At 73.0% G+C, this 56,584-nt stretch carries 49 protein-coding genes (1 of these 49 running past the window's edge); 31 read left to right on the top strand and 18 right to left on the bottom strand.

The genetic code is table 11. From position 1 onward, the window contains the following. Positions 1-295: 295 nt before the first annotated feature. The 7 genes from J5Y05_RS12075 to J5Y05_RS12040 all read right to left on the bottom strand — a co-directional run bounded on the left by J5Y05_RS12075 (position 296) and on the right by J5Y05_RS12040 (position 6,643). On the bottom strand, positions 296-868 hold the full coding sequence (locus tag J5Y05_RS12075) for a transcriptional regulator (protein WP_210871368.1): 573 nt from the start codon (positions 866-868) through the stop codon (positions 296-298). Further along, positions 868-2,439 (bottom strand): helix-turn-helix domain-containing protein, encoded by a 1,572-nt coding sequence (locus J5Y05_RS12070; protein ID WP_210871366.1) that lies wholly within the window; start codon positions 2,437-2,439, stop codon positions 868-870. Before J5Y05_RS12070 ends, J5Y05_RS12075 begins: the two co-directional genes overlap by 1 nt. After that, positions 2,436-2,723, bottom strand: coding sequence for a helix-turn-helix domain-containing protein (locus J5Y05_RS12065; protein WP_210871364.1), 288 nt, complete (start codon positions 2,721-2,723; stop codon positions 2,436-2,438). The genes J5Y05_RS12070 and J5Y05_RS12065 overlap by 4 nt, the downstream gene beginning before the upstream one ends. 303 nt (positions 2,724-3,026) lie before the next feature. Beyond that, on the bottom strand, positions 3,027-3,719 hold the full coding sequence (locus J5Y05_RS12060) for a response regulator (RefSeq protein WP_210871362.1): 693 nt from the start codon (positions 3,717-3,719) through the stop codon (positions 3,027-3,029). A gap of 4 nt (positions 3,720-3,723) precedes the next feature. Next, positions 3,724-4,944 carry a sensor histidine kinase gene (locus J5Y05_RS12055; protein WP_247614443.1) on the bottom strand — a complete coding sequence of 407 codons (1,221 nt, stop codon included), beginning with the start codon at positions 4,942-4,944 and terminating at the stop codon, positions 3,724-3,726. 29 nt (positions 4,945-4,973) lie between these two features. Next, complete coding sequence (locus J5Y05_RS12050; RefSeq protein WP_210871358.1) at positions 4,974-5,852, bottom strand: CPBP family intramembrane glutamic endopeptidase; 879 nt, start codon at positions 5,850-5,852, stop codon at positions 4,974-4,976. 560 nt (positions 5,853-6,412) lie between these two features. Next, entirely contained in the window at positions 6,413-6,643 is a 231-nt protein-coding gene (locus J5Y05_RS12040) for a hypothetical protein (protein WP_210871356.1), read from the bottom strand. A gap of 169 nt (positions 6,644-6,812) precedes the next feature. Here J5Y05_RS12040 and J5Y05_RS12035 point away from each other — a divergent pair, with 169 nt between their 5' ends. From J5Y05_RS12035 to J5Y05_RS12025, 3 genes are all read left to right on the top strand, one after another. After that, on the top strand, positions 6,813-8,096 hold the full coding sequence (locus J5Y05_RS12035; RefSeq protein WP_307853861.1) for a sensor histidine kinase: 1,284 nt from the start codon (positions 6,813-6,815) through the stop codon (positions 8,094-8,096). After that, positions 8,084-8,740, top strand: a complete 657-nt coding sequence (locus J5Y05_RS12030) for a response regulator transcription factor (RefSeq protein WP_210871354.1) — start codon at positions 8,084-8,086, stop codon at positions 8,738-8,740. Before J5Y05_RS12035 ends, J5Y05_RS12030 begins: the two co-directional genes overlap by 13 nt. A 256-nt stretch (positions 8,741-8,996) precedes the next feature. Beyond that, entirely contained in the window at positions 8,997-9,917 is a 921-nt protein-coding gene (locus J5Y05_RS12025) for a CPBP family intramembrane glutamic endopeptidase (RefSeq protein WP_210871352.1), read from the top strand. Between the two features lie 476 nt (positions 9,918-10,393). On the opposite strand, the gene J5Y05_RS12020 is transcribed toward J5Y05_RS12025, so the two are convergent. Next, positions 10,394-11,044 (bottom strand): DUF4232 domain-containing protein, encoded by a 651-nt coding sequence (locus J5Y05_RS12020; protein WP_210871350.1) that lies wholly within the window; start codon positions 11,042-11,044, stop codon positions 10,394-10,396. 282 nt (positions 11,045-11,326) lie between these two features. On the opposite strand from J5Y05_RS12020, the gene J5Y05_RS12015 reads away from it, so the two are divergent. Then, complete coding sequence (locus J5Y05_RS12015) at positions 11,327-11,644, top strand: hypothetical protein (RefSeq protein ID WP_247614606.1); 318 nt, start codon at positions 11,327-11,329, stop codon at positions 11,642-11,644. 112 nt (positions 11,645-11,756) lie between these two features. Here the strand turns inward: J5Y05_RS12015 and J5Y05_RS12010 are convergent, their stop codons facing one another. Further along, positions 11,757-12,539 carry a hypothetical protein gene (locus J5Y05_RS12010; protein WP_210871348.1) on the bottom strand — a complete coding sequence of 261 codons (783 nt, stop codon included), beginning with the start codon at positions 12,537-12,539 and terminating at the stop codon, positions 11,757-11,759. Positions 12,540-12,765: 226 nt separating this feature from the next. Beyond that, entirely contained in the window at positions 12,766-13,452 is a 687-nt protein-coding gene (locus J5Y05_RS12005; RefSeq protein ID WP_210871346.1) for a M24 family metallopeptidase, read from the bottom strand. 138 nt (positions 13,453-13,590) lie between these two features. Here J5Y05_RS12005 and J5Y05_RS12000 point away from each other — a divergent pair, with 138 nt between their 5' ends. After that, positions 13,591-14,277, top strand: a complete 687-nt coding sequence (locus J5Y05_RS12000; protein ID WP_210871344.1) for a pyridoxine/pyridoxamine 5'-phosphate oxidase — start codon at positions 13,591-13,593, stop codon at positions 14,275-14,277. A gap of 47 nt (positions 14,278-14,324) precedes the next feature. Here the strand turns inward: J5Y05_RS12000 and J5Y05_RS11995 are convergent, their stop codons facing one another. From J5Y05_RS11995 to J5Y05_RS11980, 4 genes are all read right to left on the bottom strand, one after another. Further along, positions 14,325-14,786 carry a nuclear transport factor 2 family protein gene (locus J5Y05_RS11995; RefSeq protein ID WP_210871343.1) on the bottom strand — a complete coding sequence of 154 codons (462 nt, stop codon included), beginning with the start codon at positions 14,784-14,786 and terminating at the stop codon, positions 14,325-14,327. Positions 14,787-15,035: 249 nt separating this feature from the next. Beyond that, positions 15,036-15,416: a peptidase inhibitor family I36 protein gene (locus tag J5Y05_RS11990; RefSeq protein ID WP_210871341.1), complete on the bottom strand. Its 381-nt coding sequence runs from the start codon at positions 15,414-15,416 to the stop codon at positions 15,036-15,038. Positions 15,417-15,608: 192 nt separating this feature from the next. After that, entirely contained in the window at positions 15,609-16,598 is a 990-nt protein-coding gene (locus tag J5Y05_RS11985) for an NAD(P)-dependent alcohol dehydrogenase (protein ID WP_210871339.1), read from the bottom strand. A gap of 213 nt (positions 16,599-16,811) precedes the next feature. Continuing rightward, positions 16,812-17,756: an NADP-dependent oxidoreductase gene (locus J5Y05_RS11980; protein WP_210871337.1), complete on the bottom strand. Its 945-nt coding sequence runs from the start codon at positions 17,754-17,756 to the stop codon at positions 16,812-16,814. 246 nt (positions 17,757-18,002) lie between these two features. Here J5Y05_RS11980 and J5Y05_RS11975 point away from each other — a divergent pair, with 246 nt between their 5' ends. Together J5Y05_RS11975 and J5Y05_RS11970 are read left to right on the top strand one after the other, a co-directional pair. Then, positions 18,003-19,175 carry a tetratricopeptide repeat protein gene (locus J5Y05_RS11975; RefSeq protein ID WP_210871335.1) on the top strand — a complete coding sequence of 391 codons (1,173 nt, stop codon included), beginning with the start codon at positions 18,003-18,005 and terminating at the stop codon, positions 19,173-19,175. 95 nt (positions 19,176-19,270) lie between these two features. Continuing rightward, positions 19,271-20,311, top strand: a complete 1,041-nt coding sequence (locus tag J5Y05_RS11970) for a polyprenyl synthetase family protein (protein ID WP_307853860.1) — start codon at positions 19,271-19,273, stop codon at positions 20,309-20,311. A 211-nt stretch (positions 20,312-20,522) separates the two neighbouring features. Here the strand turns inward: J5Y05_RS11970 and J5Y05_RS11965 are convergent, their stop codons facing one another. The 3 genes from J5Y05_RS11965 to J5Y05_RS11955 form a co-directional block, all read right to left on the bottom strand. Then, on the bottom strand, positions 20,523-21,074 hold the full coding sequence (locus tag J5Y05_RS11965) for a LeuD/DmdB family oxidoreductase small subunit (protein ID WP_210871333.1): 552 nt from the start codon (positions 21,072-21,074) through the stop codon (positions 20,523-20,525). After that, a complete protein-coding gene (locus J5Y05_RS11960; protein WP_210871331.1) occupies positions 21,067-22,368 on the bottom strand; it encodes a 3-isopropylmalate dehydratase large subunit in 1,302 nt (433 codons plus the stop codon). Before J5Y05_RS11960 ends, J5Y05_RS11965 begins: the two co-directional genes overlap by 8 nt. Before the next feature lie 92 nt (positions 22,369-22,460). After that, a complete protein-coding gene (locus tag J5Y05_RS11955; RefSeq protein WP_210871329.1) occupies positions 22,461-23,255 on the bottom strand; it encodes an HpcH/HpaI aldolase family protein in 795 nt (264 codons plus the stop codon). 254 nt (positions 23,256-23,509) lie between these two features. Between J5Y05_RS11955 and J5Y05_RS11950 the strand changes: the two genes are divergently transcribed. The 10 genes from J5Y05_RS11950 (at position 23,510) to J5Y05_RS32230 (ending at position 37,534) form a co-directional block, all read left to right on the top strand. Further along, positions 23,510-25,759 (top strand): dipeptide ABC transporter ATP-binding protein, encoded by a 2,250-nt coding sequence (locus J5Y05_RS11950; protein WP_210871327.1) that lies wholly within the window; start codon positions 23,510-23,512, stop codon positions 25,757-25,759. A 191-nt stretch (positions 25,760-25,950) separates the two neighbouring features. Continuing rightward, positions 25,951-26,895: an ABC transporter permease gene (locus J5Y05_RS11945; protein ID WP_247614441.1), complete on the top strand. Its 945-nt coding sequence runs from the start codon at positions 25,951-25,953 to the stop codon at positions 26,893-26,895. Continuing rightward, a complete protein-coding gene (locus J5Y05_RS32235; protein WP_210871325.1) occupies positions 26,892-27,839 on the top strand; it encodes an ABC transporter permease in 948 nt (315 codons plus the stop codon). The genes J5Y05_RS11945 and J5Y05_RS32235 overlap by 4 nt, the downstream gene beginning before the upstream one ends. Positions 27,840-28,299: 460 nt before the next feature. Next, positions 28,300-29,697, top strand: a complete 1,398-nt coding sequence (locus tag J5Y05_RS11935; protein WP_210871323.1) for an ABC transporter substrate-binding protein — start codon at positions 28,300-28,302, stop codon at positions 29,695-29,697. 125 nt (positions 29,698-29,822) lie between these two features. Next, on the top strand, positions 29,823-31,298 hold the full coding sequence (locus J5Y05_RS11930) for an aldehyde dehydrogenase family protein (protein ID WP_210871321.1): 1,476 nt from the start codon (positions 29,823-29,825) through the stop codon (positions 31,296-31,298). 161 nt (positions 31,299-31,459) lie between these two features. After that, positions 31,460-32,419 carry a LysR family transcriptional regulator gene (locus J5Y05_RS11925; RefSeq protein ID WP_210871319.1) on the top strand — a complete coding sequence of 320 codons (960 nt, stop codon included), beginning with the start codon at positions 31,460-31,462 and terminating at the stop codon, positions 32,417-32,419. 207 nt (positions 32,420-32,626) lie between these two features. Then, on the top strand, positions 32,627-34,330 hold the full coding sequence (locus tag J5Y05_RS11920) for a dihydroxy-acid dehydratase domain-containing protein (RefSeq protein WP_210871317.1): 1,704 nt from the start codon (positions 32,627-32,629) through the stop codon (positions 34,328-34,330). A 30-nt stretch (positions 34,331-34,360) separates the two neighbouring features. Next, positions 34,361-35,653, top strand: coding sequence for an FAD-dependent oxidoreductase (locus J5Y05_RS11915; protein ID WP_210871315.1), 1,293 nt, complete (start codon positions 34,361-34,363; stop codon positions 35,651-35,653). A gap of 139 nt (positions 35,654-35,792) precedes the next feature. Then, on the top strand, positions 35,793-37,094 hold the full coding sequence (locus tag J5Y05_RS11910) for an aconitase X (protein ID WP_210871313.1): 1,302 nt from the start codon (positions 35,793-35,795) through the stop codon (positions 37,092-37,094). After that, the gene (locus J5Y05_RS32230) at positions 37,091-37,534 is read left to right on the top strand and encodes an aconitase X swivel domain-containing protein (RefSeq protein WP_210871311.1); all 444 of its coding nucleotides are present in this window, start codon (positions 37,091-37,093) and stop codon (positions 37,532-37,534) included. Before J5Y05_RS11910 ends, J5Y05_RS32230 begins: the two co-directional genes overlap by 4 nt. A gap of 146 nt (positions 37,535-37,680) precedes the next feature. Here the strand turns inward: J5Y05_RS32230 and J5Y05_RS11900 are convergent, their stop codons facing one another. After that, on the bottom strand, positions 37,681-38,397 hold the full coding sequence (locus J5Y05_RS11900; protein ID WP_210871309.1) for a S1 family peptidase: 717 nt from the start codon (positions 38,395-38,397) through the stop codon (positions 37,681-37,683). Between the two features lie 359 nt (positions 38,398-38,756). Here J5Y05_RS11900 and J5Y05_RS11895 point away from each other — a divergent pair, with 359 nt between their 5' ends. The 14 genes from J5Y05_RS11895 to J5Y05_RS11830 all read left to right on the top strand — a co-directional run. Beyond that, complete coding sequence (locus J5Y05_RS11895) at positions 38,757-39,701, top strand: helix-turn-helix domain-containing protein (protein ID WP_210871306.1); 945 nt, start codon at positions 38,757-38,759, stop codon at positions 39,699-39,701. 179 nt (positions 39,702-39,880) lie between these two features. Then, entirely contained in the window at positions 39,881-42,007 is a 2,127-nt protein-coding gene (locus tag J5Y05_RS11890; RefSeq protein WP_210871305.1) for an AfsR/SARP family transcriptional regulator, read from the top strand. Between the two features lie 240 nt (positions 42,008-42,247). Next, complete coding sequence (locus J5Y05_RS11885; RefSeq protein ID WP_210871302.1) at positions 42,248-42,466, top strand: hypothetical protein; 219 nt, start codon at positions 42,248-42,250, stop codon at positions 42,464-42,466. A gap of 322 nt (positions 42,467-42,788) precedes the next feature. Then, positions 42,789-44,030: an IS701 family transposase gene (locus tag J5Y05_RS11880; RefSeq protein ID WP_247614440.1), complete on the top strand. Its 1,242-nt coding sequence runs from the start codon at positions 42,789-42,791 to the stop codon at positions 44,028-44,030. 480 nt (positions 44,031-44,510) lie between these two features. Beyond that, a complete protein-coding gene (locus J5Y05_RS11875) occupies positions 44,511-46,055 on the top strand; it encodes a carboxylesterase/lipase family protein (protein ID WP_307853856.1) in 1,545 nt (514 codons plus the stop codon). 413 nt (positions 46,056-46,468) lie between these two features. After that, positions 46,469-47,638, top strand: coding sequence for a 3-deoxy-7-phosphoheptulonate synthase (locus tag J5Y05_RS11870; protein ID WP_281730728.1), 1,170 nt, complete (start codon positions 46,469-46,471; stop codon positions 47,636-47,638). A gap of 61 nt (positions 47,639-47,699) precedes the next feature. Continuing rightward, on the top strand, positions 47,700-48,470 hold the full coding sequence (locus tag J5Y05_RS11865; protein ID WP_210871296.1) for a 2,3-dihydro-2,3-dihydroxybenzoate dehydrogenase: 771 nt from the start codon (positions 47,700-47,702) through the stop codon (positions 48,468-48,470). A gap of 98 nt (positions 48,471-48,568) precedes the next feature. Beyond that, complete coding sequence (locus J5Y05_RS11860; RefSeq protein ID WP_210871294.1) at positions 48,569-49,192, top strand: isochorismatase family protein; 624 nt, start codon at positions 48,569-48,571, stop codon at positions 49,190-49,192. Beyond that, positions 49,189-51,111 (top strand): anthranilate synthase family protein, encoded by a 1,923-nt coding sequence (locus J5Y05_RS11855; protein ID WP_210871292.1) that lies wholly within the window; start codon positions 49,189-49,191, stop codon positions 51,109-51,111. Before J5Y05_RS11860 ends, J5Y05_RS11855 begins: the two co-directional genes overlap by 4 nt. A 156-nt stretch (positions 51,112-51,267) precedes the next feature. Continuing rightward, complete coding sequence (locus J5Y05_RS11850) at positions 51,268-52,323, top strand: 3-oxoacyl-ACP synthase III family protein (protein ID WP_210871291.1); 1,056 nt, start codon at positions 51,268-51,270, stop codon at positions 52,321-52,323. An 11-nt stretch (positions 52,324-52,334) separates the two neighbouring features. Then, positions 52,335-53,135, top strand: a complete 801-nt coding sequence (locus J5Y05_RS11845; RefSeq protein WP_210871289.1) for an arylamine N-acetyltransferase family protein — start codon at positions 52,335-52,337, stop codon at positions 53,133-53,135. A 3-nt stretch (positions 53,136-53,138) separates the two neighbouring features. After that, positions 53,139-54,899: an FAD-dependent oxidoreductase gene (locus tag J5Y05_RS11840; protein WP_247614439.1), complete on the top strand. Its 1,761-nt coding sequence runs from the start codon at positions 53,139-53,141 to the stop codon at positions 54,897-54,899. A 55-nt stretch (positions 54,900-54,954) separates the two neighbouring features. After that, positions 54,955-55,449 carry an RrF2 family transcriptional regulator gene (locus J5Y05_RS11835; RefSeq protein WP_247614438.1) on the top strand — a complete coding sequence of 165 codons (495 nt, stop codon included), beginning with the start codon at positions 54,955-54,957 and terminating at the stop codon, positions 55,447-55,449. A gap of 183 nt (positions 55,450-55,632) precedes the next feature. Then, positions 55,633-56,584 carry the 5' portion of an MFS transporter gene (locus J5Y05_RS11830; protein ID WP_210871287.1) on the top strand. The gene runs 533 nt beyond the window's last position, so 952 of the gene's 1,485 nt are visible here — the first part of the coding sequence; it begins with the start codon at positions 55,633-55,635; its stop codon lies beyond the right edge, outside the window.

Genomic DNA, 56,584 nt, shown 5'->3' with positions numbered 1-56,584 from the left:
CCTGAAGCAGCCACCGCCGATCACACCTGACCATCTTCTTCGCTGTGTGCAGGGCTGAGCGGCCGCTGAGGGGGTGTCACGGCCCCGACGTGCCCGCGTATCCGTGGTGGGCTGTGCCGACACGGTGGCGGCGCCAGGGGGAGGAAGCAGATGGCGTGGAGAGGAGCGTCGGCCAGGGGACGCGGAAGAGCCTGGATCGTGGGGATCTGGGTCTCTTCGGCAGTGGCGGGGACAGGATTTCCCTCACCGTACGCCGTCCCGGCAGGTGCCGAAGACTGCCTTCCGGGGCAGGGCTCTATGCGGCGAAGCCGACGTTGGTGACGTACTCGTACTGGCCCCACTGCGAGCCGAGGTCGACGATCGTGTCCTGCCACGCGGCGTCGAGGCTCTGGTGGTCGCCGGCCGCCCAGGAGCCGACGATGCGGTCCCAGCGGCGCACGTTCATCGTCCGGTACTCCACCACGCGTTGCAGCGGCTGTGGCACCTGGGACTGGTTGAGTGGGTGGATCTCCACCCGGGTGCCGCGTCCGTCGCGGTTGAGGCGCTTGAGGAGATGGCGGGCGACGTTGTGGCGGCGCACTGTCCGGTACGCCTGGTCGATGCGTTCCAGGTTGGTCTTGGAGGGGCGGCGTTTGCCCTCCAGCCATGCCTTCAGTGTCCGGTGGGTCACGGTGAGTCCGGCGTCCTGCGCGGCTTTCAGGGTCTGGGGCGACTTCGTCAGGTAGTGCAGGCGTGCCATCCAGCCGCGCTTGGCGGTCACGGGGGTGGCGATGCCGCCCGCGAGTTCGTTGAGTTTGCGCGCGACGGCGTCGCTGCCCTTGATGCCCTGGGCGCCGAACCTTCCGAAGTCGATGTTCTTCTGTGGCACTACTCCCCCTCGCCTGTGTGCTGAGCGGTGTCGCTTCCGGTGGTGTAGGTGTTCTTGACTTTGACCTCGGTGACACCGCGGCCTTCGGCGAAGACACGGCGCCAGTCGCCGATGACGTGGAGTTCGTCGGTGCCCATGGCCCGGACGACGGCCAGGCCCTCGTCGTGGGCCTTGAGTGCCTTGAGCCAGAGGTTGGCGAAGGCCTGGCTGCGGATGAGGTGCATCCAGTCCGGGCGGTAGAGCTCCCGGTTGTAGTTCGACTCGCCCATCGTGGAGACGAACTTCGAGTACATGGCCTTCACGTACTCCAGCGTCACCGTATCGCCCTGCTCGATCGCCGTGTCGCGGGCGTCTTTCAGCGCGATGCGGAACTTCTCGAGCAGGTTCTCCGTGGCGCCGGAGGTGTATGACTCGTGGATCTGAGGGGGTGCGCACAGTTGGTGCTTGGGGCCGGACAGGCGTAGCAGGAGGCGGAGTGTCGGCTCGGTGATCCACAGCGGGCCGGGCTCGTCCCGTTGGCCGATCGGGTTGGGCAGCACCGCTTCGTGTTCCCACTCGGGTGGGGTGATCAGGTGGACTCCGGAGCGGCGGCGGTCGTGGGGCTGGCTGGTGGAGTGCTCGAGCCGGCCCAGGGGGAGGTGTGTCTTGAGGGCGGAGAGGTAGGCGCCGTTGATGTCGAGCGCGGTCACCTGGTGCCTGCCGGGCGGGAGTTCGTGACGGGTCCACTTGGGGCGGGCTTCCCAGATCTGGTCGGAGCCGCGCGCGGTCTGCTTTTTGAGGATGTCGGGGATCCAGGGGTGGGCGATCACGTCGTAGCGGGCGCCCTTGCGGGTCTCGTCCAGCAGTCGCATCGCGTCCGGGATGGCCCGCTTCACCAGCGCCGTCGTGGCTGCGTCGACGTCGCCCCCGTGCTCGGCGAGCGCGCCCTGCACGGCCTCGCGGATCTGGTCGACCGGGCCGGACGGTTCTTGGAACGCGTGGCGGGCCGGGCCCTTGGAGCGCTCTGTGGCACGTGTCGTGCGTGGCGTGCGTGGCGGGGTTTTCGGGGTTTGCGCGGTGGGCTGTCCGGCCGGCGGGGCAAGTACGGCGGTGGGGGCTTTGGTGGCGGTGGGCCGGCAGTCGGCCGGGGTCAGGTGCTGGGCGAACCCTGCCACGCGTTGTCCGGCCGGGAGGCCGCACAGTACACAGGGTTCGGGGACGACGAGCCGTTCCACGTCGTCCGCGTCGTCGTCCTGGCAGAGGTCCGGCGAAGACAAGGGGGTGGCGGTCGGGGCCGTGCTTGATGTGACGGGCTGCTCCGCAGCCGGCGCCGTCTCGGTGGTGGTGGCGGTGGCGAGCTTGGTGTTCAGGCCGTCCAGCAGGTAGGCGTATTTGGTGCGGATCTCGCCGGACGGGTCCCGGCCGTTTTCCCATCCGCTGAGGGTTGACGGGCTCACGCCGAGCGCGCGTGCCACCTGCGCCTTGGACAGCCGAGCCCGCTCCCGTAGTTCGCGGCGCACGTGGCCGGGCGGGAGTTCGGCCTGCGGGCCGACGGCGTCGAGCAGTGAGTCGATGGCGTCGAAGTCGCTCACCGGCCCGTCCCTCTCGTTTCGGTCCGCCTGGTACGGTGCCGGTCGGCGGGCAGCGCCTCGCATGCTCTGGTCGGACCCGCCAGGAGGTCCAGCGCGTCGATGCCGTAGTGCTCGGCCAGGACGTCGACGTCGCTCAGGCTCCAGGAGATGGCGCCCGACTGACGGCGTGACACCTGTGTCTGCGTCAGTCCCAGCACCCCCGCGACCGACCGCTGGGATTCACCCGTTGCCTGCATCAACGCGGCCACCGTCAGCCGCAGCGACTCCTCCAGACGCAATCCCATGCCACCATCCTACCTGAATCATGCCATTTTCGCAGCTAAGTAAGCTTTTCGCTATCTATGATGCGGGGAAGCTTTCAGTGTTCTGAGGGGGCTGAAGGTTCTCCGGGCACGTGGGTGTCAGCGGCCCATGCCGCCCCCGATCACGCGGAAGCCGTCGGGCCGCGCGCCGGGCTGGGAGGAGGTCGTGCTCGGGCGCGGGAAGGTGCTGGGCCGTGGGCGGACCCGTGTGTTCCCGCCGGCCGGTGGGGCGTCATGCGGGCTCACCTGGGCGGGGGCAGGCGGTGCTGTGCGGGGGCGGGTCGGTCATGGTGTGCCGGGTGCCAGGCCGACCCGGTAGGCGAGGACGACGGCCTGGACGCGGTCGCGCAGGGCGAGTTTCGCCAGGATGCGCGAGACGTAGGTCTTGACGGTCTCGGGCGTGATGAACATCGCTGCGGCGATCTCCGCGTTCGACAGTCCCTCGGCGATCAGTTGGAGCACTTCCAGCTCACGGGGGGTCAGTGCCCGCACGACGTTCTGTCCGGCCGGGCGGGAGGTGTCGGCCGGCCGCAGATGCCGGGCGAAGTGGCCGATGAGGTGGCGGGTGACGGCGGGTGCCAGCAGGGCCTCGCCCCGGGCGACGGTCCGGATGCCGTTGACCAGTTCCGCCGGATGCGCGTCCTTGAGGAGGAAGCCGCTCGCTCCGGCGCGCAGCGCGTCGTAGACGTGGGCGTCGACGTTGAACGTGGTGACGACCAGTACCTTCGGGGTTCCTTCGGTGCCGGGGCCGACAAGCTGCCGCGTCGCCTGGATGCCGTCGAGCAGGGGCATCCGGATGTCCATCACGACGACGTCGGGGCGCAGCCGTCGCGTGGCCTGGATCGCCTCGTGGCCGTTCTCGGCCTCCCCGACGACCTCCATGTCGGGCTGGGCGGAGAAGATGGTGACGTAGCCGGTCCGTACCAGCGCCTGGTCGTCGCAGACGAGTACGCGGATCGGTTGCGGCGCGTCGTTCAAGGGGTCACTCCTGGAGGGGCTTGGACGGAATCGTGGCGCGGACCTCGAACCCGCCTCCGGGCCGGGGACCGGCCTCCAGTTCACCATCGAGCATCCGTACCCGTGTACGGAGTCCGGCCAGGCCGCGTCCGCCCGCGGGGCCCGGTTTCGGTGTGAGTGGTGCGGCGGCGGGGCCTTCGGTGGTCACCTCGATCTCGATGTGCTCGTCGTCGCCGTGCCGGAGCAGGACCCGTGTCGGCTTCCCGGGCGCGTACTTCATGGCGTTGGTGAGTGCCTCCTGAACCACCCGGTACGCGGCGAGTTCCACGTCCGCGCTCTGCGGCCGCCGTTCGCCCTGTTCGCTGTACTCGACCGGCTGGCCCGACCTGCCGGCCTGCTCGACGAGGTCTGTCACCCGGCCCAGGGCGGGTTCCCGGCCCGCGCCCGCCGGGTCCGCGGAGGCCGACTCGCCGGTCGCCTCCAGGACGCCGAGCAGGTGCCGCAGTTCCGTCAGTGCCCGGCGGCCGGTGTCGCTGACGGCCGTCAGTCCCTCGCCGGCGCGTTCCGGTGCGGACGTGAGCAGGAACTGTGCCGCGTCGGCTTGGACCACCATGGCCGTCACGTGGTGGGTGACCACGTCGTGCAGTTCGCGGGCGATGCGTGCCCGTTCGGCGGTCGTGGCGGCCTCGGCAGTCAGCCGCCGTAGCTTCGCCTCCTCCGTCCGCCGTGTGCGTACCATGCTTCCGGCCAGCCAGGACGCGGCCAGGGCCAGGGAGAACGCGAGATAGTCCGGTATCGCGTTCGGTGAGCCGAGGTGGTCCAGGGTGACGGCCAGCCCGGCGTATCCGGCGCTGGTCACGGCGGCCAGGCCGCGGCGGAAGCGGATCTGGTGGGCCCCGGCGGAGTACAGGGCGAGATACAGTCCCACGCTCGCGAACGTCGTCGCGAAGCCCAGCGCCTGGTGTACGGCGAACGCGGCGGCGATGACGGCCAGGCAGGCCGCGGGCCATCTGCGGCGGACCGCCAGCGGCACGGTCTGGGCCAGGATCAGTGCGACGCTCGGCACGTTCGCCGGGCGCTCGGGCAGATCGCCGATCTGCGCACCGATCTGGGACAGGGTCGGCACGAAGGCCGGCAGGGTGAGCGTCAGGGCGAGGACGCCGTCCTTGAGGAGAGCGTTGCGCTCCTGCCACCGGTCGAGGGGCGCCCGCAGCAGCGGGTTGCTCCAGCGTGCCTGACGGGGCATCACTTCGGTTTCCTCCCAGTCGGGCTGTGTCAACGGCCCGTGTGCCGACGGGCCTTGATGCCGCCGCCGCGGTGGGCGCGGACGAGCATCGAGGCGGCGAGCGCCACGCCGATGAGGATGGGCACGATCGATGCTTCCAGACCGAAGCCGCCGCCGGTCAGGAGGGCGGAGCCGTGGACGTCGGCGGTGAACAGGGCCTCGGGGGTGTGTCCGGAGACCGGGATGCCGAGCAGTTGTTCCGTGGTGTTCCAGGTGAAGTGCAGGCCCGCGACGAACCAGATGTTACGCCGCCACAGGAACGCGGCTCCGAGCAGGACGCCCGCCTCCAGGGCGATCGCCAGTCCGCTCCACGCGTTCGCGCCCGGGGCGCCCAGGTGGGCGAGACCGAAGAACAGTGAGGTGATCGCGATGGCGGCCCGGCTGCCCCACAGTTGCTCAAGAGCTTGCAGGGCAAGACCGCGGAACAGCAACTCCTCGGTGACCGCGGCGCCGATCTGCACCATGACCGCGGTCCACACGACCGGCAGGAAGCCGTCGCCCGCCCAGGAGAACGAGTAGCCTCCGGCCGCCGTGATCAGGAGGGCGGAGACGAGGATGAAGCCGAGGCCGATCCCGCTGCCCAGCAGTACCTCCCGGGCGGCGCCGGAGCGGGCGGTCTCCGGCGTGGGGCGTCGTGCCACATGGCGCATGACACAGCGGTACGCGAGCACCGCGGCGATCGCGCCCAGCACCGGTACTGGGCCGGGTCCGGTCGCCGTCAGGCCCGAGACCAGGCCGACGCCGGCCATTCCCGCCGCCATCCAGCCGAGCGGAGAACGCGCGATCCGGCCGAAGCGGGCGCCGCCCCCGTCGCGGTCCCTGCCCGGACCGGAGCCCGCGCTGTGTTCTGTGGCGGACGTCGTGCCCATGGTGGCCTCCCCCGGTGGTGGGTCGCCCCTTGCGGCGACCTGACGACCACGCTAGGAATCCGCAGACGTCCACGAATCACCCGTGCATGGACAGTTCCTGTAGCTCTCACGGGGGATGCGCCACCGCCCGGTGCCTGTTCCGCCGCGGGACGCGGCGGAAGCACGTACGGGGCCGAGTCCGGCCGGCCTCCAGGTCCGGGGCGGGAACGGGCACGAGCGAGGCCCGCGCGGAGCGAGGTGTGTTCGGGGGTCCTGAGCCGGCTGGTCTTGATCCGCGTGGAGGTGGCGGGGCTTTGAGGTGGCGGCCACGGTGGGGGGCGTGTCTCGTTCGGTGACCGGCGACCACCGGTTTCAGTCCTTCGCCGAGGAGGCCGGCCACCATGAAGCGCTTCGGTATCCGTGCCCTGGTCGTCGTCGCCGGTGTCGTAGCGGTGGTGGCCGCCGTCGTGGTGCTCCGTCAGGTCGTGTCCGGGTCCGGGACGCCGTCGCCGTCGCCGTCCTGGACGACGGCGGCCGGCCGGCCGGTCCGTCAAGGGGGTGCCTCCCGGCGGTGCCTCGTGTCACCGCCGGCCGCGCCGGAAGCGCAGTGCGAGCAGCGTCGCCGCCACGGCGGTCGTCAGTCCGCACAGGAGGTTGATCCTCAGGTCGTCACCGAAGGATGCGGCGAGGTTGGCGAGGGCGCTGAGCACCACGACGCTCCAGAGGATCTTCTGGCTCAGGGAGGTGCCGCTCCGGGGCCCGCCGGTGTCGGGAGCGTGGGCCGTCGCGGAGGCGGAGGTGTCGTTCGTCATCGGGAGCGCCTTTCTGCCGGGTTGCCGCGTGGTCGGGGTGGCCGCACCCGACGCTAGGTTCCGGACGGGGCGGGGACGATCCCGCAGACGGGCCGCCTCGCGGTACAGCAGGCTGTACTCTTCGGGGCCTCCCTGGTGACCGGCACGAACCACCTCGTACGGTCGGGGAATGGGGATGAAGAGGCGTGCGCTGTCGGGGGGTGCGGCCGCCAGGGCGGCAGACCGTGAGGTGCTGGTGGCGCGGCCGGTGCGTCGGGCGCGCAAGGCCGTCGCGGAGCTGGTCGGCGGCCTCCGGACGGCGTTCGGCTCGGTGCTGGTGCTGTGTCTGCTCATGCTCGCCGTGGTGACGGTGCCCCTCGGTCTGGGGCCGGCGGCCGGGCGGGGGGTGCTTCACCTTCTGCACGGGCTGGCGAGGGCGGAGCGACGGCGGCTGAGCCGCCTCGGAACGTTCCTGCGGGAGCCGGACCCGCCCCCGACCCGTCTGCGCTCCGCGCCGGCCGACGCCACGACCCGGCGGGAGGTGGCGTGGCTGCTGTGGAACGCCTCCGGGGGGCTCCTGCTGGGGCTGCTCGGGCTGTGGCTTCCTGTGGCCGCGGTGCGCGACCTGCTGTTCCCGCTGCTGTGGCTGGTGCTCCCGGACGGGGCGACGAGCACCTCTCTGGGCCTGGGAACCGCGCACACCTGGGTGGACGCCGTCGCCGTGGTGCCCCTGGGGGTGGGGTGGGCGGTCATCGTTCTCGGTCTGACGCCGGGCATGGCCCGTCTGCAGGCGCGTCCCGCGCGCCGGCTGCTGACCGCGGACCCCCATGCCGATCTGTCCCTGCGGGTCGCAGAGCTGACCGCCACCCGTGCCGCCGCCCTCGACGCGCATGCCGCCGAACTACGGCGCATCGAGCGTTCGTTGCACGACGGGACGCAGAACCGCATGGTGGGCGTGGCGGTGCTGATCGGCGCGGCTCGCCGGATGTTGGCGCGGGACGCGGAGGGGGCCGACGAGGTTCTGGAGCGGGCGCAGGCCGCCGCGGAACAGGCTTTGGCGGAACTGCGCGCGGTCTCCCGCAGCATCCTTCCGCCCGTTCTGGCGGACCGGGGGCTGACCGGCGCGTTGTCCGGGCTGGGGGCGAACTGTCCTGTGCCGTGCCGGATCGAGGCCGATGTCCCGCAGCGGTGCGCCGCCTCCGTCGAGGCCACCGCCTACTTCGTCGTCGCCGAGGCGTTGACCAACGTCGCCAAGCACAGTGGCGCGCACCGCGTGAGCGTCGTCGTGCGGGCGCGGCACGGGTGGCTCCGGCTGCGTGTCGAGGACGACGGCCGGGGCGGTGCGGACGCGGCGGCCGGGTCGGGGCTGGCCGGGGTCCGTGACCGGGTGGCCGCGCACGACGGTACGCTCACCCTGTCCAGCCCGCCGGGCGGCCCGACTGTTCTCGAGGTGGTCCTGCCGTGCGGATCGTGATCGCCGAGGACGACCCGCTGTTGCGTGAGGGGCTGGCGCTCCTGCTGGGCGCGGAGGGCCTGGACGTCGTGGCCACGGCCGGCACGGCCGAAGAGGCTCTTTCCGCCATCGAGACGCACCTCCCGGATGTCGCTGTCCTGGACGTGCGGATGCCGCCCACCCATACCGACGACGGTGTCCGGGCGGCGGTGGAGGCCCGGCGCCGTCACCCCGGCTTGCGGGTGCTGATGCTGTCCGCCTATGTCGAGCAGTCGTTCGTGGGAGAGCTTCTCGCCTCCGGCGCCACCGGCCTGGGGTATCTGCTGAAGGAGCGTGTGGGGCGGGTCGCGGAGTTCCTGGACGCCCTGCACCGGGTGGCGGCCGGCGGCACGGCCATCGACCCGGAGGTCGTTGTTCAGCTCTTCGCCCGCACCTCCCGGGCCAAGCGGCTGGAGAGGCTCACGCCGAGGGAGCGGGATGTTCTCGCGCTCATGGCGGAAGGGCTAGGCAACCGTGCCGTGGCCGACCGCCTCTTCGTCACCGACGGTGCCGTGCACAAGCACATCCGCAGTATCTTCGCGAAGCTCGACCTGTCGCCCGCGGACAAGGTGGACCGCAGAGTCGCCGCCGTCCTGCACTATCTGGCGCAGACCCGGCGTTCCTGACTCGGCGCGTGGGGCCGCCGGTGGCCGGGGGGCGCCGAGCCAGGCCGTCGGGCGTGCTGTCCGGTTCGCGGTCTGTGTCTCTGCGGGTGTGGAGGGACGGCTCGGGGCGGTCTTCTTCTTCCTTGCCGGCACCTCTTCGAAGCCATCGCGGTACAGCCTGCTGCACCGTGGACCGGGTGGTAGGCGGGAGCGAAATGCGCAGGCCGAGCTGGTTTTCTGGAGGCCGACCGCAGGCTTTGAGAAGGGCGGGAACCTGATGACCCTCCACACGTACGGCACCGGCGTCCAGCCTCCGCCGGACCCGGCCCGGCCTCCCCGCGCAGGCGCGCGAGCCGTGCTGCGCCGCCGTCCGCTGGCCTCGTTCTTCATCATGGCCTTCGCCCTGAGCTGGGCCGCCTGGACGCCCTACATCCTGTCCGGCAACGGCCTCGGGGTGTGGGCCTTCACTTTTCCCGGCGGACAGATCGGCAGCCAGCTCCTGGGCGTGCTGCCGGGCGCCTACCTCGGTCCGATCGTCTCGGCCCTGCTCGTGACGGCCGTGTGCGAGGGCCGGGAGGGGCTGCGGGCCTGGCGACGGCGCATGGCCAACTTCCGTATCGGCTGGTGGTGGTATGTCGTGGTCGCGCTGGCCGTCCCCGCCGCGCTCATCGCCGCGACCACGGTCCTGACCGGGCACGGGCCCGTGGTGCCGCCCGTGGCCGTTCTTGTCGCTGTGCTGCCGGGCCTGGCGGTGCAGATGATCACGACGGGCCTGGCGGAGGAGCCGGGCTGGCGTGAGTTTGCCATGCCGAGGATGCAGGAACGCCTCGGGCCGGTCGCAGCGACTCTGGTCGTCGGCGTCCTGTGGGGCGCCTGGCACCTTCCCCTGTTCCTCACCGAGTGGGGCGGCGGACCGAGGCGTGATGTCACCCCCGTGCTCGAATTCCTCGCCACTGTCGTCGCGTTCAGCTTCGTGATGACCTGGATCTTCAACCGCACCGGAGGCAGCATGCCGCTTGTCATGCTCACTCACGTCAGTGTGAACAACTTCGTCTCCATCGCCTGGACGGACACCTTCCCCAAGGTGGCTCCCGCCTACGGCAGCCACGCCTTCCTCCTCGCGTCGCTGGCGGCGGCAGTGGTCATCCTGGCCGCCACCCGGGGCCGTCTCGGCATCGGCCGGACACCGCAGGGCTGACGCTCCGGGCAGCGGCTCCCCCACGGCGCGCGGATCACGATCCGGCGCCGCCGGGACGGCGGACGGCGGACACCACTGCCAGGAGCCCTGCTCGTGCCCAGGGCAGGGCTCCCGAGGCTCTCGCAGCGGGGCCCGCGTACCCGAGCGCCGGACGACTGATCTCGCCGACGTGCCGTCGCCCGGCACCAGGCGGGCCGCTTCCGCGCCCAGTCCTGCCCGGCAGAGGACCAGCTCAGAAAACGACGTCTTGCCGACGGTGCCGGGTGACATGGTGGCAGGCGCGGCCCTCGGGTGGTCGAGGTGTTCGTGAGAGGCGCGGACGTGGGCGCAGCGGGGGGTGCCCTCGGTCGTCGTGGACGGCCGGCCTTGCGCCTCGCGCGGGACGATGTCGGCGAGCGTGCGAGGGCCTGTGTCCTTCGGCAGTGGGGCGGCGGAGGCGACCGGTCTGTGCTCGGGGAAGGCCGGTCCGCCCGCGTTCAGTTGAAGGGGACGGCGTCGGCCGGGACGGTGTGCCAGTTGGTGACGATGGGCTTGTCGACGGTGATGGTGCCGACCTTGAGGGAGACCGGGTTCGGGTCGTCCTGGCCGACGGCGACGATGATGTGCTCCAGTTCCTTGCCGTAGTCGTTGTTGGTGGTCTTCGGGTTCACCCCGGCGTAGGCGGTGGTGTTGCCGCTCAGCTTGATCTGGTCGCCGACGGACTGCTCGGCGGGGCCGGCCTCGGTGCCGTCGGAGCCGAAGGCCACGACCGGGAGTCCGGCGGGCAGGTAGCAGGTGATCCCGGACTTGGCCTTGGCCATGACCAGGATGTAGCCGCCGGCCTGGGTCTCGGAGCGGGTGCTCCAGGAGATGTCGTTGGCGCCGCAGACCTGCTCGACCGGCGCCCGCCCGCCGTCACCGGTGTCGGCACCCGAACCGGCCCCCTCACCCGTCCCCCCGGTCCCGTCGGTGTCCTTGGCGCCCTCGTCCTTCGCACCCGAGCCCTTGCCGTCGCCCTGGCCGGAGGGGGCGGCCGAGGAGGGGTCCTGCGCGGCGCCGGCGTCCCCGTCCTCGCAGGCGGTCATCAGCAGGGCGCCGCTGAGGACGGCAGCGGAGACGAGGAGGGCCTTGCGGCGGATGCTGGACATGAAATCCCCTTAGATGACCGGTAGTTGAGACCGAAGCCGAGCGGCTTTCCGTAGGTCGCTCGACCACTATGACGGGGTCCGGACCCCCAGAGGTGCCCGCGTCGACGCACCCGGACAACGCTGTCACGCACCAGTGACACGGCCACAGGAGATGAGAGAGGCCCCTCCGCTTCGCTCATCGGCGCCTCGGCCGCTCGGCAGTGCCCCCGGCGTGCGGCTGCGGCACCTGCGGCTTCCGCGGCTTTCGCGGGGGTGATCGACTAGGGTCGCGGTGTGCGCCAGATGCCGTCGGCCGACATGGTCAGCCTCATCTCTTTCCTCGCCGTTCTGCTGATCTTCTTCAGCATCGACGTACGTTCGAGGGAATCGGCGGCTTCACAGCCGTGGCACGCTCACCTCTTCGAATGGGCGTCCCGGGTCGGCGGGATCGCCGCTGCCCTGGCCCTGACCCTGGGCTGGGTCGACCTCTTCCTGCCGGACGAGCGCAGTCCGATCCATGTGGCGCTCGTGGCCGGGCCCGGGTCCGTGGCGGTGCTGTGCGCGATCGTGCTGGGGCTGGAGATGCTCTGGCAACGGGACTCTTCTGACGCCGGCTCATGATGACGGCCCCGGGGCCTGTACGGGGCCCCCGCCCCGCACCACGGTGAGCGTGCCGTCCCGGGGCCGCGGGACGTCCTCGCTGCCGGAGGCGGGGCGGGTGCGTGCGCCGGTGTTATCCGAGGGGGGTGATGTCGACCGGTTCGCCCAGGTCGTAGAAGTGCTGGGTGTGGGTTGCCTGTGTGCCGGCGACCTCCACGGTGGCCTGGTCACCGACGGGGGTCCAGTCCTTCGCGAACCAGAGGATGAAGTCCTTCACCGGGAACCCGTTCCACGTGAAGGCACCGTCGCTGGTGATCCGGTACGGCTCCACGGATTCACCGTTGGGCAGCTCGATCTTGTCTTTCGCCTCGTCCACCTTCCACACCGGCTGCGACTGCACCATTTCGGCGGTGTACTTGACGTCGGAGAAGACTCGGTAGAGTTCGCCGGTCGCCGCGACGAGCTGCTCTTCGGGATCGTCCGATTCCTTGTCGCCCTTGACGGGGCCGTTCCCCTGGTCGATCCACATGGTTCCGTCGATGAAGGCCATCTTGATCGGGCCGTCGGGGCCGGTCAGCTCACCCTGGAAGTTGTATTCGGGGTCATAGGTGAATTCGACGTCGCCAAAGGTGTCGGCGGTGATGTGCATCTTCCCCGAGCCATGGCTCGACAGCGCTTCGGAAACGCACTTCCCGAGCGGTGCGCCGTCGAGTGTGGCGCCGGGCTGGAGGTTCAGGCCGGTGCAGGACTGCGGCGCTTCCCATGCCTGCTTCGACGGCGCGGCCTCGGTGGTCTCGGCGGCGGGCTTCTTGTCGGCCGGCTGGGGCTCTGTCGTCTCCGTCGTGCAGGCCGCGAGGCCGAGTCCGAGGCTGACCGCTGTCGCCAGCCCGGCCGTGATTCTCTTCCGCGTTCTCACTTCGTTCCCCCGCCTCTTGTGTCCTTGATCCGGGCAGTGAAAGTCCCTTCCGGCCCTGGGTGATGGGGCTTGCCCAGGGTTGTGCGCTTCCGGCGGGAAGGATCTTTCCGCGTGCACCGTACCGTCTCGTGCCGCCGATCCGCCGTCCGGGCCGACCGGCAGGCAGTGGACGGCCCTGCCCTCCGGGGCCGGTGTCCGTCGCCGCGAGGGCGGTGCGCGCCGTCTCTCACAGGTCGAGGAGATCCTCGTGGAACCCGCCGAAGCCGCCGTCCCGGTCGATCAGGTGGATTTCCAGAATCCAGTGGCAGAGCCGGCCCGAGCGGTCCCGCCGGCGCAGGGGCAGGTCGTTGCCGGGCGTGATGTACGAGTGGACGAGCGCGTCCTCGAGCCGCTCGTGCGGGAACTCCCCCACGAGGTGCCCGGCGTGCCAGCTGCCCAGTTCCCATCCGGAGTCCCGGGCCAGCCGTTCCATCTCCGCGTGCATGTCCGCCGCCGTCAGCTCCGGGTGGCTGTCGAAGTAGCGCTTGCCCTCGGCGAACAGTGCGGGAAGGGCATCGCGCAGCCGCAGCCGGGCGGGGTCGGCGCCGAGCACGTAGGTGCGGCCGAAGTCGGCTTCCCACTGGTCGAAGATCGGCCCGAAGTCCACGAAGGCGATGTCGTCGGCGCCGATCACGCGGTCGGGCGGATTGTCCGCGTACGGTTTGAGGGTGTTGGGTCCGCACCGCACGATCCTCTTGTGCCAGTACCGCGTGGTGCCGAACAATTCGTGGGCCAGGTCCCGGATCTCGTCGCTGACGATGCGCTCCCGCTTGCCGGGCGTGATCAGTTCTCGGGCGCTCACCTCGGTGAACAGTTCGACGGCCTGGGCCCGTGCTTCCAGCAGTCGTGCGGCGCGGGCGGACTCATCGGGCATGGGGGTCCTCACTGGTTGCTGGTTGCTGGTTGCTGGTTTCGGCTGGAGGGGCGGTGCGGGGGCCTGTCTCCCCCGCGAGGATTCCACCGGGCGGGCTGCCGTGTCCCCGGTGCGGGAAAACTTCGATCGAGGGGTGTGATGGAGAGCGAGAGTGGTGCGGGCCGGGGCGAGGACGTGCGGCTGTGGCTGCGGGGGCTGGAGGTGTTCGCGGGGCCGCTGGCGGACTTCGACCCCGGTCAGGCCCCGGAGGACCCGGTCGGCTTGTTCCTGTGCTGGCTGCGGGAGGCGGTTGCGGCAGGGGTGCCGGACGCGCACGCGATGACGTTGTCGACGGTGGGCGAGGACGGCGGTCCCGACGCGCGGGTTCTCCTGCTCAAGAACGTCGACGACGCCGGCTGGCAGTTCGCCGCACACGCCGGCAGCCCCAAGGGCCGCCAACTGGCCGGGCGGCCTCGCGCGGCCCTCACCTTCTACTGGCCCCTTCAGGGGCGTCAGGTGCGTGTGCGCGGCACCGTCCAGGCCGCCTCTTCGGAGCAGAGCGCCGCGGACCTGCTCGCCCGGTCCCTCTCCGCTCGGGCCCAGGCGCTGCTGGGCCGTCAGAGCGACCACTTGGCGGATACGGAGGAACGCCGGCGGGCGTTGCGGGATGCGCTGGCCCGTGTCGAGTCGGATCGCGCTCTGGTCAGCCCGGCGTGGACGCTCTACACCCTCGCCCCGGTCCACGTCGAGTTCTGGCAGGCGGACAGGGGACGCCTGCACGAGCGGCTGCGCTACGAACGCCCCGACGCCGCGAGCCGGTGGCAACGCCACCTGCTGTGGCCGTGATTCGGCTGCGGGCCGGCCGGTTCCGGTGAAGGCGGGGCTGTCTCAGGTCACCGGAGGGGGATGTCGGTGCCGTGTTCCGCTTCGGGGCGGGGGCCGAGGATTCTGCGGTCGGCCTCGGTGATGCGGACGTCGTTGATGCCGGCCTCGCGGCGTTCCATCAGCCCGTGCGCGTCGAACTGCCAGAGTTCGTTGCCGTAGCTGCGCCACCACTGGCCGGCCGTGTCGTGCCACTCGTACTGGAAGCGGACCGCGATGCGGTTGCCGTGGAAGGCCCACAGGCTCTTGCGCAGGGCGTAGTCGAGTTCCCGCTCCCACTTGGCGGTCAGGAAGCGGACGATCTCCTCACGGCCCGTCACGAACAGGTCCCGGTTGCGCCAGACCGAATCGGGCGTGTAGGCGGATGCCACGCGGTGGGGGTCGCGGGTGTTCCACGCGTCCTCGGCCGCCTGCACCTTCCGGAGCGCGGTCTCTTCGGTGAACGGCGGAAACGGCGGTCGGACCTCGCTCACAGGCGCCTTCCCCCTCAAGGAGAACGGTCGTGCTCGGCTGGTGCCGACTCTACGCGCTCTTCGCGTCGAAGGAGGAGCCGTCCTGTCGCTCTTCGTCCGGAGCGGGCGGGCGGCGGCCGGGGCGCTCATCGGCTGACCGTGCCGGCGGCGCCGTGGCCGAGGAGGGCTGTCGTGGTCCGGGGCGGCCTTCGGGCCCCGGCCCGGAGCGGGCTGGGGCCCGAAGGGCCGGGCGGGTCGTCTTCGGGTGGGTCAGCAGCCGCTGCCGATGCGGAGGGAGGTCATCTTGTCGTTGAAGTGCGAGGCCACGGCCGCTTCGGACTGGCCCGGAGCGATCGTGAACATGCAGCCGACGTAGTTGGAGTGCTCGTAGACGCTGACCGTTTTGCCGGTGCGGTTCCAGTACGAGGTCATGCGGTCGTTCATGTAGTCGCCGACGTTGGGGTTCGACGAGGTGTAGTGCCGGAAGTCGCCCCGGTAGCTGGACTGCTCCCATACGCAGAAGGACCCGGACGGGCACTGGTCGGAGTCGGCCGCCGCCGGGTTCGCGGTCATGGAGGCGGTGGCCGCGGTGCACGCCAGGACGGCCGCGGCGGCCCACAGGCGCGAGGAGAAGCTCCTGAATCGGACCATGCTTTTCTCCGTTCGTTTTCCGTGGTCGACCGCATAAAGTCAACCGTGGGCAGAGTAGGAATTCCGCCGGACGGCTGGCAATACTCATTTCGGGTAGCCCATTCGACGCACAAAGGTTTCCCCTCTTGATTTCAGGGGCTTCCCCGGATTTCGAGAAGTGCCGGTGGTCGACACGAACAGGTGACTTTCCCGTCAGCGGACGGTGATCACGGTCTTGCCGCGGGAGTGGCCCGCCTCCACGTGGCGCATGGCCTCGGCGGTGTCGGCCAGCGGGTGGGTCCGGCCGACGACGGGGGTGACCCGGCCGGTCTCGATGAGCGCGGTCACGGCGAGCAGGTCCTCGTGGGCCGGGCCGGCCGGGGTCGCGGGGACGATCGGGCGCAGCCTGTGCCGGGTGACCGTGTCGAGCGCGGCCACTCGCAGCATGGAGCCGATCGCCCCGAACACCCGGCCGGGTGAGCCGCCGCCGTTGGCCACCAGGACCCCGGCCGGGGTGAGCGCCCGGCGCAGCCGGCCCGGTGGGTGGGTGCCCACGTTGTCCAGGATCACGTCGTAGCGGGCGCGGGCGGTGGTGAAGTCCTCGCGGGTGTAGTCGATGACGTGGGCGGCGCCCAGTGAGCGCACCAGTTCGGTGTTGCCGGCGCTGCACACTCCGGTGACCTCGGCGTCCAGTGCGGCCGCGATCTGTACGGCGAAGGTGCCCACTCCGCCGCCCGCTCCGTTGACCAGGACCCGCTGCCCGGCCCGGACCCGGCCCACCGTCCGGATGCCGCGCAGTGCGGTCACCCCTGCCATCGGCACGGCCGCGGCCTGCCGGAAGGTCAGGCGCTCGGGTTTGGGTGTCACCAACTCCGCGGTGGCGCAGGCGTATTCGGCGAACGCTCCCGGGCAGAAGCCCAGTACCGGGGTGCCGGGCGGGAGTCCTTCGACGCCGGGGCCGGCGCTCTCCACCACTCCGGCCGCGTCGATGCCGGCGACCCGGGACTTGGGGCGGGTCAGTCCCGTGCCGCCCAGCAGCCGTGCCGCGTAGGGGTCGCCGCGCATCATGTGCCAGTCGTAGGGGTTGAGGGCGGCGGCGTGTACGCGGACCAGTACCTGGCCGGTCGCGGGCCGGGGTGGGTCGATCTCGCGCAGCCGCAGGGTGCCGGGCGGTCCGAACCGTTCCTGGAGCACTGCCTTCATCGCCTGCCCCCCATTTCCCCCGGGCCCCGTCACCGGTCGGCTCGTGTCCGCCGCGCGGGGTGAGGGCACGGTAGGCGTGCGCGGGGCGGCCGTCAATGGCCGCGGGGCGGCCGGAGGGGTGCTGTTTTCCGGAGTCGCGGTGAACGTGCGGCGGAGGGTGCGGGCCGGGCCGGGCCGCCACCGGCCGGGGCCCGACCTCCGGCAGGGCGCCGGTCAGGAGAAGTCGAGTACCAGGCGGCCTCGCAGGCCGCCGGCTTCCAGCAGGCGGTGGGCGCGGGCGGCCTGGTGGTGGGGCAGCACCTCGGCGACGCGCAGGCTGAGCACGCCGCGTTCGGCCTGGCGGCGCAGGGTGTCCAGGACCGCGGTGTCGGTCATGAGGTCCGACACCATCACGGGGTGGACCCGGATGCCGCGGGGGGCCGGGCCGCTCCAGCCGCGCAGTTCGGCCAGGGCGCCGCCGTCGGCGACGGCGGGCACGACGGCGGTGGTCTGCGCCGAACCGTCGACGAGGGCGGGGACAACGGCGGGGCACAGTGCGCGCAGGCGGGCGGCGAAGCCGTCTCCCCGTGGGAGGACGTGGTCGGCGCCGAAGCCGGTCACCAGGCCGGTGTCCTGCGGTGCGGCATCGGCGATGACGCTCATCCCGTCGGCCTTCGCCAGCTCGACGGCGTATCCGCCGACGGCGCCGGCCGCGCCGGTGACGGCGAGGGTGGAGCCGGCCGGCACCGCCAGGGTGTCCAGGGCGAGGCGGGCGGTCGCGGCGTTCATCAGCAGCGTGGACGCCTCGGCGAGGCTCACTCCCCCGGGCGCCGGGACCACGGAGGCGGCCGGCACCACGATCTGCTCGGCGTAGGCGCCGCCGTGCGGGCCGGTGAACAGCACCAGGGCGATGACGCGTTGGCCCACCGTGAGGCGGCCGTCGGCGCCGGGGCCGATCTGGTCGATGATCCCCGCCGCGTCCATGCCCGGTACGAACGGCGGCGTGCTGTCCTTCATGCGTACCGCGTGGCCGCCGGTGCGGAGCATGACGTCGGTCGGGTTCACGGCGGCCGCGTGCACCCGGATGCGGACTTCGCCCTCGCCCGCCCGCGGGGTGGGCAGTTCCCGTACCCGCAGGACCTCGGGTCCGCCGAACGTGTCGATCCCGATGGCTTTCATGCGGGGGTCAACTCCCCTGGCGCGTACGGCATTCCGGATCGGCGGGGTGGACGGTGAGGGGGTGCTGTCCGGCCAGTGGCCGGTGCGCGGTCCCCCTGTGGGGGGACCCGGGCGGGGGTGGGCGGCACCTGAGGATGACGGGCCGCCCGCTTGTCGGAGGACATCGTCCCGTTTCCGGAACCCCCGCTCTGGGGCGTCGTCTTGACGGTTGTCGTGATCAACGGTGAGCGGTCCGGAGGTGGGCGTATGTCGGGTCGGGCAGAGCGGGGGGCAGGCGTGGCGGAAGTGGGGCAGGGGGGCCGGGCGAAGGCGTCGGCCGCGGAGTACCAGGGGGCGCTGGGGTCCTTGTCGGTCAACGCGCCGCTGCCGGACGTCCTGGCCCGGGGGCTGGAGGAGCTGCGGGCAGCCGAAGACGCCGGTGATCTGCGGGAGACCGCGCGGTGCGGGCTCGCGGTCGCCGAGGCGTACCGGCGGCTGGGGCGCACGGAGCAGGCCGACCGGGCGTGGAAGGCCAGTTACCGTGCGGCCCGCGCGGCGAACCACGCGGGGGCGATGGCGTGGGCGTTGTGGAGCGGGGGCACTCTGGCCCGGCAGCGGGGCGCGTTCCGGCTGGCGTACCGGCTGCTGCGGCTGGCGGCGGAGTGGGGTGAGCGCGGCGGTGATGTCGTCGTGCGGGGGTATTCGCTGGCGGGGCTCGCGGAGACGGGGCGTATCCAGGGGGATTACGCGGCGGTGGAGGAGTTGCACGAGCAGTTGCTGGCGGAGGCGCGGCGCCGGGGTGAGGCCCGGCACACGGTGTGGGCGCTGGAGGGGATCGCGCAGATGCACCGCAACACCGGTGACTTCGGCCGGGCTCTGGCGCTGTTCGAGGAGGCGGCGGAGATAGCCGAGCGGGCGGAGGACCGGCGTGGCTGGGCGTGGGCGCTGCGGGGGATGGCCGATGTGGTCTCGGTGCGGGACGGGGAGGTGGAGCGGGCGTTGTCGTTGCTGTCCCGGGGTGAGGAGGCGTGTCGTTCCATGAATTTGCGGGGTGCTCTCGCCTTCAATCACAAGATGCGCGGCAATGTCCTGTATCGGGCGGGTCGGTATGAGGAGGCCCGTGGGTGGTATGCGCGGGCGTTGGAGGAGTTCGGGGACATGGCGGAGCCGCGGGGCACGGCGTTGTCGCGGCTGGGTCTGGCCAAGTCGTCGTCCCGGCTCGGGCTGCGGGGGGAGGCGGAGACGGTGGCGGATCTGGTGGAGCTGTGGGGGCTGCTGGAGGGGATCGGGCTGCGTCACGCGCGGGAGATGGTGGAGAAGGCCGCGGTCGAGCTGGGGGTGGGTCCGTTGCCGCGGGTGCGGGCGGGGGCGGGGGCGGCGGGGCTTTCCCGGTCGCGTGCGCAGGCGCTGGCGGTGGCGGATGTGGCGGGTCTGCGGTGAGCGGGGTGGTGGGGGCGTCGGCTGCTGCGCCGGCGGGTGCGGGTGCCGTGGGGGTGGTGCCGGTGGGTGCGGTGCCCGGTACGGGGCCGGGGCCGGTGTCGGTGTCGGGTGGTGCGGTGGGGGTTCTGGCGCGGTGCAGGGAGCTGGTGCGTCCGGGGCTGGTGGAGGCGGTCGGCCGGCTGGACGCGTGGACCGGTGAGATGGCGGCGTACGCCCTGGGGTGGCGTGATGTGAGCGGGGCCGCCGATCCCGCGGCGTCCGAGGGCAAGGGGCTGCGGCAGGCGCTGGCGGTGCTTTCGGCCGAGGCGGTGGGTGCGGAGGGGAAGGTGGCGGGGCCGGCGGCGGTCGCGGTGGAGCTGGTGCACGCCTTCTCGCTGGTGCACGACGACATCATGGACGGTGACCCGGTACGGCGGCGGCGGGCGGCGGTGTGGTGTTCCTACGGTGTGGGGCCGGCGGTGCTGGCCGGGGACGCGTTGCACGCGCTGGCGGTGCGCAGTCTCGCCGAGGCGCCGGGAGAGCGGGTGTCCGCCGCGGTGCGGCGGCTGTCTGTGGCGCTGACTTCGCTGGTGCGGGGTCAGGCGGACGATCTGCGGTTCGAGTCTTTGCCCTGGCGGGGGCCGGGTGCGGTGGGGCCGGACGCGTACGGGGTGATGGCCGAGCAGAAGACCGGTTCGCTCCTGGGGTGTGCCGCGGCGCTCGGTGCGGAGCTGGGCGGGGCTCCGGCGGGGACGGTCGCGGCGTTCGACGGGGCCGGGCGGCATCTGGGGGTGGCTTTCCAGGTGGTGGACGACCTGCTGGGGGTGTGGGGTGATCCGGAGGTGACGGGCAAGCCCGTTCACGGGGATCTGCGGCACCGCAAGAAGACGTATCCGGTGCTCGCGGCGCTCGCCGGGGGTGGTCCGGCCGCCCGTGAGCTGGCGGTGCTGCTGGAGGGGGCGGAGCCGTTGGAGGGGGCGGTCGCCTCGCGGGCGGCGTGTCTGGTGGAGGAGGCGGGTGGGCTGGCTGCCGCCCGTGTGCAGGCGCGGGAGCGGCTCGACGCGGCGCGTGCCTGTCTGGCCGGGGTGCGGCTGGAGGCGGTGGCGGTACGGGAGCTGGAGGTGCTGGTGGCGTTCCTGCTCGACCGTACGTCGTGAGGGCGGGTGGGGGCGGGCCTGGTCGGGGCCGTTGTCGGTGGGGGGCTTGTCACCGGTGGCTGCGGCGTCCCCGTCCGCTTCCCCGTCCGTTTCCCCGTCCGGTCCCCGTCTGCTTCCCCCTCCTCTTCCCCTCCTCTTCCCCTCCGCTTCCCCGTCCGGCCTCGGTGTCCGGCCTCGGTGGTCCGGGCCGGGGCCGGATGGGGGGCGGGGGTCAGGGGGTGGTCGGGGGGTGGATTCCCTGGGCGGCGAGGCGGTGGGCGATGACGGGGAGCATGCCGCCGGCGCGGTAGATCTCGCGGACGCTGTCGGGGGTCTGCGGGAGGGGGAGGTGGCCGCCGCGGGTGAGGTTGCGGACGGTGAGGGTGCTCTCGTCGATCTCGATGCGGTCGCCGTCGGTGACGAGGCCGGTGATGCCGGGGACGGTCATCGTGGGCAGGGCGAGGGCGATGCTGTTGCGGCGGTGGATACGGGCGACGGACTCGGCCAGTACGTAGGAGATGCCGCAGAGCTGGAGGGCCTCGACCGCGCTCTGGCGGGCCGATCCGCAGCCGAAGTTCTCGCCGGCGACGAGGATGTCGCCGGGGCGGACGTGGTCGGTGAAGTCGGGCCGCAGGCCGCGCAGGCAGTTGATGCGCAGGGTGTCCTGGCGGTCCTTGCCGGCCAGGCCGCCGCCGGCGAGCTGGTTGGTGTCGACCGAGTCGCCGATCAGCCAGACCCGTCCCGTGTGGGGGGCCGGGTGTGCGGGGGGTGTGGGGTCAGGCATGGGCGGTCTCCTTCCGGGTGAGGTAGGGGGTCGGGTCGGCGATGCGGCCCTCGATGGCGGAGGCGGCGACGACGGCCGGGGTGGCGAGGTAGACCTGCGCCTGGGCGGTCTGGGAACCGCCGAAGCGGCCCCGGTAGTTGCGGGTGGTGGAGCTGATGCAGGTCTCCTCGTTGAGGACGATTCCCGGGGACTGGCAGATCGAGCAGCCGGGGTCGACGACCTGGACGCCGGCGGCGAGCAGGGCGGCGATGTGCCCGGCCTCCACGCTCTGGCGGTAGACGGTCATCGAGGCGGGCGAGACGTAGAAGCGCACGCCGGGGGCGACCCGGTGGCCGGCCATGACCTCGGCGACGGCGGCGATGTCCTCCAGGCGGCCGTTGGCGCAGGAGCCGACGCGGGCCTGGTCGATGCGGATGCCGGCGACCTCGGCGACGGGTACCACGTTGTCGAAGCGGAAGGGCTTGGCGACCTGGTAGCCGATGGCGTCGCAGTCGATCTCGATGACCTGGGCGTAGAGGGCGCCCTCGTCCGCGCCGACCGGGGTGAAGGGCTTGTCGGTGCGGGCCCGGACGTACTCCAGGGTCTTGTCGTCGGCGGGGAAGACGCCGAACTTCGCGCCGACCTCGACGGCGTGGTCGGCGATGGTGAGGCGGGTGGCGATGTCCATCCGCTCGACGAGCGGGCCGGTGAACTCCAGGGCGCGGCCCTGGGCGAAGGTCTCCCCGTAGCGGCCGGCCAGGTAGAGGATGATGTCCTTGCCGGTGGGCGCGGTGGTGCCGTGCAGGACGACCTTGACGGTCTCGGGGACGGTGAAGGGCAGGGTGCCGAAGGCCCAGACGTAGGCGGCCTCGTCGGTGCCGATGCCGGTGGAGACGGCGTTGATGCCGCCGTAGGAGATGGTGTGGGAGTCGCAGCCGACGACGAGTTCGCCGGGGCGTACCAGGCCGTGGTCGAGCATCATCTGGTGGCAGACGCCGGGTTCGGAGTCGATGAAGTGGGGCAGGCCGAGGCGTTCGGCGTCGCGGCGGGCGGCGAGGTTGGTGTAGGCGTTGATGAGGTCGGGCGGGGGCTGGACGTGCTCGCTCATCAGGAAGACCTTGTCGGGGTCCCACACGGTGGGCGGGCCGTCGGGGAAGCCGATCTTCTTGTAGGCGTTGCGGAAGTACTGGTACATGACGACGAGGAGTCCGTCGATGTCCGCGTCGACGGTGTCGCCGGCGCGCAGCGGGGTGCCGGAGCGGCTCTGGCGGGTGAGGACCTTCTCGGCGATCGTCTGGGGGAAGGCGTCTGGCATGCCCGTCCTTTCACGAAGGGGGAAGCGGTCGGGGGCCCGCCGGGGGTGGGTGTGCGGCGGGTCCGGGGTGGCCTGTGGCGCGGGGGGTGGGGTCAGAGGCGTTCCTGGATGGCGTCGCGGGCCTGCTGGAGGCCGCCGCGCAGGAGGCCGAGGTCGCTGGCCGTGGTCAGGAAGCGGATGCCGGCCTTGATCGCGGCGGCCTGGTACGGGGGGCGGGGGATGCCGCCGGCGCCGGGGACGAGGCCGTGGCGGCCGGCGGCGGTGACGAGGCGGGCCAGGGCGTCGTCGACGGCCGGGTGGTCGTACTGGCCGGGCAGGCCGAGGTCGGCGAGCAGGTCGTTGATGCCGAGGTAGATGCCGTCGACGCCGGGGACGGCGGCGATCTCCTCGACGGCGTCGAGTCCTTCCCGGGACTCGATCATGCAGAAGACGAGGACGCCGGCGTTCTCGGCGCGCATCTGGACGGTGGTGGGCACGTGCCGGTAGCCGGAGTGGACGGTGAACCCGGACAGGGAGCGGCGGCCCACGGGCGGGTACTTCGCGACCTTGACCAGGTCGCGGGCCTGGTCGGCGGAGACGACGTCGGGGGCGACGATGCCGAGGACTCCGGCGTCCAGGAGGACGGAGATGTCGGGGTCGGTGGCCGAGCGGACCCGGACCAGGGGGGCGACGCCGCAGCCGAGCGACACCTGGGTCAGGGCGGCGATCGCCTCCAGGTCGAACAGGGCGTGCTGGGTGTCGATGTAGAGGAAGTCGTGGCCCGTGGCGCGGGCGAGGTGGGCGATCTCGCCCGAGCGTACGGCGCGGACGTTGATGCCGTAGGAAACGTCGGCGGCGGCGAACCGTTCGGCTACGGCATTGCGTACGGTGAACTCCTCGTCGATCACGTCACGCCTTTCCTTCGGGACTTTTCATAAAGTCGAGTGATGGTGGTCCGGTCCAGGGTTCTGGCGCTCAGTCCACCGCAGAAGGCGTCCCGGGAGCTCCGTGACGCCGCTCTAAGCATCGCTCCGGCGCTCGGATCGGCCAAGGCATAAATACGATCTATGTCGCGGCATAGGTTGAAAACATGCCTTGTCTCCCGTGTGACGCAGGACGCAGGGTAAGACCGTCTCCTTGCTCAGCTCCGAGGAAGTGATCCATGTCCCTGCGTTCCGCGGTGCCCGTCCTGGGCGGCGCACCGGACCCGTGCGACGGGCCCGGGAGCCCGGCCCCGCTGCTTTCGATCGAAGACCTGCGCGTCGCCTTCGGCGGCGGCGACCAGGCTGTCGCCGCGGTCCGGGGCGTGTCCTACGAGGTCTATCCGGGCGAGACGCTCGGCGTGGTCGGCGAGAGCGGGTCGGGCAAGTCGGTCACCGTGATGGCCGCGCTCGGTCTGCTCACCACGGCCACGGCGGCCACGGTCACCGGGCGGGTGCTGTTCGAGGGGCAGGACCTGCTGGCGATGTCCGCCCCGCAGCGGCGCCGGGTGCTCGGGCGGGACATCGCCATGGTCTTCCAGGACCCGGTCTCCGCGCTCAACCCGGTCCAGCGGATCGGCGACCAGATCGCCGAGATGATCCGGCTGCACGAGCCCGGCGTCTCGCGCGGCGACGCCCGCCGGCGGGCGGTCGCCCTGCTGGAGATGGTGGGCGTGCCCCATCCCGGGGTGCGGGCGCGGCAGTACCCGCACGAGTTCTCCGGCGGAATGTGCCAGCGCGCGGTGATCGCCCTGGCCATCGCCAACCGGCCCAAGGTGCTCATCGCCGACGAGCCGACCACCGCGGTCGACGTCAGTGTCCAGGCGCAGTTGCTGGAGGTGCTGCGGACCGCGGCGCGGGAGACGGGGGCGGCCACCGTCCTGATCTCCCACGACATGGGTGTCGTCGCCGAGATGGCCGACCGGGTGTGTGTGATGTACGGGGGGCGGGTGGTGGAGACGGGTCCGCTCGCGCGGGTCTTCGGGCATCCGCGGCACCCGTACACCGAAGGGCTTCTGGCGTGTATCCCCCGGCTGGGTGATCCGGTCGCGCGGCTGACGCCGATTCCCGGTCAGCCGCCCACGCCGTACCTGCTGGGCAAGGGCTGTGCCTTCGCGCCGCGGTGCGCGCACCGTTCGGGGCGTGAGGTGTGTCTGGGCGAGCGGCCCGAGCTGGTCGTGGTCGACGGTGAGGGGCGCGGGGGTGTGGCGGCGGCCTGTCATTTCCTCGCCGAGCGGGAGGTGCCGGGCCTGCGCCAGGCACCGCCCGCCGCCGCTGCCTCCGCCTCCGCCTCCGCTTCCGCCGCCTCCGCCGTTGTCTCCTCCCCCGCCGCTTCCGCCGTCTCCTCCTCCGATTCCGCCGTCTCCTCCCCCGCCGCCGGTGGTGAGGGGCGGGAGGGGGGCGGGGCGCTGCTGGAGGTGCGCGAGCTGTCGAAGGAGTACCCGATGCGTTCGGGGCTCCTCGGGCGCAGGACCGGGGCGGTGCGTGCCGTGCGCGGGCTGAGCCTTGTGGTGCGTCCCGGTGAGACCGTCGGCCTGGTCGGCGAGTCGGGGTGCGGGAAGTCGACGACGGCCCGGCTGCTGATGCGGCTGGAGGAGCCGACGTCGGGTTCGGTGGTCTTCGACGGCGAGGAGGTCACCGGCGCGTCCGCGGGCCGGCTGCGGGAGCTGCGGCGCCGGATGGCCATGGTGTTCCAGGACCCGAAGGCGTCGTTGAACCCGCAGTTGTCCGTCGGCGCCAACGTGGCCGAGCCGCTGCGGCTGGCCGGCGGCTGGAGCCGTCCGGCACGCCGGGAGCGGGTGGCCGAGCTGTTCGACCAGGTGGGCCTGGCCCGCCACCATCTGGAGCGCCGGCCCTCGGAGCTGTCGGGCGGCCAGCGTCAGCGGGTGGCGATCGCGCGGGCCCTGGCCCTGCGGCCCAAGCTGGTCATCATGGACGAGCCGGTCTCCGCGCTCGACGTGTCGGTGCAGGCCCAGGTGCTGAACCTGCTGGCGGATCTGAAGGCCGAACTCGGCCTGGCCTACCTCTTCGTCAGTCACGACCTGAGCGTCGTGCGCCATGTCAGCGACCGGGTCGCCGTCATGTACCTGGGGCGGATCGTGGAACTCGCCGGGCGTGACGACATCTTCGAACGGCCCCGGCATCCGTACACGCAGGCTCTGCTGCGGTCGGTGCCCAGTGCGGAGGTGGAGGTGGCCCGCCGCGGGCGGCGGGCGCCGCTACAGGGTGATCCGCCCAGTCCGCTGAATCCGCCGGAGGGCTGTTCGTTCCGCAGCCGTTGTCCGCTCGCCGAGGAGGCGTGCGGGCGGGAGGTTCCGCTGCTGCGGGTCCATGACGGGCTGCCCGGCGAGGTCGCCTGTCATCTGGCCGGCGCGGGCGGGACGGGCGCGGCCGGTGGTCCGGCGGCCCTGAGCGCGGGAGCGGGCTGGTGAGCGCCGCCGCGGGCGACGCCCGGCAGAGCGTGAGCGGTTCGGGGGCCGCGGAGCCAAGGCCCGGGGAGAAGCCCCAGCCAAGGCCCGAGGAGAGATCCGGGCCAAGACCCGGGGAGAAGTCCCAGGCAAGGCCCGGGGAGAAGTCCGAGCCACGGTCCGGGGAGAGGTACGAGGGGAAGGTGAGCGTGGGGATGGCCGTCGGGCAGGAGGCACGCGCCGAGGGCGCCGCCGGGCGGGAGGTGTCCTCCGGGGCGTCCGCCGCGCCGCCGGGGGCGGTGGAACCGCCGGTGCGGGGCGTGCTGGCCACGCTGGCCCACGACCGGTGGGTGCACGTGATGCTGGGCCTGCTGGTCCTGCTCGCCGCCGGCTCGTACGTCCTGCCGCTGGTGGCGGACCTGGACTACGCCCGGCAGAGTTCCGCGGTGCTCCAGGGGCCGAGTGCCTCGCACTGGTTCGGCACCGACGAGTTCGGCCGGGACAATGCCGTACGCGTCCTGGTCGGGGCCCGGTCCAGTCTCCAGGTGGCCTTCGGCGCGGCGCTGTTCGCGATGGTGGCCGGGGTGGTGATCGGGCTGGTGGCCGGGTATTTCCGCGGGCCCGCGGACGCGGTGGCGATGCGGGTGCTGGACGTGCTGCTCGCCCTTCCCGAGGTGGTCCTCGCGCTCGTCATCATCGCCGTGCTCGGCAACTCCGGGCTCAACCTGGTCATCGCCATCGGGGTCGCCTTCGTCCCGGTCTTCGCCCGGGTGACCCGGGCCGGCGTACTGGCCCTGCGGGAACAGGACTTCGTGGTCGCCTCCCGGGCGATGGGCGCGCGCAGTCCGGACACGATGGCGCGGACGGTCCTGCCGAACGTGCTGGGCCCCATCGTCGTGCAGTTCGTGATCACCGCGGCGGTCGCGGTCGTCGTCTCCGCCGCCCTCGGCTTCCTGGGGCTCGGACCCGAGCCCCCCACACCCTCCTGGGGCGCCATGATGCAGACCGCGAAGTCCTACCTGTACCAGAACCCCTGGTACGGCGTCGCTCCCGGCATCGCGCTGATCGTCACCGTGCTCTGCCTGGACCGGCTCGGCGCACGGGTGCGTATCGCGCTCGGTGTGGAGCACTCCGGTGCGGGGAGAGGGGGCCGCAGGTGATCGGCTTCGTCCTGCGCCGGCTGGCGCAGCTCGTCCCGGTGGTGGTCATGGCCGCCCTGGCGGTGTGGGCGCTCGTCTACGCCCTGCCCGGTGACCCGGCGGCGGTGCTGGGCGGTGTGAACGCCAGCGATCAGGAGATCGAGGCGATCCGGCAGCGTCTGGGGCTGGACCGTCCGGTGTGGGAGCAGTTCGCCACCTGGCTGGGGCACGTGGTGAGGGGGGACATGGGGACCTCGATCACCTCGGGGCACTCGGTGACGTCCCTGCTGGCGACGGCGATCCCGGCCACGGTGCAGCTCGCCGTGCTGGCGATGATCGTGGTGGTGCTGGTCGCGGTGCCGCTGGGCACGGTGGTGGCGCTGGCTCCGCGCAGTTGGCCGGGGCGGCTGGTCAAGGGGTACCTGTCGCTGAGCCTGGCGACCCCGCCGTTCTGGCTCGGGCTGCTGCTGATCCTGCTGTTCAGCGTCCGCTGGAAGCTGATGCCGGCCTCCTCCCGTTACGTCGCCTTCTTCGACGATCCGGCCGGGGCGCTGCAGAACAGTCTCCTTCCGGCGCTCGCGCTCGGTGTCTACTCCGGCGGTGTCCTGGCGCGGTTCGTGGCGTCGTCGCTGGCGGAGGCCATGCAGAGCGACTACGTGCGCACCGCGCGGTCCAAGGGGGCCTCCGAGGTCCGGGTGGTGGTGCGGCACGCGGCGCGCAACTCGATGCTGCCGTCGCTGACGGTGGGGGCGCTGCAACTGGGTTCCCTGATCGGCGGAGCCGTCGTCATGGAGGTCCTGTTCAACTATCCCGGCGTGGGCAAGCTGATGTTCACCTCGGTCAACGGCCGCGACTACGCCTCGCTCCAGGGCTCGATCATGTTCATCACGGTGGTGTTCCTGCTGCTGAGCCTGGTGGTGGACCTGCTCTACGCCGTCCTGGACCCCCGTATCCGGCTCCGCTGAACCCGCCCGCTTCGCGGGCCCTGTTCCCTGGCACCTCCCCTGTTTCCCCCTGTTCCTCCTGGCCCTCCTGGCCCTCCTGCTTCACCGTTCGGCTGCTTCACCGCTCCACCACCGCAGTTGCCGGTCCCCCGCCCGTGCGGGGGTGCCGGCCCGGCACTACGCACCCTGTTTCCCCGGGTCACGGGGACGGGCGCGAGTTCAGAGAGATCGGAGTCACAGCACCATGGTCAGCACTCCCAGCACTCCCAGCACTTCCAGCACTTCCAGCACTTCCACTGTTTTCCGTTCCGGGACCGGGCGCGGCGTTCCGGGCGGCCGGGGCCGTCGTCCCGTCCGGGCGCTGACGGCCGTCTCGGCCGTGGTCGCCCTGGCCACGGGCCTCAGTGCCTGCGGCGGCTCCGGCGGCTCCGGCGGGGATTCCGCCGGCGGCGGTCGGAGCACCCTCACCCTCGGTGTCGGCATGCAGTTCGCGGACTTCGACCCGTACAACGGGGCGCCGGAGAACAACATCATCGCCGGCACGCTCTACTCGAACCTGATCGAGTACGACAAGGACCTGACGCCGAAGCCGGACGTGGCCACCGAGTGGACGATGGCGCCGGACCGAAGATCGGTCACCATCACCCTGCGCGAGACGACGTTCGGGGACAAGACTCCCCTGACCGCGGCGGACGTGGTCGAGGGCGTCAAGCGGGCGACCGATCCCAAGACGGCGCTGACGGTGGGCGGGGTCTCCTCGTTCATCGACTCCGCGCAGGCCGTCGACGACCACTCGGTCAAGGTCACCTTCAAGGAGCCCACCGGCGAGGACCGGGTCCTGGACTGGATGTTCTACTTCCCGGTCGTGAAGTCCGGCGGCAACGACCCGGAGAAGCTCAAGACGCAGCCGGCCGGCTCGGGCCCCTACCTGCTCGACTCCTACCAGCCCGGCGACCGGATGGTCCTCAAGGCGAACCCGGACTACTACGACGCCGCCAAGGTGAGCGTGAAGAAGGTCGTCTACCAGTTCTTCAACGACCAGGACAGCCTGGTGGCCGCCTTGCAGTCCGGTGACGTGGACGGCACCGCCTTCCAGGAGCTGCGCTACGACCAGCAGCTCAAGGGCCGTTACCAGCTCATCGACGGCTCCGAGTCGGCCGCCACCATGCTCTTCTACCTCAACCCGACCAAGGCGCCCTTCGACGACGCCGACTGCCGCCGCGCGGTCATGCGTGCCGTCGACCGCGACAAGATCCTCCAGGCGGTCCAGGGCAAGACCGGCACCACGGTCCCCGGCCCGTTCCCGCCGTCCTCGCCGGCGTACGACGCGTCGCTGATGGACGAGGTCGGCTTCGACGCGGCGGCGGCCAAGTCCGGTATCGCCGCCTCGTGTTCCACCAAGAGCGCGACCGCGGTCGTGCAGCCCTCCCCCGGTGTCTCCCAGGGGCTGACCATCGTGCAGGCCGACCTGGCCGCGGCCGGGTTCGACCTCAGGCTGCAGAACGTCGACAGCGCCAACTTCGCCACCCAGTTGCGGGCCGGCAAGGTGCAGACGGCGATGTTCATCACCGTCAACCCGTTCCGCAGCCCGGCCAGTCTGGCCACCAACCGCGGCTTCAGCGGCGGTGAGGGCAACTACTGGTGGTTCGGCAAGGGCGTCCCGGAGAACTACCAAAAGGCGCTGACCGCGGTGCAGCAGGCCATCACCGACGACCAGCAGAAGGCGGCCAACGACCAGTTCAACCGGGCGCTGCTGGAGGCGTCGTGGACGACCGGGATCTACACCCAGATCAACCGGTTCGCCATGGCCGACCACGTCAAGGGCTTCCGGGTCAACCCGGTCAACCACCTCATCCTCGACGACGTCACCGTCGGCTGACGACGCAGACCCGGCAGCACCCGCCGTATCCGCGGTCTATCCGCGGTATCCGCGGTATTCATCCACCCGAACCGACGCAGCGACCTCGCCGGAGTGCCGACCGGAGGGGAAAGGAGCACGACGACATGCTGGAGCGCATCGCCGCGGGCGACATCCTGGCCGACGCCCTGACCCGGGGCACCCTCCTGGCCGGCGGGACCTGGCGGCCGGCGGCCGGCCGGGACACCATCGAGGTCCGTGACCCGGCCTCGGGCGGGGTGCTGGCCGCCGTCGCCCGGGGCCGGGCCGGCGACGTCGATGTGGCCGTCGGCGCCGCCGCGGACGCCCTGGCCTCCTGGCGCGGGCTGAGCCCGGCCACCCGCGCCGACCTCCTGCGTGCCTGGGCCGACCTGGTCGAGGCGCGGGGGGCCGACGTGGACGCGCTCGAACGCCTCGACGTGGGCCGCCCGGCCGGGGCGCCGCCCGCGCTGGGCGCGTCCATCCGGTACTTCGCCGGGCTCGTCGACAAGGTGCACGGGCGGTCGCTGCCCACCCGGTCGCAGACGACGCTCGCGCTGACCGTCCGCGAGCCCTACGGGGTGGTCGGCTCGATCATCCCGTGGAACGCGCCCGCCTCGGCGTTCGTCAACGACGTGGCGCCCGCGATCGGCGCCGGCAACACGATCGTCGTCAAGCCGTCCGAGGAGGCGCCGCTGGCCCCGCTGCTGCTGGCCCGGCTCGCCCTGGAGGCCGGGATACCGCCCGGTGTCGTCAACGTCGTCACCGGGTACGGGGCGGAGGCCGGGGCGGCGCTCGCCGGCCACGCGGGCATCGGGCGGATGAGCTTCACCGGCTCCCCGCAGACCGGGCGGTCGGTGATGGCCGCCTGCGCGCGCAACATCACCCCCCTCCATCTCGAACTGGGCGGCAAGACGCCCCAGGTCGTCTTCGCCGACGCCGACCTGGAGGCGGCTCTGCCGCATCTGGTCAAGAGCATCACCTTCAACACCGGCCAGATCTGTGTCGCCGGCTCCCGCGTCGTCGTCGAGCGGGCGGTCCACGCCGAGCTGGTCGAACGCCTCACCCGGGCCTTCGAGCAGATCCGTATCGGCACCTGGGACCAGGCCGCCGACATGGGGCCCCTCATCAGCGCCCGCCAACTGGAGCGGGTGCGCGGCTACATCGAGGCCGGTGTCGAGGAGGGCGCCCGCCTGGTCACCGGGGGCGCCGGCCGGCCCGACGGTGTCCCGGCCGGCGGGCACTTCGTGCGGCCCACCCTCTTCGACCACGTCGACCCCGCCATGCGCATCGCCCAGGAGGAGATCTTCGGGCCCGTCCTCGCGGTCATCCCCGTCGACGGCGAGAGCGAGGCCGTCGACGTCGCCAACGACACCCCCTACGGGCTCGCCGCCTCCGTGTGGACGCGGGACGTGGGGCGCGCGGTGCGGGTGAGCCGGGCGGTCCAGGCCGGCCACGTCCACGTCAACACCGTCGGCTCCGCCGGCGTCATCGGAGCCCCCTTCGGCGGCTACAAGAACTCCGGCTTCGGCCGCACCCTCGGCCTCGACGCGGTGGAGGAATACACCCAGACCAAGACGATCTCGTTCGACGGGAGTCTGTGATGGCGGCCGGACGGGACGGACCTCACAACACCGCGGAAACCATCCGCACCAGGGATAACATCCGCCGAAGCGGGCCTCTCCGGCCCGTCGCGGCTGGGCACAAGGCGCCCATGGCGGACTCGCGTACGGCCGCTGAGCCGATCCCGGGAGCACGCACCGCCATGTCGCCGCTGGCCGACCTCGACCTCAACCTCGTCGTCTTCCTCCGCGAACTGCTCGCCGAACGCAATGTGACGCGGGCCGCGCAGCGGATCGGCGTGACCCAGCCCGCGGCCAGCGCGGCACTGAAAAGGCTGCGCCGGCACTTCGGCGACGACCTGCTCACCCGCACCCTGGACGGCTACGAGCTGACCCTGCTGGGCACCCAGCTCGCCGCCCAGGTCGAACCGGTCCACATCGCCCTGGAACAGCTCTTCGCCACCACCAGCGGTTTCGACCCGCTCTCCACCGAACGTGAATTCAGCGTCCTGGTCGCGGACTACGCCGCCTTCGTCATCGGCAACCCCCTCGCCCGGCGTCTGGCCGCGCAGACGCCCCGGGCCCGCCTGCACCTGACCACCGTCCGGGAGACGATGACCACCCACGTCAGCCGGTCGGTGAAGGTCATGGACGCCGTCATCGCGCCCCCCGTCCGCCAGCTCCAGGTCTCCGAGGTCCGTTCCCGGCCCCTGTTCACCGACGAATGGGTCTGCCTCGTCGACGCCGGCACCGACATCCCCGACCGGCCCGGCCGCGAGGACCTCGCCGCCCGCTCCTGGGTCCTGCCCTACCACCGCGGCGGCGCCTCGGTCTCCGACGCCCCCGCCACCCGCTTCCTGGACCGGATCGGCATCCGGCCCCACGTCGCCGTCCGCGTCGAGAGCTACGTCCTGGTCCCCCTGCTGGTGGCGGGCACCGACCGCATCGCCCTCGTCCAGCGCCGGCTGGCCGAGCACCACCTCGCCCAGGGCCTGCCCGTCCGTATCCTCCCCGTCCCCTGCGAACACCGCACCATCGAGGAACACCTGTGGTGGCACGAGCGGTTCGACGACGACCCCGCCCACCAGTGGTTCCGCGAGGCCCTGTCCGCCGCCGCCACCGCCATCCCCCGCCCCAAGACCGAGGACCGCCCCGCCCCCTGACCCGCCGGCACCGGCCGCCCGCCCCACACCGGGCCCCGGGACCGCCGGCCCCCGCCGAGCACACCGGCCGTCGTCGACGAGGACACGGCACACGCACCAGATCCGGGCCCACGGCCGGTCCGGCCGCCGCCGTGGCACACGGCGGACCGGGCCCACCGCCCCGCCCCGGGGCGGCCTTGGCCACCGAGCCGCCGAGAACGAGGAAGAGTGAGCGAATTGTCCACCGAGCCGCGGAGCAACCATCCGATCGGGTCCTCCCGCTGGGCGACGACGCGTACGCAGTGGAAGGCGCTGGGGTACGACGACGAGGAGATCCGCCGGCCCAAGATCGCCATCGTCAACTCCTCCTCCGGGCTGGCCCCGTGCTTCGCCCACCTGGACGCGATCGCCGAGACCGTCCGGGCCTCGGTGTACGCGGCCGGCGGGCTGGGGTTCGAGATCCGCACCGTCGCGCCGACCGACTTCGTGATGGCCGCCGGACGCGGCGGCGGCTATGTGCTCTCCGGCCGCGATCTGGTCTCCTACGACATCGAGGCCGTCGTCGAGGGCGCCATGCTCGACGGGATGATCTGCCTGGCCTCGTGCGACAAGACCACTCCCGGCCAGCTCATGGCCGCCGCCCGCACCGACGTGCCCACCGTGATCGTCGCCTGCGGCTACCAGAGCTGCGGGACCCTGGACGACGGCCGCCGCGTGGACATCGAGGAAGTCTTCGTCGACGCGGGCAGACTCGCCGCCGGCGCCATCACCTTCGACGACCTGTGCCAGATGTCCGACCGGGCCATCACCGGCCCCGGCGTCTGCCAGGGCATGGGCACCGCCAACACCATGCACATCGTCGCCGAGGCCCTCGGCATGACCGGCCCCGGCACCACCCCCACCCGGGCCAACAGCGACACCATGTGGCAGGCGGCCGAGGCCGCGGGCCCGGCCGTCATCGCCGCCATCGCGGCGGACCTGCGGCCGAGCCGGGTGATGACCCCGGCCGCCTTCCGCAACGCGGTCACCGCCGTCATCGCGGTCAGCGGCTCCCTCAACGCGGTCAAGCACCTGGAGGCCATCGCCGCCGAGACCCCGCACGACATCGATGTCCACCGCCTCTTCGAGGAGATCGGACACGACAGCGGGCCGATCACCGCCATCCAGCCCAACGGCCCCACCACCATCGACGCGTTCGACGCCGCCGGCGGCACCCGCGCCGTGCTCCGCCGGCTCGGCGACAGGATCGACCGCACCGCCCTCACCGTCACCGGCGCCCTGCTGGGCGACGCCCTCGACCAGGCCCCCGTCGACGACGCCGTCATCCACGCCGAGCCGCTGCGCGCCCAGTCCACCATCGTCGTCATGCGCGGCAGCCTCTGCCCCGACTCCGGCATCGTGAAACTGTCGGTGACCGAGGACCGGGCCCGCACCTTCACCGGCCCGGCCCGTGTCCACGAGTCCGCGCCCCAGGCCACCGAGGCCATCGAACGCGGCGAGGTCCGGCCCGGCGAGGTCCTGGTCCTGCGCGGACTCGGCGTCACCGGCACCCCCGGCATGGGCATGGCCTCCAGCGTCGTCTTCGCCCTGCACGCCGCCGGACTGAGCGAACAGGTCGCCTTCGTCACCGACGGGCAGCTCTCCGGCCTCGTCAACAAGGGCATCGTCGTCGGCGAGATCTCCCCCGAAGGCGCCGTACCCGGACCGCTCGGCATCGTCCGCGACGGCGACCTCATCGCCATCGACGTCGCCCGCCGCAGCGCCGACCTCCTCATCGACGACAGCGAACGCGACCACCGCCTGCGCACCTGGGCCCAGACCCGCCCGCCGCAGACCTGGCCGGCCCGCCCCGGCTCCTGGCTCGGCGTCTACAGCGGCGCGGTCGAACCACTCGACCGCGGCGCGACGCTGCGCCGGACCGCCGCCGACTGACCCACCACCCTGCTGGAAGAGACCACCACCATGCCCCACGCCCTGACCGACCTCGTCGTCCACACGGTCACCAAGCCCCAGGACACCCCCACCGAACGCCTCGATGCCGACATCCTCGTCGTCGGCGCCGGCATCGCCGGCCTCTCGGCCGCCATCCAGGCCCGCCGCCTGGGCCGCGACGTCGTCCTCGTCGACGCCCTGCCCGTCCTCGGCGGCCAGTGCGTCAACTCCATGATCGGCCTGTTCTGCGGCGTCTACGGCAACGCCCCCGACTACCGCCAGCTCACCCACGGCATCTTCGACGAGATCTTCCCCGCCCTGGAGAAGACCGGCGACATCCACTACAACCGCACCCACACCCAGACCGTCACCTACGACGAAGTCGCCCTGGGCCGCTGGTTCGAGAACACCGTCGAGGCCCTCGGCATCCGCACCGTCCTCGGCGCCAGCGTCAACGGCGTCGCCCTCGACGGCGGCGTCATCGAACGCGTCGACCTCGCCACCCGCTACGGCCCCGTCGCCGTCACCGCCCGCGGCGTCGTCGACGCCACCGGCGACGCCGCCCTCGCCTGGGAGGCGGGCCTGCCCTGCCGCGTCCCCGACCGCACCGTCTGGGGCTCCCAGCAGATACGCCTGGAGGGCCTGGACGAGACCGCCCGCCCCGAACCCGCCGAACTCGTCGCCCGCGTCGACGAGAAGGCATCCCAGTACGGTCTCGTCCGCCGCGACGGACTCGCCTTCTTCTTCCCCGGCCGCAACACCGCCGTGATGAACATGACCCACGTCGAAGCGCCCCTGACCCCCGTCGAGGCCACCACCGCCCAGCTCCAGGGCCGCGCCCAGGCCGACCGCGTCGTCTCCTTCCTGCGCCGCGAGTTCCCCGCCGCGTTCAAGAACGCCCGCGTCCGCGCCTACGGATTCCCCGGCCGCCGCCAGACCCGCTGGCTCGCCGCCGTCCACCAGCTCACCCTCGACGAGGTCCGCGACCAGACCCGCTTCGAGGACACCATCGCCCGCACCTCATGGCCCGTCGAACTCCACGACCGCGTCGAAGGCTACGTCTGGGAGACCTTCGGCCCCGACCACGTCCACCACATCCCCCTGCGCAGCATGCTCTCCCCCCACGCCCACAACCTCGTCGCCGCCGGCCGCTGCGTCGACGGCGACGCCGCCGCCCTCTCCAGCGTCCGCGTGATGGGCCCCTGCTCCGCCATGGGCAGCGCCGCCGCCCACGCCCTCGACCTCACCCTCGACGGACCCAGCGTCCACCACGTCGACCTCACCGCCCTGAACGACCGCGTCCGCGAGAACACCGACGACTAGGGGCCGTTCTTCCGGATGCGCGCCGCGGACCCACGCGGCCCGGCACACACCCCACCCGGGCGGGCCGGGACACACCGTCCGCGCGCGACGCCGTCCACGGCACAGGCCCCAGCGCGACAGCAGTGAGGAGAACCACCGAATGGTCGCCCTGACCGACGAAGACAAGGCCATGCGCGACGGCCGCGACGGCGACGCCGTCGCCGCCGCCATGGACCTGCTCATCCGCTACGCCGACGCCCTCGGCGCCGAGGAGTTCTGCGACACCCGCAACGTCGCCGGCACCAACACCCAGCCCTCCCCCGCCAAAGCCCGCCTCGTCCGCGAAGGCGGCTGGGCCAGGGCCTTCTCCGTCCTCAGCCTCGACAGCGACACCACCGTCGACGTCCCCCGCATGAAGGTCCCCACCTGCCAGCTCCAGCACGGCTTCGGCGACGACGCGCTCGGCATCATGCCCTACCCCGAGGAGAACATCCGCCTCCAGGCCGACGCCGAGTCCTTCTACAGCGCCAAGGGCGTCAACATCCTCGCCACCTGCACCCCCTACCAGGCCGGCAACGTCCCCGCCTACGGCGAACACATCGCCTGGATGGAATCCTCCGCCGTCGTCTACGCCAACTCCGTCCTGGGCGCCCGCACCAACTGCGAAGGCGGCGCCTCCACCGGATCGGCCTCCCTCACCGGCCGCATCCCCTGCTGGGGCAACCACCACACCGAAAACCGCTACGGCACCCACCACATCGAGGCCACCGTCCCCATCGACAGCTTCCACGAATGGGGCATGCTCGGCTACTTCACCGGCGACGCCGTCCAGGAAGCCCGCCCCGTCATCACCGGCAGCCTCCACCCCGCCGGCCTCGCCGACCTCAAACACTTCGGCGCCGCCGCCGCCACCTCAGGCGGCGTGGAGATGTACCACATCCCCGGCCGCACCCCCGACGCCCCCACCCTCCAGGCCGCGTTCGGCACCACACCCCCGCCCCCGCCCCTGCGCTACGGACCCGAGGAACGCCGCGCCGTCCACGAACAGCTCAACTCCCTCGGCACCAGCACCGACGTCGACTTCGTCCTCCTGGGCTGCCCCCACGCCTCCCTCGACCAGATCGGCCGGATCGCCCACCTCCTGGAAGACCGCACCCTCTCCCCCCACACCGAACTGTGGATCATGACCCCCCTGGCCCTGCGCACCGTCGCCGACCGCAACGGCTGGACCGCCACCATCGAACGCGCCGGCGGACGCCTCCTGACCGACTCCTGCCCCGCCATGTCCCGCACCGCCCCCGCCGGCACCCGCGTCTTCGCCACCGACTCCGCCAAACAAGCCCACTACCTCCCCGCCATCCTCGGCATCGAAGCCTGGTACGGCACCACCGAGGAGTGCGTCGACGCCGCCCTCACCGGCCGCTGGACCGGCCACCTCACACCCCCCGCGGACACCCCATGACCCCCACACCCCACCCCCCGCGCCTGGTCATCCACGGCCGCGGCATCGTCCCCGGCCGCGTCCACGGCCAGGCCCTCGTCTCCCCCGCCACCATCAGCGGCTGGGGCGGCATCGACGCCGCCACCGGCACCATCACCGAACGCCGCCACCCCCTCAGCGGCGTCTGCTTCACCGGCAAGATCCTCGTCTTCCCCGGCGCGAAGGGCTCCTCCGGCTGGGCCGGCCACTTCCAGGCCACCCGCCTCCACCACACCGCCCCCCTCGCCATGGTCATCACCAACCTCACCACCAAAGCCGCCCTCGGCGCCCTCCTCACCCGCGTCCCCACCCTCACCGAGCCCACCCACGACCCCCTCGCCCACATCACCACCGGCGACTGGCTCACCCTCGACGCCGACACCGGCACCCTCACCATCCACCCACGGCACACCGGCTCCTAGACCCACCGACGGCCCGGCACGGCCCGGAGGGAACGTGGGCGGCGGGCGGCCGTCAACGGGTGCGGGGCCCTCGCCGTGGTCGGTGAGGGCCCCGGGACACCGGGCGCAGACGCGGGCAGGGGCACGGGCGGGGGCGGGGGTGGGGGTCAGACGCCGGCGACGGACTGTATCCAGGACCGGTAGGCGGTCACGTTGGTGTAGGCGGTGGTCGTCTGGCGGTCGCTGGTGGAAGCGACGCCGACCTGGACGCCGTTGGCCATCATCGGGCCGCCGGAGTCGCCGCCGGCGGTGATGCCGTTGCCCCGGTAGGCGCAGATCGCGGAGCCGCCGTAGGCGTCCGAACAGCCGCTGGTGACCGTGACGTCGGCGACCTTCAGGTAGCGGGACTGGCAGTTGATCTCGGAGCCGCACCGGGAGGTGGCGCCCCAGCCGTAGACCTGCACGCTCTGGCCCACCCGTACGGTGCCCGGCAGGCCCAGGCTCGCGTAGGTCCCCGGCACGGAACGGTCGAGGCGGACGAGGGCCAGGTCCGCGCCGTGGGTGTAGGTCTGGACGCCGTTGGCGAGGGTGCCGCCGCCGTACTGGTCCAGGCTGCCGATACGGAAGGACAGCCCGCCGCCGCTGACACAGTGTCTGGCGGTGAGAATCCAGGTCGGGGCGATGATCGTCGCCGAGCAGGTCTCCTGGCCGTTCGAGTACAGCCGGGCCGCCCACGGGCCGCTGGAGGCGTTGCCCCCGCCGATGATGGGCTGCGGACCGAGGCCGCCGGGAGGCACCGGCGCCGCCAGCGCGGCCGGGGTGAACAGGGCGAGTACGGATATCACTGCCGCCACGAGAGCGGGCACGAGCCGTGGTGTGCGCAAGGTTCCTCGATCCGGAAGGCACGTCGGTCGGACGTGGGCGGAATGGGGCGGCCCCGGCCTCGTGGGCCGCGGCCGTGACGCAGACCGGGAGACGACCCACCGGCCTCTCGCCATGGACATGACCGTACGGGGGAAGCCGTGCGCGGACCACTAACGCCTGGCCCGTACCGGCGCGTTATGGCGCGGCCCCGCGCGGGGGCGGGGTGCCGCGCGGGGATGCGGCCGTGACTCATCGAAGGCTCCGATAAGAGTCGGATACCAGCATGCAGGTATGTTTTGATGGGGGTGGGTGACGGGGCACCCGCACGACGACGCGCTCCGTCCTTCCCTCGGTGCACGGACGGACGGAGGTTGACGCGGTGCCACGCCTCGACGAACCGAAGCGCGAACACCGGCCCGCCGCCGCGGCCGGTGCCCTGCCCGCCGGTCACGGCGGGGTGCAGATCGTCAGGGGCCACGACGAGCCGCTCGACGCGACGGTGAGGACCCATCAGTTCGGCGGGGTACGGGTCTCGCTGGTCACCGGCGGGCCCACGGAACTGGTGCGGCCCAGCCGGCAGATCGACCCGCGCACCGACGGCTGCCTGCGGGTGTGCCGGCCGCTGAGCGGCGGCGTCTGGGTCTTCCAGGACGGCCGGCACGGCAGCGTGCGGGCTCCCGAGCTGATCTGCTTCGACAGCACCCGGCCCTACAAGGTGGTCATGCCGGAGAACTTCCGCATGGTCGACGTCACGGTCCGCCACCGGCTGGTCGGACTGACCGCCGCCGAGGCCGAACCGCTCACCGCCCGGCCCTGGCCCGGCACCGAGGGACTGGCCGCGCTGGTCTCCTCGCTGCTGCGGGGACTGGGCCGGCACGGCAGGGAGGTCGAGACCGCCGTCGACCTCCTGGGGGGCAGCGTCGCGGGACTGACCGCCGCGCTCTTCGCCGAACGGATGCGGCAGGTCGCCGAGGACCCCCAGGTCGCCCGGCAGGCGCTGATGCTGCACATCCAGGCCCACGTCCGCGAGCGGCTGGCCGAACCCGCACTGAGCCCGGTGAGCATCGCCCGCGCGCACAACATCTCGCTGCGCTACCTCCAGAAGATCTTCCAGGAACACGGGATCAGCCCGGCCCGCTGGGTCCGCGACGAGCGGCTCGCCCGCTGCCGTGCCGAACTCGCCGACCCCGCCCTGGACCACCTGCCGGTCGCACTCGTCGGGGAACGGGCCGGCCTGTACGGGGCCTCCCACTTCAGCCGGCTGTTCAGGGACCGCTACGGGATCACGCCGCGCGAGTACCGCAGGAAACGGGGGCGGGCATGACGGCGCCCGGGAGCCTCCCGTCCCGGCGGCGGGCCGGTGCGCGGGCCGGTGCGCGGGCCGCGGGCCGGGAGCCGCCGCTTCGGGAACGGCCCGTACGGGGGCCGTCCGTGCCCGGCCCCGTGCGGGGGCAGCCGTCCGTGCCGGGGCGGTGGGCGCAACGGCCCGCCGCGCGGCAGGAGATGAACCGTGATGGCCACCGTGCCGGGGGCGTCGTCGACGAGGTGGACGACGTGACCGCGGCACCGGCCGGGAAGGAAGACGCGATGAACGACACCGCCCCCGCCGCGGCGGACGAAGGCGCGCTGCGGATCGGGGTGCTCGGCGTCCTCGAGGTCCGCTCGCGGGAAGAGGACCGCACCCCGACCGCCCCCATGGCGCGGCGCGCGATGGCCCTGCTCCTGCTCAACGCCAACCGTCTGGTGTCGACCTCGGCCCTCATCGAGGAGCTGTGGGAGTTCGCGCCGCCGCGGCTGGCCCGCAAGACCGTCCAGACGTACGTCTACCAGATCCGCAAGGCGCTGCGGTGCCCCGGTTCGCCGTCCGAGCGGGTCCGTACGGGGCCCGGGGGTTACCGGCTGGAGCTGCGGCCGGGCGAACTGGACCTGTGGGAGTTCGAGCACCTGGTGGCGCGGGCGCGGACCGCGCTCGGCGAGGGTGACGCGCGCGGTGCGGCGGCGCTGCTGCGGCAGGCGCTCGCGCTGTGGCGGGGGGAGCCGTTCGCGGGGCTGGAGAGCGGGCCGCTGCTCGCGGCGCAGATCGCGCAGATGGCCGATGCGCGGCTGGGCGCGCTGGAGTCACGGATCACCGCCGATCTCCAGCTCGGGCGCCACCGTGCTCTGGTGGGCGAGTTGCGGCAGGTCACCGGGGACCATCCGCTCAACGAGGAGTTCGCCGCGCAGTTGATGCTCGCCGCGCACCGGTCGGGGCAGCGTGCGGTGGCGTTGGAGGCGTTCGCGCGGCTGCGGCGCCGTCTCGTCGACGAGCTGGGCATCGAACCGTCGGAGCGGTTGCAGAGGTTGCAGCGGGACGTGCTGAGTGAGGCGCTGCCGTCGGGGCCGGCGCCCGCGCCGGTGGCGGTGGCGGAGGCCGTGGCGGCGCCGGGGGGTGCGGGGGCGGTGCCGTCCGTTTCGTACGGGTCCTCGGTGTCCTCGGTGTCCTCGGTGGGTGGGGTGGAGGGTGCTGCCGGCGGGGCGGGCGGGGTGGGGGCGGTGCGCGGGCGGCTGCCGCTGGACACGCCGGACTTCACCGGGCGGGTGCCGGAGCTGGAGCGGCTGGCCGTGCTCGCGGGCGAGGAGAGCGGTGGTCCCCGTGTCGTGGTGGTGCTGGGGCCGGCCGGGGTGGGCAAGAGCGCCCTGGCCGTGCGCGGGGCGCACCGGTTGGCCGGCGGGTTCCCGGACGGGGTGCTGCACGTGCGGCTGCACGATGACGAGGACCGGCCGCGGCAGGGGCCGGCCGTGCTGCGGGCGCTGCTGCGGGACTGCGGGTTCGATCCGGCCGTCCTGCCCGGTCAGACCGACGAACTGGCGGGGATGTTCCGGTCGTTCAGTGCCGGGCGGGCGCTGCTGGTGCTGCTGGACGATGCCGCGGGCACCGATCAGGTGCTGCCGTTGCTGCCGGCCGACGGGCACAGTCTCGCGCTGGTGACCTCGCGGGTCCGGCTGCCGGGGCTGCCGGGGGCGCGGTCGTTGTCGCTGGGGCCGTTGTCGGCCGGGGACGCGGCCGTCTTCTTCACCCGGGTCGCCGGGGCCGAGCGCGTGGCGCCGGGCGGGGAGATGCTGCGGGAGGTGACGCGGCTGATGGGTGACTTCCCGCTCTCCTTGCGCGCGGTGGGCGAGAAGTTCGCGGCCCGTCCCATGTGGACGCTTCCGGATCTGGCCCGCGGGCTGGTGGACGAGGGGCATCTGGCGGCGGAGCTGCACGACGAGGCGTGCGATGTGCTGGCGCGGACGGCCGGGGCGGTGGCCCGGCTGCCCAGGGCGCTGCGGCGGGCGCTGGCGCTGCTGGCGGCGGCCGGGGCGGCGCCCTTCGGTATCGCGGGGGCGCGGGGGCTGCTGGGCGGGGACACCTGGGGCGTGCAGTCCGTGGTGGGCCGGCTCCTGGACCACCACGTGGTGGTGATGGTGGACCGGGCCGAGGCGACGGGTCCGTCCGGTCCGGTGGAGGCGTCGGACGTCCTGTTCCGGGTGCCGGATCTGATCCGGATGTCGCTGCCCTCGCCCGACGACGCGGAGCTGCGTGTCCTGCCGGGGGCCGGAGGGAATCTGGGAAGCCGTTCGGTGGCCGGGGTACTGACCGCGTCGGGGTGAACGGGGCGGGTGGGGCGGGTGGTTCGGGCGGGCCGTGCGGGAGGTGCAGGCCGTTCGGGTCGGGCGGGAGGGGCGGGCCGGGTGGTCCCGCCGGGCTGGGCGGGCCGGGGCGGCCAGGTGGTCCCGGTGGGCCGGGGTGGGGCTTGGAGGAGGCTTCACCCGGCCTGGACCGCCCGGGGCGAGGCTGGCCGCCGCGCGGGGCCCGTGTCGGTGCGGTGCTCCCCCGCAGGAGGAGGCGGCATGCGGCAGGAGTACGAGGCGCTACCGGCGCGCTGGCTGATGGTGCCGGCCGGACTGGAGATCGAGCTGGACCCGCCGGGCGGGGCCTGCCGCCGCTGCGGCGGGCCCCGCCCGGCCCCGGCGGCATCGCCCCCGCCGCCGCGGGGCGGCACGCCCGGCCGGCCGCCGGGGCGGGCGGTCCCGGTGCGGGAGCCGGCGGCGCCGGAGGGACGCCGGTGAGCGGTACGCCGTACCCGGACGCGGCGCGCGGCGCGCGGCCGGCGGCCGGCGTTGGCGGGGCCCGGGGCGGGCCTGCCGTACCGGGCGGGCTGTCTCGGGCGGGCTGTTTCGGGCGGCCGGGCCGGGCGGGCCCGCCGGGCCGGGCTCCGTCCACGCCGGTGGTGGCTCCGTCCGGGGCCGCCCCGGGTCTCCGCGGCCCGGGGCGGGCGCCGGGCGCGGGCGGTGTCGTACCGGGCCGGCCTGGGGGTTTCCCGCGCCTTGGCCCTGCCTTGGACGACCGCTCCGAGTCTGCTGGCGAGGCATATCGAGCGAGGGGGATGGGATGCAGACCAGGCTGCGCATACGCACGGCGGACCACAGACGCCTGACGGACCGTGAGCCGCCCTGCCCGGCGCCTGAGGCGTCGTCCCGGCAGGGCGTGCTGGAGGAACTGGGGCCGGTGCTCTTCGCGTCCCTGCCGCGCAGCGACCAGCGGCGCCGGGGAGCGGAGTACGTGCAGGGGCTGCTCGGCGTCGAGGGCCGCAAGTCGATACGGAACATCTCGTCCCTGTTCGGCGGGGAGGCGGCGGAGCAGAGCCTGCACCATTTCATCAGCGGTTCCACGTGGGACTGGCGGCCGGTGCGGCGGGCCCTGGCCCGGTATGTGGAGGAGAGTGCCCCGGCGCGTGCCTATGTGCTGCGGCCGATGGTGATCCCGAAGGCCGGTGACAGTTCGGTCGGTGTCGACCGCCGGTTCTGCCCCAGTCGCGGCCAGGTGATGAACGCCCAGCAGGCGGTGGGCGTGTGGGCGGTGTCCGAGGAGCACGGCGTGCCGGTCAACTGGCGGCTGCACCTGCCGGAGACCTGGCTGGAGGACGCGAGCCGGCGCCGGCAGGCGGCCATTCCGGAGAACGTGCTGCCGGAGGCGCTGGACCAGTGCGCGGTGGAGGCTTATCTGCGGATCACCCGGGACTGGGGGCTGCCGGTGCGTCCGGCGGTGATGGACGCCCGCGAGTGTGATGTGCCGGGCATGGTGCGCCGGTTGCAGGCGGCGGGGGCGCCGCTGCTGCTGCGGGTCGGGGCGGGGCTGCGGCTGACCGCGGTCGATCCGGGGCTGCCGCGCAGTGCCTGCGACACGGAGGTGACGGCGCACCGGTTGATGCTGATGGCCCGTCCGCTGCGCCAGCCGGTCATACGGCGGCGGCCCGGTCCGGGCGGGGGGACCGTGCACGCGGATCTGACGGCGGCGGTCCGGGTGCGGCTGCCCCGGCGCTCGTCCCGGCGGCCCTCGTGGTGCCGTGATCTGGTGCTGCTGGGGGTGGGGCAGAGCGGCGGGCGCTGGCCGGCCGAGCTGTGGCTGACCGATGTGAGCGAGTTGCACCCCGTCGGGCAGTTGCGGCTGAGCCGGCTGGCCGAGCGGGTGGAGCGGGACTTCGCCGGGATCGCCGAGGAGGTGGGCATCCGGGATTTCTCCGGCCGCTCCTTCAGCGGCTGGCACCGGCACGCCACCCTCGCCTCGGCGGCCCACGCGGTCGCGGTGCTCTCCGGTACGGCGGAGCCGGCGGCGGCGCGGGAGTCGGCGTGAGGGGGCGCGGGGGTGGTGGCCGGGGGTGCCGGGCGGGGTTCTGTGTGTGCGGGGGTGACGCAGGAGCGGGGTGGGCGGCGGTGGGAAGGCGGCCGTAGACCGGTCCGGGACGGGCGGCCGGCCGGATTGCGGGCGGCGCGCAGTGTACGTACCGGGCCGGGGCCTGTCAGCCGGGTTCCGTGGCGGTCCGTCAGCTCGGCGGGGCGCGCGGCCGGCGAGCTGACGGACCCTGCCCGGTAGCTGACGTATTGCCGGGGCGGTCTTTGGAGAGCCCCGAACCGGCGGCACACGATCGGCGCACCAACTCGTCCGAGTGCCGAGGAGTGCGCCATGACCAGCCAGCCGCAGAGAGCCGGTGGGCCGCCGGGTACGTCCGCCGTCGTCACGGGCCCGTCCCGCCCCCGCGCCGCGTCCGGTTCGCGGTCCGGGTCGCGGTCCAGGTCGCGGTCCGGGTCGCGGTCCGGGTCCGGGTCGCGGGTCGTGGTGCGGACGTCGGGCGGGCTGGTGGCGGGCGAGCGGGCCGGGGGCGTGTCCGTCTTCCGCGGCGTGCCCTACGCCCGGCCGCCGCTGGCCGCTCTGCGTTTCGCCTCCCCCCGGCCGCCGGTGCCCTGGCGCGGGGTGCGTGAGGCGCGGCGCTTGCCCGGCGTCTCCTTCCAGTCCGTCATCCCCAGCCGTCCGGTGCCGCCCGGCAGTGAGGACTCGCTGTACGCGCATGTGTGGACGCCCGGTACCGAGGGCAGGCGGCCCGTGCTGGTGTACATCCACGGCGGGGGGTGGCAGGCCGGGGCCGGCAGCATGCCCGTCTACGACGGGGCCCGCCTGGCCGAGCGGGGCGACCTCGTCGTCGTCACCTTCAACTACCGGCTCGGTCCGCTCGGTTTCGGTCTGCACGAGGATCTCGCCGACCCGGAGACCGGGCACTTCGCCAACTGGGGGTTGCAGGACCAGGAGGCGCTGCTGCGCTGGGTGCGTGCCAACGCCGCGGCCTTCGGCGGGGACCCGGGTGAGATCACCGTGTGCGGCACCTCCGCGGGCGGGGCCAGTGCCTGGCAACTGGCCCTGCTGCCGGGGCTTGAGGGGGTGGTCCGGCGCATCGTGTCCATCAGCCCCAGTCATGTCACCCCGCCCGCCACCGCCCTGACCCCGCAGGATTCCCGGAGGGTCTACGAGGCGGTCGCCGGCCGGCTGGGCACGACGGTCGCCGGGCTGCGCGGGGTGGCGGCGGGCGCGCTCACCGCGGCCTGGGACGAGGTGTTCGCGCCGGAGCCCGGCGAGCGGATCGTGGCCAGCGGTCGCTGGTACCGCGGCCCGGTCGTGGACGGGCGGACCATGCCCGGCCCCGACCATCTGCTGGCGACGCCGCGGGTTCCGGTGCTGTCCGTGCACACCCGTACCGAGGGCTCCTTCTACACCGGCCCCGGCTCCCCGCGGCCCCTGCCCGTCCCGCGGGGGGAGAGCGAGTTGCGGCGGGCGGTACGGGACGTGCTGGACCTGGGCCGGCCGGGTGCGGGCGACGGCCTCGCGGGGGCGTGCCTGACGGCCTACCGGGATGCCGCCCGGGAGGCGGGGCTGCCCGTGGACCCGCTGTCGCTGTGGACGGAGATCTGGGGCGACGCGTTCTTCCGGCACCAGATCGTCCGGTTCGCGGAGCGTCACGCGCGTGTGGGCGAGGCCCCGCTGTACGCGATGGAGTTCGCGCACCCGGTGCGTGCGCCGCATTTCGGCACCCCGCACGAGGCGACCTCGCCGTTCCTGTTCGGCACGCACCGGCTGCCGCAGTTCGCCGGGGTCTTCGGTGACGGGCCCGTGGAGCGGCTGCTGTCCGATGTCTTCGTCGACGTGGTGGCCGCCTTCGCCCGTACGTCCGTGCCGCACACTCCCCACACCGGTGGCTGGCCGCCGTTCACGCCCGAGGCGCCCAGCACGCTCGTGCTGGGCGGGCCCGGCGTCGTCGAGGTGGCCCGTACCCCGAAACTCGCCCAACTGGCGTTCTGGGACGCGGTGGACTGGGCGCCGCGGCCCTGACCGGCACCGGTTGCCGTGTGTTCGACGCGTTCTGGTGCCCGGCTCTCCGAGTCGGCCGGGCCGGGCGGGGGGTTTCCGCCGGTCCCGCTCTCCTCCGGCGGCGTCCGGGCCGTCCGTGCCCCGTGCCCACCCCGCCCTGTCCTGTCCTGCTCCGGCATGCCCTCCTCCGGCCCGGCCCCGGCGTCCCCCGCTCCTCCCCGCCCCCTCCCTGCTCGTCCCCGCTCGCCCCTGCTCGTTCCCGCTCGTCCCTTGTCTCCCTGTCTTCGCCCTGGCCTCCTCAGCCCCTCCCGGCACCGTCCTCCCCCTTTTTTTCTTCGCTTCCTTTCCGTCAGGTCCGTTCCGCCGACGGCCGCGTACCGCGCTGCCGCCTTCTGTGTCTGGAGACACCCATGGACGATTTCCTCTCCGATTCCCTGTCCGACGCCCTGATCGACATCGAGCTGAAGCCCGCCGCGCAGCAGCCGCAGTGGGACGACGCGGACCAGGTGCGCCGGGTCCGCTCGGACCTGGCCGCCCGCCCGGCGCTGGTGCGGACGGAGGACGTGCGTGCCCTGCGCGGCCACCTGGCGCGGGTGGCGGCCGGTGAGGCGCTCGTGGTGCAGGCCGGGGACTGCGCGGAGAACCCCGACGAGTGCACCGCCGCGCACGTCGCCCGCAAGGCGGCGGTGCTGGACGTGCTCGCCGGGACGCTGCGGCTGATCACCGGCAAGCCCGTGCTGCGCGTGGGCCGTATCGCCGGGCAGTTCACCAAGCCGCGCTCGCGCGCCACCGAGCAGGTCGGTGGCGCCGAACTGCCCGTCTACCGGGGGCACATGGTCAACGATCCCGGTCCCACCGCCGAGAGCCGCCGTCCCGACCCGCTGCGGCTGCTGACCGGGTACATGGCGGCCGACGAGGCGATGCGCCATCTCGGCCGGCACCGGCTCGCCGGTCCCCAGCGCATCGACCCGGCGGTGTGGACCAGCCACGAGGCGCTGCTGCTCGACTACGAGGTGCCGTTGCTGCGGCACGAGGACGACGGTCTGCTGCTGTCGTCCACGCACTGGCCGTGGATCGGGGAGCGCACGCGCCGGCCGGACGGCGCGCATGTCGCCCTGCTGGCCGGGGTGGTCAACCCGGTCTCCTGCAAGATCGGGCCGCGCACCACCCCCGCGGAGCTGCTGGAGCTGTGCGGGCGGCTGGACCCGCGGCGCGAGCCGGGGCGGCTGACCCTCATCGCCCGGATGGGTGCCGGGACGGTGGGCGAGGCGCTGCCCCCGCTGGTCGAGGCGGTGCGCGCGGCCGGGCATCCGGTGGTCTGGCTCACCGACCCGCTGCACGCCAACACCGTCGGCGCTCCGGGCGGGTTCAAGACCCGCTATGTGCGGGATGCCGTGCGCGAGGTCGTCGCCTTCCATCACGCGGTCGTCCGGCACGGTGGCACGGCGGGCGGGCTGCACCTGGAGACGACGCCGGACGCCGTCCTGGAGTGCGTCGAGGACGCGCGTGAGGCCCATCTGGTCGGTGACGCCTACAAGACCTTCTGCGACCCGCGTCTCAACGTCGACCAGGCCGTCCGCGTGGTGTCGGCCTGGCGCCGGTGAGCGGCCCGTTCCCGTACATGACAGTCCTCTGCCCGCAGGGCATGTGAAGGAGAGGCACGACATGGAGAACAGACTGGCCCTGGTCACCGGGGCCGCCGGCGGTATCGGCGCGGCCGTCGCCCGCGCGCTGGGTGAGCAGGGTGTCGCGGTGGCCGCGGTCGACCGCGACGCCGGCCGGCTCGGCGAGGTGGCGGAAAAGCTCGGCGCGGACGGGCTGGCGGTGGCCCCGTTCCCGGCCGATGTCACCGACAGTTCCTCGGTGGAGGCGGTCGTCGGGGAGATCGAGCGGCGTCTTGGCCCCATCGAGTACCTCGTCAACGCCGCCGGTGTGCTGCGGCTGGGCGAGACGACGTCGTTCAGCGACGACGACTGGAACCGTACGTTCGCCGTCAACGCGACCGGTGTCTTCCACCTGTCGCGGGCGGTGGCCTGTCGTATGGTGCCGCGCCGGCGCGGTGCGGTGGTCACCGTCGCCTCCAACGCGGCGGCGACGCCCCGGACGGGGATGGCCGCCTATGCCGCGTCCAAGGCGGCGGCGGAGATGTTCACCAAGAGCCTGGGCCTGGAGGTGGCCCCGTACGGCATCCGCTGCAACATCGTCGCGCCCGGGTCCACCGACACGCCGATGCTCAGTTCCATGTGGCGGGACGAGGCCGGGCCGCGGGCCACGCTCGCGGGGTGTCCCGAGGCGTTCCGGGTGGGGATTCCGCTGGGCAAGCTGGCGCGGCCGGCGGATGTGGCGCAGGCCGTGGCGTTCCTGCTGTCCGACCGGGCCTCGCACGTCACCCTGCACACCCTGACCGTCGACGGCGGTGCCGCGCTCGGCGCGTGAGGTGCCGGCGCGGCCCGCCCCACGGCCCGCGTCCCGCTTCGTCTGCCCGCCGCTTTTGCCCCTCCCCGTATCCGAGGTGAAAGGACACCCAGCCCGTCATGGCCGGTCTTGCCCCCATCGCGTCGTATCCCCTGCCCACCGCGGCCGAACTGCCCGCGAACACCGCGACGTGGGTCCCCGACCCGCAGCGCGCGGTCCTCCTCGTCCACGACATGCAGCGCTACTTCCTTCAGCCGTTCGCCGAGCCGTTGCGCGGCCGGCTCGTGCACAACGCGGCCGAGCTGCGCGAACGCTGCGCGGAACTCGGTGTCCCGGTCGCCTACACGGCGCAGCCCGGTGGCATGAACACCCATCAGCGGGGTCTGCTGAAGGACTTCTGGGGTCCGGGCATGCGCACGGCCCCCGCCGACCGGGCGGTGGTCGGCGATCTGGCTCCCCGGGAGGGCGACTGGCTGGTGACCAAGTGGCGCTACAGCGCCTTCCACCACAGCGACCTGCTGGCCCGGATGCGGTTCCACCAGCGTGACCAGTTGATCGTGTGCGGAATCTACGCTCACGTCGGGGTGCTGGTCAGCGCCGTGGAGGCGTTCAGCCACGACATCGAGACGTTTCTGGTCGCCGACGCCGTCGCCGACTTCAGCGAGGACCACCACCGGATGGCCCTCCAGTACGCGGCGGCGCGCTGCGCGGCCGTCACCACCGCCAAGGAGGTCTTCGCATGACCGGCGCCCGGCCCGGCTCCCCCGGCGGGGGCGGCCTGCTCGATGTGATCCTCGGTCCCACTCCCCCGCCGTTCGCGCTGCTGTACCGGCCCGAGGCGACGGGTGCGGGGGTGCTGGACGTCGTCGTCGGTGAGGTGTCCCATCCCGCGGTCCTGGACGCCGTACCGCTGCCGGGGCCGGGGCCGGTGCCCGGGGCGCCGCGGCACGACGTGCTGGCCCTGGTGCCCTACCGGCAGATCGCCGAGCGCGGTTTCGACGGCCACGACGACGGCACGCCCCTGGTGGCGCTGCGCATCACCGCCCAGGAGACGGCGGCGGTGGCGGATGTGCTGCAGCGGCTGCCCGACGAGCCCATCCGTACCTCGGGTGCCCGCTTCGACCTGGACGACGACGCCTACGCCGAGACGGTGCGCCGGATCGTCGCCGACGAGATCGGCACCGGCCAGGGCGCCAACTTCGTCATCAAGCGGACCCTGACCGTGGACATCACCGACTACACGCCGCGGTCCGCGCTGACCTTCTTCCGGCGGCTGATGGAGCGTGAGAAGGGCGCGTACTGGACGTTTTTGGTGCACACCGGGGAGCGGACCCTGGTGGGGGCGACGCCGGAGCGGCACATCAGCGTGGACGGCGGAAGGGCGGTGATGAATCCGGTCAGCGGCACCTACCGCTATCCGGAGAGCGGGCCGACGCTGCCGGAGGTGATGGATTTCCTGGCCGACCGCAAGGAGGCCGACGAGCTGTACATGGTGGTGGACGAGGAGCTGAAGATGATGGCCCGGATCTGCCCGGGGGGCGGCCGGGTGAGGGGTCCCTTCCTCAAGGAGATGGCCCGTCTGGCCCACACCGAGTACGTCATCGAGGGGCGTACGGACAGTGATCCGCGGCGGGTCCTGCGCGAGACGCTGTTCGCGCCGACGGTGACGGGTTCGCCGCTGGAGAGCGCCTGCCGGGTCATCGGCCGCTACGAGCGCGAGGGCCGCGGCTACTACAGCGGGGTGCTGGCGCTGATGGGGCGTGATGCGCGGGGCGGGTCGTTCCTGGACTCGGCGATCTGTATCCGCACCGCGGACATCGACCGGGCGGGGCGGGCCGGTATCGGGGTGGGGGCGACGCTGGTGCGTCATTCCGATCCGCGTGCGGAGGCGGCCGAGACCCGGGCCAAGGCGGCGGGGCTGCTGGCCGCGCTGGGGGGTGAGGGGGCGTCGCGGTTCGCGGCGCATCCGCGGGTGCGGCAGGCGTTGCGGAGGCGCAACGACACCATCGCCGGGTTCTGGCTGGCCGGTGCCGGGCCCGCGGCCCCGTCCGGTGTGCCGGCCGTCGGGGCGGGGCGGCGGGTGCTGGTGGTGGACGCGGAGGACACGTTCACCTCGATGATCGGGCACCAACTGCGGTGTCTGGGGCTTGAGGTGACGGTCGCGCGGTTCGACGAGCCCTACGATCCCGGCGGCCACGATCTGGTGGTGATGGGTCCGGGGCCCGGTGACCCGCGGGATCTGGGCCATCCCAAGATCGCCCATCTGGACGGGGCGGTGGGCCGGCTCCTGGCGGGGCGGCGGCCGTTTGTGGCGATCTGTCTCAGCCATCAGGTGCTCAGCCGGCGGCTCGGTCTGGAGGTGGTGCGCAGGGCCGTGCCCCACCAGGGCGTCCAGCGTGACGTGGACCTGTTCGGCCGGCGGGAGCGGGTGGGGTTCTACAACACGTTCGCCGCCGTGGCGGGCGGGGACACGGTGCGGGCGGACGGGGTGGGTGTCGTCGAGGTGGCCCGTGATCCGGTCAGCGGCGAGGTGCACGCCCTGCGCGGGCCGCACTTCGCGTCGCTGCAGTTCCATCCCGAGTCGGTGCTGACCCAGAACGGGGTGGGCATCACCGGTGAGCTGGTGGGCGGCCTGCTGGCCGCGGTGCCGCTGGCCGCCTGAGGCCGTCCGGCGGCCGGCCCCGGTGCGGGCCGGCCGCCATCTGACGTACTGCCCGGGGACCTGACGGGTTCACCGGCCGTGCTTTGCCGCGGGCCGGGCCTGATCGGGAGCATCTGCTCGCGAAGAGGCCCGCACTCCCAACGAAGGGTCACACACATGATCACCACGGGTACGGCCGGGGCGGGCCGGGCTCCGGCCGGTATCGCGATCCGGGGGACGGGGTCCTGTCTGCCCTCCCACGTGGTCGGCAACGACGAGGTTGCGGCGGCGGCCGGGGTCAGCGACGAGTGGATTCGGGGCAAGACCGGGATACGCGCCCGGCGCCGCGCCAAGGCCGACGAGGCGACCTCGGACCTGGCCGCCGCGGCGGGCCGGGCCGCGATGGAGTCCGCCGGTGTCACCGCCGCCGACCTGTCGCTGATCGTCGTGGCGACGTCGACGCCCGACCAGCCGCAGCCCCCCACCGCGAGCGTGGTCGCCGACCTGCTCGGCGCGGGCCACGGTGCCGCCGCCTTCGACGTCAACACCGTGTGCAGCGGCTTCGTGTTCGCCCTGAACGCCGCCGAACACATCCTGGCCGGTTCCGGTTCCTCCTACGCGCTGGTCATCGGCGCGGACATCTACTCCCGCATCCTCGACCCCGCCGACCGGCGCACGGCGATCCTCTTCGGTGACGGGGCGGGCGCGGTCGTCCTGGGTCCGGCCCGCGGCGGGCGGGGGCTGCTGGCGGGGCGGCTGGCCGGGTTCGGTGCCGAACGCGACCTGATCGAGGTGGCGGCCGGCGGCAGCCGGCTGCCGGCCAGCGCCGAGACCCTCGCCGCGGGCCGGCACTACTTCACCATGAACGGGCGCGGGGTGCGTGATTTCGTCGCCGCCACCGTCGCCCCGGCCATCGGCGACTTCGTCCGGGAGGCGGGCTTCGGCCCCGGCGACGTCGACCACTTCGTGCCCCACCAGGCCAACGGGCGGATGCTGGAGGAGCTGTCGGCCACGCTCGGCATCGCGGCCGGCCGGACCCGTGTCACCTACGAGGATTTCGGCAACACCGGAGCCGCCTCGGTCCCCGTCACCCTCGACCATGCCGCCCGCTCGGGGCGGATGCGCGACGGGGACCTCGTCCTGCTGGCCGGTTTCGGCGGCGGCATGGCCCTGGGCCTGTCCCTGCTGCGCTGGCAGGCGCCCCGCCCCTCACACCGCACCCCGCACGTCTGAAGGAGACGGTCATGCTGGACGGCATCACCCACGACTACCTGCGCCGTATCGAAGCGAGCCGGCCCGAGCGGCCGGACGTGGCCGCACTACGCCACCTGATGGAGCGTCATCTGCTGTCGGTGCCCTTCGAGAACCTCGGCTACCACCTCGGCGAGGACGTCTTCATGGACGAACGCGTCCTGGACAAGATCGTCCACAAGAACCGCGGCGGCGGCTGCTACGAGGTCAACCCCGCCCTGTCGTTCCTGCTCACCTCGCTCGGCTACGAGGTCGACATCCTGCCGGGCTGGGTGCACCGCCCCGACGGGCTCGGCCCGTTCCTGGGCCACCTGGCGCTGCGGGTGAAGGCCGGCGGCGAGGACTGGCTGGTCGACGTCGGCTTCGGCCGCAACAGCCGCTTCCCGCTGCGCCTGGCCTCCCGCGAGCCGCAGCACGACCCGCACGGCGTCTACCAGTTGCACGACACCGGCGACGGCGCCGTCGACGTCCACCTGGGCGGCAGGCCCCTGTACCGGGTCGCGGAACGGCCGGTGCGCGTCGAGGACTTCGCGCCGACGCTGTGGTGGTACCGCACCTCGCCCGACTCCTCGTTCCTGCAGGCCGTGTTCTGTTCCGTGCGCACCCCCGACGGCCTGGTCACGCTCAAGGGCAACACGCACCTGAGCCGGGTCGCGGGCCGGGAGCGTTCCCGCAGCACCCTGGAGGGCGAGGCGCAGTCCCTGGCGGCGTACAAGGAACTGTTCGGGATCAGCCTGGACCATCTGCCCGAGGTGCCCGCCGGCGGTGTCACCACCGGTGTGCGGACGGACTGAGCGATGGGTGACAAGACGCGTACGGCGGCCGGTTTCGATGTCCTCGTGGTGGGCGCCGGTCCCTCCGGGCTGCTGACCGCGGTGGAGCTGATGCGCCGCGGCATACGGGTACGGGTGATCGACCGTGCCCCGCAGCCCTCGACGACGCCCAAGGCGCTGTCGGTGTGGCCGCGTGCCCTGGACATCCTGGAGGACGCCGGGCTCGGTGACGGTGTCCGGGCCGAGTCGGTGCGCATCAGCCGGCTCAGCTACTTCTCCGAGCGCACCCCGCTCGCCTCCTTCGCGCTGGACGAGGACAGCGCCTGCCGGGTGCTGCCGCAGCACGTGACCGAGCGGCTGCTCGCCGAGCGGCTGGCCGCGCTCGGCGGCAAGGTGGAGCGCGGGGTGCGGCTGCTGGCCCTGGAGGGCGTGGACTTCCGGGGCGGGCCGGGGGCCGGCGAGGGGGTCACCGCCGTCGTGGAACACGACGGCGCACGTCTCGAACGGATCTTCGCGCCGTACGTCGTGGGCGCCGACGGGGCGGGCAGCGCGGTGCGCGGCCAGCTCGGCATCGGCTTCCAGGGCAGTACCTACGAGATGGCGTTCGCCCTCGTCGACGCCCGTATCGAGGGGGAACTCCCCCCAGACGAGTGCCTGTTCTACCAGACGCCCAGCGGGGCGCTGGTGGTGGTGCCGATGCCCGGCGGCGTCTTCCGTTTCCTGTCGGTGATGCCGCGCGGGCGCGGCGAGGTCTCCCTGGAGCTGATGCGGGAGATCCTCCGTGAGCGCGGGCCGCGCGGGGTGCGGCTGACCGAGGCGGTGTGGCAGGCCGTCTTCCGGGTGCACGCCCGGCACGCCTCGGATTTCAGCGTCGGGCGGGTCTTCCTGGCCGGCGACGCGGCGCACGTGCACAGTCCGGCCGGCGGGCAGGGCATGAACAACGGCCTGCAGGACGCGCAGAACCTGGGCTGGAAGCTGGCCGCGGTCATCCGGAACGAGTCGCCTGCGGCGCTGCTGGCCGGCTACGGCGCCGAGCGGTCGGAGGCCACCCGGCAGATCGTGCGCGACACCGATCTGCAGACCCGGGCCTGGGTGGCCGGCAGCCGGGCCGCGGTCCTCGCCCGGGACACGGCGTTTCGGCTCCTGGACCGCACCGGCGTGGTCTCCCGGTTCTACACGCCGGTGATGGCCGGGCGGCGCCTCGCCTACCCGGCCGGGCGCGTGACGCAGCGGCCCTCGGGGCCGGCCGGCTGCCGGGTGCGGGGCCGTATCCCGGGCGGGCTGAAGGAGGGGGCCGTCTTCCCCCGGCGGCACGCCCTCGCCCACGGCATCGGCGGGCCCGGCGCCGACCCGCACGCGTGGGTGCTGGTGCTGGCGCCGCCCTCGGCCGCCTGGCGCGGCGAGGCGGGGCGGGTCGCCGCCGGTTACGGGGGGCTGGTGCGCACGGTGGAGCTGCGGCGCGGTGAGAGCGCCTTGGCCACCGGCTGCCGCAGCGCGGGGTACTGGCTGGTGCGGCCCGACGGGCATATCGCCGCCCACGGTCACCGGGCCGATCTCGGCCGTCTGGAGGCCGAGCTGAAATCCGTCCTGACCGGCGAGGAAACCCGGCGAAATACGAAACCCGGGAAATCCGCGGGCCTCGGGGAATCCGGGGACCTCGGGGAATCCGGGGACCTCGGGGACCTCGGGGAATCCGGGGAATCCGCGAGCCCTGTGGAGCACGGGGAGGGCGCGGCGGGTGCGGGGGTCTTGACGGGTGGCGGGAGGGCGGGTGGGGGGACTTGACATTAAACGCGGCGGGAGCTGCCGGCGGACATTCCCGATGCGTAATGTCCGGGACATGAAGCTGAGAGAGGGCGTGGAATGGGCGGTGCACTGCTGTATCGACCTGTCCTGGGTCTCGCCTGACCGGCCGGTGCCGGCGGCGCGGCTCGCCGCCTTCCACGACCTGCCCACGGCTTATCTGAACAAGCAGTTGAACGCTCTGGGACGAGCCGGCATCGTCTCGTCCCGCTCCGGCCCGCGCGGCGGGTTCCGTCTGGGCAGAAAGCCGCAGGAGATCAGCCTGATGGACGTGGTGACGGCCATCGACGGGGCGGCCCAGGGCTTCCGGTGCACGGGCATCCGCCTCGACGGGCCGGCCGGTGCGGTGGCCGGGCGGGCCGGCCGCCGCACCGGCTGCGCCGTGGAACGCTCCTTCAGGGAGGCGGAACTCGACTGGCGGCGCCGGCTCGCCGCCCGGAGCGTCGCCGACCTGGCGGAGGCGGTGCGGCGGGCCGACCCCGCGGCTCCCGGCCGCGTACGGCGCTGGTTCGACCAGCACGGCCCGGCCTGACCCCACGGCGGGACAGGACCGCGAACAGAGCAGAGCGGACTTTCCCCCCGGGCCCCGCCGCCCGAAGCGCGCGGGGTGAACCAAAAGACGACCGAGCGCACTCCTGCACGCGCCGGGCCCCCCGGCCCTGGCGGTGGCGCCCCCGCGCGCCCTTCATCCGACCCCGTACCGAAAGGCACAGTCATGCCGTCTACGGCCACAGGCGACGCCGTCCGGGCTCCGCGCCGGCGCCCTGGACTCCTCCTGGCGCTGCTGGCGTTCGCCCAGCTCATCATCTCCATCGACTACAACATCGTCTATGTGGCGCTGCCCAAGATCGGTGACAGTCTCGGCTTCACCTCGCAGAACCTGCAGTGGGTGGTCAGCGCCTACGCGGTCGCCTTCGGCGGGTTCCTGCTGCTGGGCGGCCGGGCCTGCGACCTGTGGGGGCCGCGCCGTATCTTCATCCTGGGCCTGTCCCTGTACGGGGTCTCCTCGCTGCTGGGCGGTCTGGCCACGGACCCGGCGACGCTGGTGAGCGCCCGCGCGGTCCAGGGCATCGGCGGGGCGTTCCTCTTCCCGGCGACGCTGACGCTGGTGTCCACCAAGTTCGCCGAGGGCCGTGAGCGCAACCGCGCGTTCGCGGTGTGGGGGACGGCCGGCGGGTCGGGGATGATCCTCGGTTCGCTGCTGGGCGGTGTCCTGACCCAGGCGTTCGGCTGGGAGTCGGTGTTCTTCGTCAACGTGCCGCTCGCCGTCGTGGCGATCGCGTTCGCGGTGCCGCTGATCGCGCGGGACGCTCTGGGCGGGGCCCGCCGCGCCTTCGACCTGGGCGGTGCGCTGACCGCCACCATCGGCACCACGGCCGTCGTCTTCGCCCTGGTCCAGGGCCCGGAGTCGGGCTGGGGCTCCGGCCTGATCGTCGGCGCGCTGGTCCTCGGCGCCGTCCTGCTGGCCTGCTTCTTCGTCATCGAGAAGCGCAGCAGCGACCCGCTGATGCCGCTGAGCCTGTTCCGCAACCGCAACCTGAGCACGGGCGCCGCGATCACCTTCTTCTACATGGCGACCTTCGGCACCCTGCTGTACTTCCTGACGGTCTACTTCCAGGGCGTGCACGGCTACAACGCGCTGGAGACGGGGCTGGCGTTCCTGGTCC

It is taken from the genome of Streptomyces tagetis (assembly GCF_018069565.1).
Lineage (GTDB): Bacteria > Actinomycetota > Actinomycetes > Streptomycetales > Streptomycetaceae > Streptomyces > Streptomyces tagetis.
The sequence above is the reverse complement of the archived record's forward strand: the minus strand, read 5'-3'. Positions and strand labels throughout refer to the sequence as shown.

What these genes read in the sequence shown, in the direction of transcription:
- J5Y05_RS12035 (WP_307853861.1), top strand. Translation starts at nt 6,813, where the DNA reads ATGGGGATGAAGAGGCGTGCGCTGTCGGGGGGTGCGGCCGCCAGGGCG.
- J5Y05_RS11930 (WP_210871321.1), top strand. Translation starts at nt 29,823, where the DNA reads ATGCTGGAGCGCATCGCCGCGGGCGACATCCTGGCCGACGCCCTGACC.
- J5Y05_RS12005 (WP_210871346.1), bottom strand. Translation starts at nt 13,452, where the DNA reads ATGCCCGATGAGTCCGCCCGCGCCGCACGACTGCTGGAAGCACGGGCC.
- J5Y05_RS11945 (WP_247614441.1), top strand. Translation starts at nt 25,951, where the DNA reads ATGGCCGTCGGGCAGGAGGCACGCGCCGAGGGCGCCGCCGGGCGGGAG.
- J5Y05_RS11855 (WP_210871292.1), top strand. Translation starts at nt 49,189, where the DNA reads ATGACCGGCGCCCGGCCCGGCTCCCCCGGCGGGGGCGGCCTGCTCGAT.
- J5Y05_RS11975 (WP_210871335.1), top strand. Translation starts at nt 18,003, where the DNA reads ATGTCGGGTCGGGCAGAGCGGGGGGCAGGCGTGGCGGAAGTGGGGCAG.
- J5Y05_RS11985 (WP_210871339.1), bottom strand. Translation starts at nt 16,598, where the DNA reads ATGAAGGCAGTGCTCCAGGAACGGTTCGGACCGCCCGGCACCCTGCGG.
- J5Y05_RS12025 (WP_210871352.1), top strand. Translation starts at nt 8,997, where the DNA reads ATGACCCTCCACACGTACGGCACCGGCGTCCAGCCTCCGCCGGACCCG.
- J5Y05_RS11835 (WP_247614438.1), top strand. Translation starts at nt 54,955, where the DNA reads ATGAAGCTGAGAGAGGGCGTGGAATGGGCGGTGCACTGCTGTATCGAC.
- J5Y05_RS12055 (WP_247614443.1), bottom strand. Translation starts at nt 4,944, where the DNA reads ATGCCCCGTCAGGCACGCTGGAGCAACCCGCTGCTGCGGGCGCCCCTC.
- J5Y05_RS11990 (WP_210871341.1), bottom strand. Translation starts at nt 15,416, where the DNA reads ATGGTCCGATTCAGGAGCTTCTCCTCGCGCCTGTGGGCCGCCGCGGCC.
- J5Y05_RS11850 (WP_210871291.1), top strand. Translation starts at nt 51,268, where the DNA reads ATGATCACCACGGGTACGGCCGGGGCGGGCCGGGCTCCGGCCGGTATC.
- J5Y05_RS12020 (WP_210871350.1), bottom strand. Translation starts at nt 11,044, where the DNA reads ATGTCCAGCATCCGCCGCAAGGCCCTCCTCGTCTCCGCTGCCGTCCTC.
- J5Y05_RS11960 (WP_210871331.1), bottom strand. Translation starts at nt 22,368, where the DNA reads ATGCCAGACGCCTTCCCCCAGACGATCGCCGAGAAGGTCCTCACCCGC.
- J5Y05_RS32230 (WP_210871311.1), top strand. Translation starts at nt 37,091, where the DNA reads ATGACCCCCACACCCCACCCCCCGCGCCTGGTCATCCACGGCCGCGGC.
- J5Y05_RS11885 (WP_210871302.1), top strand. Translation starts at nt 42,248, where the DNA reads ATGCGGCAGGAGTACGAGGCGCTACCGGCGCGCTGGCTGATGGTGCCG.
- J5Y05_RS12015 (WP_247614606.1), top strand. Translation starts at nt 11,327, where the DNA reads ATGCCGTCGGCCGACATGGTCAGCCTCATCTCTTTCCTCGCCGTTCTG.
- J5Y05_RS11980 (WP_210871337.1), bottom strand. Translation starts at nt 17,756, where the DNA reads ATGAAAGCCATCGGGATCGACACGTTCGGCGGACCCGAGGTCCTGCGG.
- J5Y05_RS12050 (WP_210871358.1), bottom strand. Translation starts at nt 5,852, where the DNA reads ATGGGCACGACGTCCGCCACAGAACACAGCGCGGGCTCCGGTCCGGGC.
- J5Y05_RS11965 (WP_210871333.1), bottom strand. Translation starts at nt 21,074, where the DNA reads ATGCCTGACCCCACACCCCCCGCACACCCGGCCCCCCACACGGGACGG.
- J5Y05_RS11865 (WP_210871296.1), top strand. Translation starts at nt 47,700, where the DNA reads ATGGAGAACAGACTGGCCCTGGTCACCGGGGCCGCCGGCGGTATCGGC.
- J5Y05_RS11915 (WP_210871315.1), top strand. Translation starts at nt 34,361, where the DNA reads ATGCCCCACGCCCTGACCGACCTCGTCGTCCACACGGTCACCAAGCCC.
- J5Y05_RS12065 (WP_210871364.1), bottom strand. Translation starts at nt 2,723, where the DNA reads ATGGGATTGCGTCTGGAGGAGTCGCTGCGGCTGACGGTGGCCGCGTTG.
- J5Y05_RS11950 (WP_210871327.1), top strand. Translation starts at nt 23,510, where the DNA reads ATGTCCCTGCGTTCCGCGGTGCCCGTCCTGGGCGGCGCACCGGACCCG.
- J5Y05_RS11860 (WP_210871294.1), top strand. Translation starts at nt 48,569, where the DNA reads ATGGCCGGTCTTGCCCCCATCGCGTCGTATCCCCTGCCCACCGCGGCC.
- J5Y05_RS11845 (WP_210871289.1), top strand. Translation starts at nt 52,335, where the DNA reads ATGCTGGACGGCATCACCCACGACTACCTGCGCCGTATCGAAGCGAGC.
- J5Y05_RS12000 (WP_210871344.1), top strand. Translation starts at nt 13,591, where the DNA reads ATGGAGAGCGAGAGTGGTGCGGGCCGGGGCGAGGACGTGCGGCTGTGG.
- J5Y05_RS11910 (WP_210871313.1), top strand. Translation starts at nt 35,793, where the DNA reads ATGGTCGCCCTGACCGACGAAGACAAGGCCATGCGCGACGGCCGCGAC.
- J5Y05_RS12040 (WP_210871356.1), bottom strand. Translation starts at nt 6,643, where the DNA reads ATGACGAACGACACCTCCGCCTCCGCGACGGCCCACGCTCCCGACACC.
- J5Y05_RS11890 (WP_210871305.1), top strand. Translation starts at nt 39,881, where the DNA reads ATGAACCGTGATGGCCACCGTGCCGGGGGCGTCGTCGACGAGGTGGAC.
- J5Y05_RS11935 (WP_210871323.1), top strand. Translation starts at nt 28,300, where the DNA reads ATGCAGTTCGCGGACTTCGACCCGTACAACGGGGCGCCGGAGAACAAC.
- J5Y05_RS11880 (WP_247614440.1), top strand. Translation starts at nt 42,789, where the DNA reads ATGCAGACCAGGCTGCGCATACGCACGGCGGACCACAGACGCCTGACG.
- J5Y05_RS11925 (WP_210871319.1), top strand. Translation starts at nt 31,460, where the DNA reads ATGTCGCCGCTGGCCGACCTCGACCTCAACCTCGTCGTCTTCCTCCGC.
- J5Y05_RS11840 (WP_247614439.1), top strand. Translation starts at nt 53,139, where the DNA reads ATGGGTGACAAGACGCGTACGGCGGCCGGTTTCGATGTCCTCGTGGTG.